Here is a 57,671-nt window from a genome sequence, read left to right as displayed (position 1 = left end):
AGTAAAACTTAGTTTACAGTTTACAGTTTATAGTTTACAGCGGCTTCGCCGTATAGCAAGATTGCCCTATAAACTATTAACTATAATGTAAACTGAATTTAAAACTATTAATTGAATTCTCACCGATGGAAAAGAAAATATTCACAACAAAGGAGGGTGTGTCATAAGTCCATGACACACCCTCCTTTTGTTTTATATGTATATACAATCTGTTACTTTACATACTTCTTACCGTTCTTGATAACAATACCCTTGGCAGAAGAAGAAACCTCCTGACCAGCCATGTTATAGGTCTTACCATCCTTCTTGGCTGCAGCAGCGTTTACTGAAGAAATGCCGGTAGATGTACCAGGAACAAACTTAACACCATGCAAAGCAATATCTGCACCAGATTCTTTATCACCCGCTTTAACACCAGTGAATACTACTGTATATTTCTTAGCAGCATCCAATTCAAGAGATGCAACTGCAGTAACATTAGGCTCAGAAGAAGCACTAATCTCAACAGCAGCGCTACCATCATTTGGAGTAGCAACAACATATAAATCGCGAGTGTCAGATGAACTTGTCGTTGCACCATAAGCAGTAAGACTTGTCAAACCAGTTACATAAATACTGAAAGCCTTAGCATCGTTGTTCTTCTTTAGATCAAGACCAGGCTGCTTATATATCTCTTCTTCACCAGTCTCCGGATTAATACTACCAGTCTTAGTTGTTGCGGTCTTTCCACTACCTTCAGCAATCCAGCCCTCAGCAATACCAGCAGTAACATTCTCCTGATTTGTAATAAACACGGTAGTCTTTTCAAAAGACTTAAAAGTCTGAGCATTAACACTAGCAGCCAAAGCTACGGCTGCAATAAGAGTAAAGAATTTCTTCATAATCGTTTTATTTTAAGTTTATATATTATTAATTAGTTGCTGAATAACTTTATTTTAGTTTGATTCATTTGCTAGTTTATTTCGGTGGCAAAAATAATAAATCATTTTGAGAATCTCAGAAAAATACGAACCAAAATGAGCTAAAACTACGAAAACGATTACGTAGCTTTTACAACAAAATTGAAACAAAAAGTTCTTAAATAGAAATAATAAGTGTATTTTTGCACCAACAAACTTAAAATATAAACTGAAAATAAAAATTATAATAAGTATAACAACCTAAAAGGCAAACAAATGAAAAGAAATCTACTAAGATTGGGGCTCTCACTCATAGCCCTGTTTGTTATGGTAGTAGCAAATGCACAAACCTACCAGAACGAAGAAGCTAGCGTTTCATGGCCGTTTAATGACGACAACTACGCTACGCAGTACACTAAATCACCAGAAAATGGTTTCAGTCTGGTTTCCGTAAACACCGGTGACTTGAAGTATTCTCTCAAGACATCACAGACTACAAAAGACAAAGACGGAAACAAGATGGTCATGGCTGGTTTCGGTCCTGTTGGCACAACAAAAGCCGTAGAATGGACCGTTAAACCAAGCAAGGGTCTTACATTCACCCCAACATCTATCAGTACCTATGTAAACCGATTCGGTACAGATTCAGAAAATGGAGTAACCGTAACCGCCAAACTTAGCAACGGAACTTCTGTAGACTTGGGTAAATTCACGGCATTAAGAGACAACAAAACTACAGCGGATGACAAATATAAGGATCACGAAAACCTGACCAACCATATCGTCATCCAGCTCACTGCCGAGCAGCAAGCCCAACTGACATCAACTGAAGGCTTCACGCTAAGTTGCACCGTCGGCGTTGGCTCTAATAAGCAGCAAGGCTTTGCCGATGTACACATCAATGGTCTCTTGAACGGAACCGTTCAGCAGGTTGAACAGTACACCCTGTCGGCTGCCGTTTCAACCATAGGAGCAGGAACAGTCAAAGTATCTCCTGCAGGAACCGTATTTGATGCAGAGACATCAATCACCGTAACAGCAACAAAGAATTTCGGCTACAAGTTTGTCAACTGGACAGATGCCAACAACCAGGTGGTATCTACAGATGAAGCATACACCTTCTCTATCTCAACCAACACAGCATTGAAGGCAAACTTTGAGAAGATAAACACCTACGCTTTGAATTACAAGGTTGAAGGTGGAGCAAAAGACTATATGATAAGTGCCTCTCCTGTCCCAACCGTTGTTGAAGGAAAGAACATGTATGAAGAGGGAACAGAGGTAACTCTCACAGCCAACAGCAACGACATCCTCACCTTCACCAACTGGAATGATGGTGAAACAGGAGCTGAACGCAAAATAAATATGAACGCCGACCAGTCATTCACAGCAGCATATTCTTCAAAAGACTTCATCGCAGGCTGGGACTTCTATAAGGAAGCCAAATCTGGTCGAGCAGCAGACTTCGCTGCAGAAGACAACGATGCAGACCAGCTCATCTTGCGTGATGCTGACGGGAACGCATACAGTTGGCTCGACAAGAGCAACAGCGCAGGCGGCTACGAAGGAAAGAATGCTGCAGTAAACTGGACCACAGTCAGCACCAAGCCACTGGGTGAGACCTACTGGCAGACCAAGGTCAACGCAACAGCCTTTACCGACATCAAGGTAAAGAGCAGCATGCTCTACAATTATAACGCATACGAAACATATAATGTAGAATACTCTCTCAACGGAACCGACTGGACCAAAGTAGGTGCCATCAATATGCCAGGAGCCAAAGCCTGGACAGACGGAGAGTTTACTCTCCCATCCGATGCCAACAACAAGTCAGAAGTATACATCCGCTGGATTGCCGACAAGACTTCTTCTATCAAGGGAGCAACAGGCAACAACGACGGAATTGCAATAGCAGGTATCTACATCACAGGTACTGCCCAGCTCGTAAACGACGGCAAGGCACCTGTACTCGTAAACACCGTACCAGCAGAGGGCGCAACCAACGCATCTGCCAACGGCAAGATTGTACTGACTTTCGATGAGAAGGTAAAACTCACCGGCAACGCAGCCGCTACACTCGGCACACAAAAGATTGAAGGAGCCGTATCCGGCAAGACCATCACCTTTGCATACAAAGGTTTGAACTACGCTACGGCTTATACCTTCAAACTCGCTGCAGGTTCGGTAGCCGATTTGACAGACAATGCCACAGACCAGGAAATCGTTCTGAACTTCACTACCAAGACCAAGCCAGCTGTAACCAAGGCACTCTACGACTTCATCGTACCAACCGACGGAGACTTCAAGGCAGCACTTGATGCAGCAGCTAAGCGTACAGATACCAGCAAGCGTTTCCGCATCTTCATCAAGCAGGGCGACTACAAGATTCCTTCAGATGAAAACAGCAAGGTAACTGGCGGTGACGGTAAGAGTTATGCCAACCCAACCATTTATATGAATACGCCAAACGTATCTATCATCGGTGAGGGCATGGACAACACCTCTCTGACCAACACCATTCCTGATGCAGAATATAAGAACGAGAACAAGAAGACCCCAGCCAACGTATTGGAAGGTATCGGCAAGGGCGACGTACTCTGCCTGCAGAAGGAAGCTACGGGTACCTACTTCCAGGATCTGAAGATGTACAGCAGCATGGGCGACGACAAGGGTCGCGACATCGTACTCAACGACCAGAGCAACAAGACCATCTGCAAGAACGTAAACCTCTGGGCTTACCAGGATACCTACGTATCAAACAACCAGAATGGTAAATTCTACTTTGAAGATGGAATCCTTCGTGGTCGTACCGACTACCTTTGCGGTAAGGGTGACGTATATTATAATAATGTAGAACTCTGGATTTGCGAAAAGGGAGGCTACCTCGCCGTTCCTTCTCAACCAAAGAAGTATGGCTACATCTTCAAAGACTGTACCATCAAGGATGCTACTGAGGCAAAAGACCTGAATGGTAACTACACCTTAGGTCGTCCATGGGGCAAGGGAACACCTATCGCGCTCTACATTGACACCAAGATGGAAGCCATCCCTTCAGCAGCAGGATGGGATGAAATGAGTGGCGGATATCCTAAGCGTTTCGCAGAGTACAACTCTACCACATCAACAGGTAGTACAGTTGACCTCAAGGACAGAAAGAAAGTTTATGATGCCTACGACTCAAAGAATGGTGACAATTATGTAAACCGTCGCAATGAAACAGCAGAAAGTCCTATCCTCGCAGCAGAGGAAGCTGCGTTCTACACTGTTGAAAACATAATGGGTCAGGATGATGACTGGGATCCTACAGCAGCCACCGAGCAGGCTTCAGCTCCAACCAACGTAAAGTTGAACGGCACAACCCTCGCTTGGGACAATAACGACTACGCGCTTCTCTGGGCAGTATGCAAGAACGGCAAGGTAGTAGACTTCACCATCACTCCTAGCTATATCGTTGATGACGCCTCTGCAACATGGAGCGTACGTGCAGCCAACGAGATGGGCGGTTTGAGCGAAGCTACAGTTGTTGGTCAGGGCACCGGTATCCGCAACATCGCCACAGCTACAGCAGCAGTCATCAAGACCGCCATCTATGCAGCCGACGGCACCCAACTCTCAAATCTTCAGAAGGGTATCAACATCATTGTGAAGACCCTGGCAGATGGCAGCAAGAAGACAAGCAAGGTCATCGTAAAGTAAAGAAACAGAGACATTAAGTAATTAGATTGACAGATAACATTCGGAGTGCAATATCCCCATCCTCTTTCAGAAGGGTGCCGGATATTGCACTTTTTTTGTTCCCTCAACTCCCGAAACAGCAAAAACGGGAACTGAGAAAACAGACCGTCGAAATGTAAGAAACATAGTATTTGCGCAAAAATCTGTAAACGTTTACGTAATTTTTTACCCCCAATATACCTATATTCTCATATTTTTTATATACTTTTGCAACAAGAAAACCACGACTTAGCTATTGCTACGCATCTAGGTAGCCCCATCGGAGCCTTCGGGTTCCAAGAGGAACATCCCTTCAGCAAGCATCTGCTCAGAACTGGAATTCTACTTAAAAACATTAAATAAAAAACATTAGAATATTAGTAATTTAGAATAAGTTTTATCTAAACCTAAAGTGTATGTCTGGTAATTTTAGAAAAAAGAAAATTGCTTTGGCAGGCGCACTGATGTTCGTAGTAACAAGTGTATCTGCACAAACAGTAAAAGGCGTTGTTACTGACAATACGGGCGAGCCAATCATCGGCGCATCTGTCATGGAGGTAGGTGTAGCTGGCAATGGTGGCGTGACCGACATTGACGGTAACTTCACAGTAAACTTAAAAGGCAAAAGCAAGAAACTGAAGATTTCATACATTGGTATGAAAGCTAAGGAAGTAAGCGTTGCAGGTAAAGAATCAATCGATGTAAAGCTTGAGGATGACAACACCACCCTCAACGATGTCGTAGTAATCGGTTATGGTACTGTTAGAAAGAAAGACCTCACAGGTTCTGTATCTTCTATCAGCGACAAGCAGATTGCCAACATTCCAGTTTCTAACGTAAGCGAGGCGATGATCGGTAAGATGGCGGGTGTGAACATCACCACCACTGAAGGTTCACCAGATGCTGACGTGAAGATTCGTGTGCGTGGTGGTGGTTCTCTTTCACAGGACAACTCTCCACTCTACATCGTAGACGGTTTCCCAGTTAGCTCTATCAGCGACATCGCTCCTAGCGAAATTCAGAGCATCGACGTATTGAAGGATGCTTCTTCTACAGCCATCTATGGTGCCCGTGGTGCCAACGGTGTTATCATCGTAACAACCAAGAGCGGTTCTGAGGGTAAGACTCAGGTAAACTTCAATGCATCTCTCGGCTACAAGAAAGTATCTAAGTTGGTGAAGACTATGTCTCCATACGACTATGCATACTATCAGTATGAGTTGGGTAGCACTGACTATGGTAACTACAACGATCTCGATATCTGGAAGTCTATCGAAGGACGTGACTATCAGGATGAGGTATTCGGCCGTACAGGTAACCAGAAACAGTATAACGTGAACGTAAGCGGTGGTACCAAGGATATCAAGTACAACATCGGTTTCTCTCACAACGATGAGAAGAGCATCATGCAGGGTTCTGGCTACGCCAAGAACAATGTAAACGCCAAGATCAATGCCAACCTGAACAAGTGGTTGTCTCTCGACTTCAATGGACGTATGGCATTCACCAAGCTGGATGGCTTGAATGGTGGTGCAGATACCAACGAGTCGAGTGCAGCAAACTCAGTTGTTGCCAACACCGTAAGATGGAACCCGGTAGAGCCTCTCTCTGGTACATCAGACGATGATGAGGAGAACAGCACATCTACACGCCGTAACCCAACAGAGCGTATCACCGATACCTATAAGTATCAGGAACGTTTCCAGCAAAACTACAACGTTGGCTTAAACTGGAAGCCATTCAAGAATATCACATTCCGTTCTGAGTTCGGCTATGGTTGGAAGTACAACAATACCGAACAGGTTTGGGGTTCTAATGCAACTACCAACTCTAAGTATGGTTACAACGGTCAGCCACAGGCACAGTTCGTACGCTTGGAGAACAAGAACTGGCGTAACGCAAATACATTGACTTACGACAACAAGAAGCTTTTCCATGGTCGTGACCACATCAATGTATTGGTAGGTCAGGAGTGGAGCAGCAGCCAGGACGTAACCCGCACCAACACTTCTGTAGCCTTCCCTACTTCATTCACATTGAACGAGGTATTGGCAAACACAGCAGCAGGTACAGCACTTCCAAACGAAGGTAATATCAAGGCAGAGGAGAACATTCTCTCTTACTTCGGCCGTATCAACTATACACTCAACGACAAGTATCTGGCTACCATTACCGTTCGTGCCGATGGTTCCAGTAAGTTTGGCAAGGACAACCGTTGGGGTATCTTCCCATCTGCAGCCTTGGCTTGGCGTATGTCTGACGAGGAGTTCCTGAAGGGTGCTTCCAGCTGGCTTTCTAACTTGAAGGCCCGTCTGAGCTTCGGTACAGCAGGTAACAACCGTATCAACTCTGGTTTGTTGACTACCACCTACTCTATGGCAGACAACACATCAAAGGCTCCATTCTTCGATGAGAACAGGGCTTCGATGCTTGAGCATGGTAAATTTCTCTATAATCCAGACTTGAAGTGGGAAACCACAGTGACCCGTAACTTCGGTATCGACTACGGTTTCTTCAATGGTCGCCTCAGCGGTACATTGGACTTCTACTGGAATACTACCAAGGACCTCTTGATGCAAAGTATCGTTCCAGCCAACACAGGTTACTCTTACCAGTTCCAGAACTTCGGTAAGACCTCTAACAAGGGTGTTGAGTTGGCACTCAATGCAGTAATCGTAGACAAGAAGAACTTCGGCTTGAACTTCAACTTCAACGTATCTTATAACAAGAACAAGATTGATGAGTTGAACATGGAGAACCCATGGCAGAGTTCTAACTGGAGTGGTTCTACCATCGCCAAGTATGAAGACTTCCGCGTAGAGCAAGGCGGCCGCCTCGGTGAGCTTTGGGGCTACAAGAGCAACGGCTTCTACACCGTATTTGATGCTGCAACAGGCAAGGGAGACTTGGTATTGAAGGAAAACGGAACCTGGGCACTGGCAGAAGGCGTAAAGGACAACAGCTACAAGCTCTTCGGCGGTAACCTCTATCCAGGCGTTGCCAAGGTAGAAGTTGACGAGAATGGTGAAGCAGTGAAGCAGCGCCTGGGTAACACCGTACCTACCACAACGGGTGGTTTCGGTTTCGACGGTCACGTTGGTAACTTCGACTTCAACCTGTTCTTCAACTACTCACTGGGCAACAAGCTGGTAAACGGTACCAAGCTTGCTAACTCATTCTATGCAGGTTCAGCCAAGAACTACAACCTGGTGGATGACTTCAACGTAGGCAACCGCTATACCTGGATTGACCCAGCCAACGGAAACAACATCGGCCGCCCATCAGCTAGCCTCATCACAGAATATGGTGGTGTAGAAAAGGTGATGAACCGCTTGAACGAGATCAATGCCAACGCCAATATCTACAATCCAGCAGGCGTATCAACCATGCAGCTCATCAGCTATGCTGTAGAAGATGCATCATTCCTGCGTCTGCAGAACGTAACAGTGGGTTACACCTTGCCAAAGAAGTGGGTAAACAAGTGCTATATGCAGAACGTACGCATCTACTTCACAGGTTACAACCTGCTTTGCTTCACCAACTACTCAGGCTACGATCCAGAGGTTGATACAAGTTCTAAGAAGAACCCAATGACCCCAGGTATCGATTATGCAGCTTATCCAAAGAGCCGCACCTTCGTAGGTGGTATTAACGTTACATTCTAAAACTTTATAAGATAATAACAATGAACAAGATATTATATGCATTTGCATTGGCAGGCGTATTAGGATTGTCTTCATGCTCCGACTTCCTGGACCAGAACTCTCCATCAGAGATGACTGCTGAGAATACCTACGCCTCACCTTATTATACCAATCTTCGCGTCAATAAGCTCTATGGCGGAATGGCTCAGGACCGTACCTACGCACAGGACCTGTCTATTGTATGGAACCTGAACAGCGACTGCGAATTGATTGACGGTCTTGGCAGCAATGCTACCAACACCTCAAGTGAACGTGGTAACATGAACTATAACATGGACCCGGGATGGAGCAAGATTAGCGGCGTATGGGATGCTGAGTATGGTATCATCGAGGATGCCAACCAGATTATCGAGGGTATCCGCAGCAGCGCAACTCTCACTGCCGGTGGTGCTAACCAGAAGTCTATGGAGCGCAGCCTCGGCGAGGCACTCACCATCCGTGCCATGGTTTACTTTGACCTGGTTCGTATTTTCGGTGATATTCCTTTCAAAGTTGAAGCATCAAAGTCTGACTTGAGCAACGCTTACCTGGAGAAGACCGACCGCGACGTGATTATGGATTTCCTGATGAACGACCTGGATGAGGCTATCGAATACTTGCCATGGGCAGACCAGGCAACAGGCTATACCACAGAGCGCACAACCAAGGGTTATGCTCACGCTCTCCTGGCACAGATTGCCATGACACGTGCCGGCTACGCCATCCGTGAGAAGTCAAAGGACGGATATGAGACAGCATCTTACAGCGATGCTACTTATCCAACACAGCGCCCTGGTGCAGCAGACCGCAAGGCTCTCTACGAGCGTGCCCTGAAGCACTGGTCTGCTATCATCAACGACAATACTCACAATCTCAACCCATCTTTCGAGAACGAGTGGTACTTGATTAACCAGCTCTCTCTCGACAAGACTTACCACGAGAACCTCTTCGAGATTCCTTTCGGTGAGAACGTAACTGGTGAGTTGGGTTACACTGTAGGTGTCCGCATGAATGGTGTTACAACAGAATATGGCTATGGCAACTCATCTGGTAAGATGAAGGTTACTGCACCTCTGCTCTATTCTTACGACAAGAAGGATACACGCCGTGACATCACTTGCGCCAACTTTGAAATCAAGCAGGATGGCAGCAACACCATAGAGAGCATGCTCAAGAATGCTCCTTTCGGTATATATGTAGGAAAGTGGGATGCCCGCAAAATGAACAACACCTGGTTGCAGAACAACCTAAAGGCTACAGCTAAGCACACTACAGGTATCAACCCTGTAAAGATGCGCTATGCTCAGGTATTGCTCTACTATGCTGAGTGCATGAACGAGTTGGCTGGCAATCCAGATGCCAACTACGAAGGTTCAGCAAACGGCATGACAGCCCGCCAGGCTCTGGAAGCAGTTCACACTCGTGCCTTCAATAAGGATGACAAGAACGATGCCAAGGCATACGTCAACAACATTGCTTCTGACAAAGACGCATTCTTCAACGCTCTCGTTCAGGAGAACATGTGGGAGTTTGCTGGTGAAGGTATCCGTAAATACGACCTGATTCGCTGGAACCTCCTCGTAGAGAAGATCAAAGAGTTCAAACAGACTTACCTGGCTGAGCTTGCAGATGGTACTTACCAGAAGACCATCTACTTCAACTACCTGGATGAGAAGAAAACCAAGATTGACTTCTCTAGCGTAACATGGTATGGTATTCCTGACGGAAAAACATCTGCTGACTACGATGGCAGCATCGACTCATTCGGTGCAGCTAAGTTGGATTCTGGTTCTGATACACAGGTTGACGTAAACCTGCCATCTATCAGCAGCGGTCTCGTTAGCGATGATGTGGCAGTGAAGAACCGCTATCTCATGCCAATCGCTTCAACAACCATCTCTGCAACCAACGGTAAGATTCACAACTCTTATGGTTATGCAGACTAATTCATCTTTAATCAAAAAAGACAAGAAAAATGAAGAGCATTAAAAACATATTGGGCACAGCGTCTATGATTGCATTGGCTCTGTCGGCTACTTCTTGTACCGATGGCAATGACTGGGACGTAGATGGCAGCCTGTCAAGATTGTTCGGTCTCAACGGTGACAAAATCACCGTTGAAACTGCCGAAACATCAGCTACGGTTACATTCTCTGCCTTCACATCAAAAGCAGTTTCTTCACCAGAGTACTATGTATTCGAGGTAAGCAAGGACTCTCTTTACGAAGGTGTTGAGAATGCTAACATCATCAAGTTCGGTGAAGATAAGTCGTTGACTTCATCTCCAGTAGTTCTCTCTGGTCTCGATGGCGACAGCAAGTACTACATGCGTGTAAAGGCTATGTCTTCAACAAGCAATGAGTCTAAGTGGGTTTACTACAAGGATGGTTCATCATTCAAGACAAAGGCTGAACAGTTATTCAACGAGCTTACTACAGCCGACCTCTTTGAAGACCACGTTAATTTCTCTTGGACTCCAGGTGCGACAGTTACCCATATCACAATTGTTAACGCAGCAGATCCAGAGGATAAGAGCAAGCATGAACTTACCGCAGACCAAATTGCTGCTGGTAAAGTTACTTACTCTAACGTGAAACCAACAACGACTTACATCGCCACATTATATAACAATGAGGCAAAACGTGGTCAGTTGCAGTTTACCACACCTGCAGCAATGCCATCTGCAAACTATAAGTACACGCTCCCAAGCGATGTGAATGTTATCTCCCAGACTCTCATTGAAGAGATTGCAGAGCAGGCCAAAGCTGCAGCAGGAAACGAGACTAACTATAGTGCAACCATCGGTATTCCTGCTGGTGCCACAGTTTCTCTCTACGGCACAAATGATTCAGATGGTGGCAAGACCAACGTAACCATCCCAGACGGAATGTCTGTTACATTCTTCGGTTTGGCAGGTGGTGATGCGCCTACCATCAATCTTGACAAGAACTTCGATGTTGCAGGTTCTCATGCATTCATCAAGTTCCAGAACGTGAAATTGGAAGAGAATGGTGCTGGCTACTTCATCAACCAGAGCAAAGCTTGTACCATAAGCGAGTTCACTTTGGAGGATTGCGAGGTTAGCAATATCAAAACATCATTCTTCCGTATCCAGGGAAGTGATGCTAAGTCTATCGGCAAACTTACCTTGAAGAACAGTATCTTCACCAAACTCTGTGCAGGTTATGGTTTCATCCACATTGATGCAGGCAGCGGTAAAGGTCATCTCGACAACGTAGAGATTGACGGCTGTACATTCAACAGTATCTGTGTAACCGGTAAGGTATTTATCTTCAGCAAGAAGACAGATATGCAAGACATCACCATCAAGAACAGCACATTCTACAACTGTAATGGTAATGGTCAGTTCTTCGTTGACTTCAACGCTGACACATTCGGACCAAGCACCTTCACTATTGAGAACTGTATCTTCGGTAAGAGTGCTGATGAAGCTACTAATAAGAACATTAGAAGCAAGACTCCAGCAACTGTAGCAAACAGCTTCAGAACAACAGACTTCTTCAAGGTGATTAAGGGCGTGAATGATACAGAGTTCAGCTCTACCCAGTTGTTCACTGACCCAGCCAATGGCAACTTCACCATCAAGGCTGGTACTTTGAAGGAAAAGGCTGGTGACCCACGCTGGTATGTAGTAGAGGATTAATCTACAAGGATTAACATCTCATATAAATTTAAGAAAAAGTGCAATGTTCCATATAAGCATTGCACTTTTTTTATTTTCTCTTATTCTCTATCTCATTTTTACAATTATTTTCTTGGAAGTTACGAAAGAAAAGCGTATCTTTGCAGCGAGAACATAAAATCGCAAAGATATGGCAAGATACATCAACCCATTCTCTGACTGGTCGTTCAAAAGAATCTTCGGTCAGGAATACAGCAAAGACTTGCTGATTGAGTTCTTGAACCAGCTGCTCCTGGGAGAACAGCACATCACGGATGTGAAGTTTAAGGACAAGGAGATGTTGCCAGAAACAAAAGACCAGAGAGGTATCATCTACGACGTCTTTTGCGAAACTGACACAGGTGAGCACATTATCGTTGAAATGCAAAACAGGAGCCAGTCCTATTTCATCGACCGGTCTCTCTACTATGCATCGAAGACGATAGTAGACCAAGGCATAAAAGGACAATGGGATTATCATCTCACACCTGTTTATGTTATCTGTTTCATGAACTTTGATGTAGATGAAAATACGCCAAAGAAGTTCAGAACAGACGTTGTGCTGGCAGATAAGGATAGCGGAGAGGTTTACTCTAACAAAATCCGCTTCATCTACTTGGTAATGCCTCTTTTCAAGAAGAAAGAGGAAGAGTGTACTACGTTTTTAGATTGTTGGATTTATAATTTGAAGCATATGGAGACTTTAGAAAAAATGCCTTTCGAGGCTCAGCATAAGATATTCAAGAGATTGGCAGAAATCGCCGACTCCAAGAGCCTGACCAAAGAGGAACAGGAGAAATACGACAACAGTATGATGGTCATGTGGGACAATTATGCTGTATATAAGCATGCTGAAGAGAAAGGAATAGAAAAAGGTAGAAAAGAAGGCAAAGAAGAAGGTAGAATAGAAGGTAAGAAAGAGGGCAAAGAAGAAGGTAGAAAAGAGTTTGCTTTGAAGTTGTTGGCGCACAACTTTCCATTAGACGAAATTGCCAATCTCACCGACTTATCTATCGAAGAGATTAAGAAATTGGAACAATAAAATGAGTTCTAAACGTGTACTACGTTTTTAGATTTTTGGATTTATAAATTGAAATATATGGAGATAGTAGAACAATTCCCTTGCGAAGCTCTTGACAAGGTATTCAAGAAATTGGCTGAATACGCTGACTCCAAAACCCTGACCAAAGAGGAACAGGAGAAATACGATAACAGCATGATGGTCATGTGGGACAATTATGCGGTATATAAGCATGCTATGGAGAAAGAAGCCAAAAAGGTAAGCAAAGAGATTGCTTTGAACCTATTAACCTACAATACTCCAATAGACGTCATCGCAAAATCCACAGGCTTATCTATCGAAGAAATCAAGAAATTGGAACAATAATACTATACGAATAATTGAGAGGGTGTGTCATAAGTGGGATGACATGCCCTCTTTTTTTTTCGCTATTTCAGCCACTTCTGTCAGCTAACTCAGTCACTTCATTCTGCAAACTCAGCCACTTCATTCTGCAAACAAATCCGTCTCATTCAGCTTACGAATTCGAATCTTCGAGACTACGAAGTCATATCTTCAAGCCAGCGCAGTCGGATCTTTAAACCAGCGCAGTCGGATGTATCGGCTCAATGAAACGTATGAACTTGCGCAATGAAGAACATGGTTTCATCAGCGTAAGCGGCTCCGCTTGCCCTGAGGCTGCTGAAATTACGTCACGACGCAGCTTCTGATGCGTCACGACGTAGCAATCAGTGCGTCACGACGCAGCAACAGATACGTCGTGATGTAATTTCTGCTAACTCCTGCCCCATCAAGTAAGCCTCATCTGAACTTCAAAAAAGCCTCAGTAAACGTTACGTAGGGCTCACTTACCCGCCTGAATCAATACGACGAAAAGACAATATTGTAGAAACAACACTTCCGAAAACGTTTACGTTAGATTTTTCGTTTATTTTATTCAACATTTAAAAAATTTAATTACCTTTGTAGCAGAAATCTAAGATTATAACCAAAAATCGAAGATTCCTTATGATCTATTGAGAATCAAACACGACAACAACTAATCGCTAGTAAGTTCAATTAGACCAGAGAAACTTAACAAGATTAATAATAACCTACAAAACAAACATCGTTATGTATCAACAACTGAAACGTGCCAGCATGGCACTGACCTTGAGTTCGGTTTGTTTCCTCGCCTTTGCGCAGAAAACAATCCAAGGTACCGTTAAGGATGCTAATGGCGACCCAATGATTGGTGTAACCATTACTGACCAGAATGGTAAGGCAGGTGGCATCACCGACCTTGACGGTAAGTTTACCATTCAGAACGCAGACCCTAATACGGTCTTGACTTTCAGCTACATCGGCTGCAAGCCTAAGAAAGTAAAAGTAGGAAGTCAGAAAACATGGAACATCGTACTTGAAGATGACAATGCAGCCCTTGACGAAGTCGTTGTCGTTGGTTATGGTACTATGCGTAAACGCGACGTAACTGGTTCTATCGCATCTGTCAACTCAGAAAAGATAGCCGCTCGTGGTACTACCAATCTTGCAGAGTCTCTGCAGGGTTCTGTTCCTGGTGTCAACATCACCCAGTCTGGTAGCCGCGCAGGTGCAGGCTTCAATATTCAGGTTCGTGGACAGGCTTCTATCAACAAGCAGGCACAGCCATTGTATGTTATTGATGGTGTAGTTTGCGACAACATGGACTTCCTGAATCCTGATGATATCGACCGCATCGACGTATTGAAAGATGCATCTTCTACCGCCATCTATGGTTCCCGTGCCTCTGCCGGTGTCATCATGATTACCACCAAGGGCAGTAAGGGTGCAGACAAAGCACAGAAGGCTACCATCTCTTATGATGGATATTATGGCATCAAAAAGGTAGCGCGCATGCCAGAATTTATGGATGCCAACGAATTCATGGATTATCGTTTCCAGAGATATACCTTGCTCGATGGAAAGAGCTACGATGGTTCTAGCCGCAAGGGTGTTGATGCAGAAGGACATCCACATTACATCATCAAGAATACCGACTTGAATTCAGCCTTCCTTGCCCGCAAGGGAGCAACCAGCTATAAAGATTCCAAGCTTTATGAGCTGATGATGGATCCAAGCTTCGACAGTTACGACTGGAAGAAGCTGGTGACCCGCACTGCTGCCCAGCAGAACCACTTTATCAGTGCTGCCGGTGCAACAGACAAGGTAAACTACCGTGTAGGTATGGGTTATCAGGGAGAAGAGAACGTATTCAAGGGCAACGACTATGAGCGTTTCAACTTCAAGGGATCCATGGATGCCAAGCTCTCCAAGATTTTCGAGGCTGGTTTCTCTGCCAACATGTCAATGAGTCGCACCGAAGATGTATGTACTGATGGTACTTTTTCTCCATACGTGAATGCATTCTATTTCAACCCATTCGTATCTCCTACAGATGCAGATGGCAACCTGATTCCTAACCCGGGAGCAAAGGCTGCCTTTGAATCTGACGCACAGTTTACATCTACATACAACCCGCTCATCGATTTGAATGACGGAAACTATACCAATGAGACCAAGATGTACCGATTGATGGGTAACTTCTACCTACGTGCCAACATCATCAAGGGATTGAAGTTTACAACAACCTTCTCTCCTAACTACTCTCACAAGCGCCAGGGCATCTTCTATGCAACAGGTCTGAACGAGGGTAATGATGTAGGTTCTACTTACTACCAGAAGAACAAGACCAACTTCGGATCCGTTGCCAATACAACCCGTGTAGACTGGACTTGGGACAACCAGTTTGACTACAACCGCACATTTGGCGACCATACCGTGGGTGCCATGGCACTGTTCTCACTCTACAAGAGCAATACAGAATACCAGTATGAAGAAGGTAAGGGTATCGCCAGCGACCTTACTACATTCCACAACCTGGGAACAGCCAGCGGCGACAAGGTACTCTCAAGCGACTATACAGAGTCATCACTGGAGTCATTCGCTTTCCGTGCCAACTATTCTTACAAGGGCCGTTACATGGCTACAGCTACACTCCGTACCGATGGTAGTTCCCGTTTCGCAGACGGCAACCGTTGGGGCTGGTTCCCTTCTGTAGCTGCTGCATGGCGTATCTCTGATGAAGCATGGATGAAGCAGTTCAACAACTGGCTTGATAATGCTAAGCTCCGTCTTTCATATGGTGTTACCGGTAACAACAATGTGGGTGACTATGTAACCATCGCTTCTGCTACAGGTCCAACATATGTAACTATTGACGGCAAAGAGGTACAGGGTTATCATCCTAACGGATTGATAAATACAGAACTCATCTGGGAGAAAGTAAAGGAGTTTGACCTCGGTCTCGACTTGAGTTTCCTGAAGAACCGCATCAATGTAACAGCCGACTTCTACAACCGTCTTTCTGATGGTCAGATTATGTCTCGTTCAGTGCCTATCGAAACCGGTGAGAAAACTTCAACCTTCAATGTTGGTTCTGTCCAGAACAGAGGTATTGAACTCGGTTTGAACTTTAACATCATCAACAAGAAAGACTTCTCTTGGAGTGCGAACGTAAACTTCGCTCGCAACTGGAACAAAATTAAGGAGTTGAGTAATGGTAAGGTTGATGAGGTTGCCAACAACTGGTTTATCGGCGAGCCACTGAACGTACTCCGTGACTATACCCATACCGATGTCATCACCGACAAGGGTGTAACCATGCACACCATGAATGGTGACAAGCACTATACCCTGAAGGAATTCTACGAGAAGTATGGCACTAAGTATAAGTGGTATGAAGGTCAGGTAGCCGTTAACGACTGGAACGATGACGGTAAGATTGACGACAACGATAAGCAGATTTATGGTTGCACCGATCCACGCTGGACTGGTAGTTTCTCTACCAATGTTTACTTCAAGGGCTTCGACTTCTCTATCATGTTCTATACCAAGAGCGGATTCTGGTCACGCAGCTACTTCCACGAGAAGTACATGAAGTATAGCGACCGTGGTAATGCCCACATGAAGTTAGATTACTACATACCAAAGGGAGCACCAATCATCGATCATGCAACAGGTGAGATTACAACCGCCACCGAGACCCACTACGGAAAGTATCCTTATCCAAACAACAGCGATGCTTCGATGGGTGGTTACTTCAGCGACAAGGGTTCAGCCAAGGGCGAAGGCTTCCAGTATCAGAAGACCTCTTTCACCAAGGTTAAGAACATCACTCTGGGTTACACCTTGCCAAAGAACGTAGTGAGCAAGGCTGGTATCAGAAACCTCCGTGTATATGTAAACGTTCTGAACCCATTCTGTTTCACCAACTATAAGGGCTTCGACCCAGAGTGGGCATCACAGAATCTACAGAATGGCGGTCCATCATCTGTAACCTACCAGTTTGGTGTAAATCTTAAGTTCTAATCTCATTAAATGAAGTAAACAATTATGAAAAAGATATTATATAGCGTAGCATTGGCGGCCTGCTGCATGGGAACCATGACAAGTTGCAGCGACTTCCTGGATGCGAGCAACAAGTCGAATGTAACTGATAAACAGACATTTGCAACAAAAGAGGGCTTCAATAGCCTCGTCAATGATGCCTATCAGCATCTGCAAAACGTTTATGCAGCACCTCTGTTCACAAGCTGTTTTTCAGCAGGTACAGATATGTATGCCGATGCCCGTAACAAGATGAACGAGGCATTGAACACTTACGAGACTCTGACTCCAGAAAATGAAGATATAACGGATCTCTATACTTACCTCTATGCAGGTATCCGTGCTGCCAACTCTGTGTCATATTATGCACAGACAGCACAAGTAGATGAAAAAACGAAGGGTCAGCTTGTAGGCGAAGCCCGTGTATTGGCAGCCTACGAGTATTATCTCCTGGTAAACAACTTCGGTGGTGTGCCTATCATGAAGGGCTTCCTTACCACAGCAGGTACAGGATACCCGAAGTCTTCTGCTGAAGATGTATATGCCTATATCATCAGCGAACTCGAAGATGTTATCGGCAAGAATGTGCTCCTGGCTTCTACAGCTACCAAGGGTGGCGGCAGAATCAGCCAGGAAACAGCCAAGGCTATCCTTGCCAAGACCTACCTTTCTGCTGCATGGGACCTCAACAAGCAGGAATACTTCTCTAAGGCAGCAGCTCTAGCCGATGAGGTGATTGCGGGCAGAAAACTGACTACCCCATTTGCCGACCTCTGGAAGGCTGATGGTTCTGGCGATGACAATGCAGAGTTCCTTTGGGATGTGGAGTATGATCTGGCTACAGCCAACAATACAACCTCAGGTGGTACAGAATGGAGCGGTTACTACTGCAACTATCTGGGTGGAAACGAGGATAACATCAAGGCTACAACCTCCAGCTATGTACCAACCCTCTATGCCTTGCATTGTTTCAAGAAGGGAGACCAGCGTTACGATGCTACCTTCATGAAGGAATTGCCAGATATAAACAAGGGAAATGCTGCAGGTACCGGTTACTGGACCTGGTACAAGAATGGTGAGAGTCTGGTAGGTAAGCCAGTAACGCGATACTATTCTGCATGGTATGAAACAGATGCCGACTTTGAAGCATGGAAGGCTATAGATCCTGCAAACAGAGCAAACACCTATCGCATTCCGATGGATTCACAGAGCAAGGAAGCACAGAATATGGACGGCAGAGATATGGAATATTACGATAACCAGCAACTGGTATATGGTTCCAGTCCATGCAAGAAGTTTGACGACAGCAAGACTGCTAAGACAGAGAAGAACACCTGCTATCGCGACATCCATATCATCACTTTGCCAGAGATGTATCTCGTAGCAGCCGAGGCTTATCTGAAGGCTGGCGATAACCCTAAGGCATTGGCACGACTCAATGAAGTTCACCAGCGCGCTGGTCTCCCTGCACTTACAGGAACTATCACTATCGATGACATCCTTGATGAGAATGCATGCGAGAACTTCGGTAATGAGGCACGTTGGATGGATCTTCGCAGAACCCAGACTCTGGTAGAGCGTTGCACCAAGTATAACCACGAGATGGGAGACAAGGCTGCCCAGTATATCGGCAAGAAGCTTCTTCGCCCTATCCCACAGGCTGCAATTGATGCCAATGACCAACTGACATTAGCCGACCAGAATCCTGGTTACTAATCAAAGTCATTATGTTGATAAGAAAACCTATCAGGACATACGTTAATCATTAGGTTTAAGACCGTATTCTAGGGAGATGTTTCCCTACGGATGCGGTCTTTCTTTTTGTTCTATAGGCAAGGTGCACGTAATCGTTTACGTAGTTTTTCGCTCACTATCTGCATGCAGTAAGTAAAAATGTCGTAACTTTGCACCAAATCTTATAGAAAAAGAAAATAATAAAATAAATAAACCTAAGAAGAAATGAAGAAATCAATCATTAAGACAGTCGTGCTGGCTGCGCTTATGGCTCTGCCAATGTTCGCTAAAGCACAAACTTTCGCTGGTATCACAGCCGAGCAGAACGCACAGAACACTCCTGAAGGATGGACTGCCGTAGAACTGCCAAAGTTGCCTACCATCACTTCGGCAAACACATTTAATATCAAGGATTATGGTGCCTCGACATCTGCTGCAGACAACACCAAGGCTATCCAGAAAGCACTTGATGCTGTGCCTTCTACCGGTGGTATGGTCGTGATTCCTGCCGGTACATGGATGTTTGGTAGTACAGACCAGATGACAAGCACTACCGAGGTACTCAGCATCAAGTCTAAGACTGTGCTCCACCTTTGCGCAGGAGCGACTCTGAAACTCGTTGAATATGGTAAGGCACCTAACAACAAAACGCTCTTTATCGGTTGCAAGAACAAGAACCAGAGCGACATTGTTATAGAGGGCGAAGGTGAGACTTCCATCATCGATGGTCAGGGTACCCGCTGGTGGAAGGCTCGCGACAACAAGGAGACTTTCAATCCTGGAGCCATGATCCGATTCGAAAAAGGCAGCCGATTCCTGATTCGCAATCTCAAGGTTCAGAATACTCCGGGTGTCAACATCACCTTGAGTAACAGCAATGGTGCCAGCAACGGTACCGTCCATGACGTAACCATCTACAATCCATCTTCAGAAACCAAGACAGAACAGCCTTCTCATAACACAGACGGTATCTCCATCTGGGGACACCACATGAACATCTATAACTGCAACATCAGTACAGGTGATGATAACGTAGTTTGCGATGACAATGCACAGTATATCCATGTCTGGAACTGCGACTTCGGAACAGGACATGGTGCTTCTATCGGTAGCTACACCAAGAACATCAAGCATGTATGGTTCGACAATATCACCATGAACGGAACAACAGCAGGTATCCGCATGAAGACGGGTATCAACAGTGTCGGTACGCTGCGTGGCGGTGGCGAGGAGGACTGGAAGTTCACCAACTTCACCATGACCAAGGTGAAGAACCCATTCTCTATCGACTGCTTCTACGACAAGAACTACAACAGCGACCCTGCCGTAGACAAGGCAAATGCAAGAGCTCTTGATAGCACTACCCCAACCTACACCGACATTCTGCTTCAGAACGTGAAGACTACAGATGTTTGCGATGGTAACGCTATCTTCCTGATTGGCCGCCCTGAGAGCCACATCAAGAACGTGACTCTCGACAACGTGCAGATTTCAGCCAAGAAGGGCATCGACATCCGCTTCGTAGATAATCTCGTATTCAAGAACAACTCTAAGATTACATGCCAGTCTGGCAAACTCTGGATTCGCCAGTACGATTCTATAGTAGATGACCAGTGTGATGCTACAGGGGCAGGTACAAATCCAAATCCCACTCCCAATCCAGGTGAGACAACAGAAGTAAGCTATATTCTGGATGCATCAACCAGCACTTCTTCAAGCACAGCTCCATCTCCATGGACGTTCAATAATGGTTGCAGCATAGAGAGCAGCAAAGGTTATGCTACAGCTAAAAGCAATACCATCAAGTATAGCAAGGGCGTACAGTTTACCATCAACCTGCCTGAGAATATTACCATTACATCGGCTACATTTGCAGGATATGCCAATGAAGACAACAAAACCTGCTATCTCGGCGAACTGAACGGAGCAACCTTTGCCAGCGACAAATACGTATTCCCTAGCCGTTTAACCCAAACGGATACGAGCACAAAGTTTGATATTACACTTGACACTCCTACTACTGGCGTTCTTACCTTCACACCACAAGGGGCACAAGCCGCTTGGGTTATCACACTGAAAGGTGTAAAGGTAACAAGTTCAGGTATCAACAATGTTGTTTTAACCGCCAAGGTAGACAATAACAACATTTACGACCTCAGCGGTCGCATGGTAAAGCTCAATGCCAAGGCAGAAGACCTGCAAGGTCTCAAAAAAGGCATCTACATCTACAACAACAAGAAATACGTAGCTAAATAATTCATTTTAACATTGGTAACAATGAAAATAAAATATCATTCACTCCTGTGCATTCTCGCCACCATCGCTTTGAGTTCTCCGCTCTCTGCGGTGAGCGTGAATGCCCAGAAAGCGGTATCCAAGACATGGAATCCGAACCTGAAGAACGGAATGTACCGCAATCCGGTTATTGACGCCGACTACTCAGACCCTGACGTATGTCGTGTGGGCAATGACTACTATATGACCTCCTCTTCCTTCCAGTGTTTCCCTGGCCTGCAGATTCTGCACAGTACCGACCTGGTAAACTGGGAGATTATAGGCGCTGCCCTACTCGATGACTATCCTGTTTTGCCTGAATACCAGGGCACAGACTTGGACTGGCGCAAGAAAGTTCAGCATGGCAACTATGTGTGGGCACCCTCTATACGCTATCACGACGGATGGTTCTACATCTACTGCGGCGATCCTGACCAGGGTCTCTTTATGACCAAGACACAAGACCCACGCGGTCCTTGGGAGCCTATCACCTGGGTGATGAAAGGAAAAGGTTTGATCGACTGCTGCCCTCTCTGGGATGAAGACGGCAAGGCTTATCTTTCACATGGATGCGCCGGTTCAAGAGCCGGCATCAAGTCGGTACTCTTCGTAGCTCCGATGTCACCTGACGGCACCAAGGTGATTGGTCCTTCACGCATCGTATATGATGGTCATGAAGACCAGCCTACCATCGAGGGTACCAAGTTCTACAAGCGCAACGGCTATTATTACATCATGAGTCCTGCGGGCGGCGTGAAGTATGGCTGGCAGGTAGAACTGCGTTCCAAGAATCCATACGGTCCTTACGAGGAGTATGTGGGTATGGCACAGGGAAAGAACAAGAAGGTGAACGGCCCTCACCAGGGAGCCTGGGTTGATACCCAGAACGGCGAAGACTGGTTCCTCCACTTCCAGGATAAGCACGCTTATGGACGTGTGGTTCATCTGCAACCCGCCAAATGGGTAAACGACTGGCTCGTTATCGGTGACGACAAGGATGGCGATGGCTGCGGTGACCCTGTTCAGCAATGGAAGAAGCCAAACCTGCCATCAAGCGGTAACTTCCAGCCTAAGGAATCGGATGATTTCAACAGCGTAGATTTAGGTCTGCAATGGCAGTGGAACGGTCCTTACAGTCAGTACTGGTACTTCTGTGATGCCAAGAACTCCAAGTTGCGTCTCTATGGTGTGCAGCAGGCTGAAGATGTAAAGAACCTGTATGATTTGCCAAACCTCCTGCTCCAGAAACTCCCTACCGAGAACTTTACTGCTACTGCCAAGGTGAAGTTCATACCTAACCGCACCGAGGCTTACAAGGAGAAAGATAAGGTACTGGGCGAAAGCGCCGGCATGATTATGCAAGGCATGGACTATGCGGCACTCAAGTTTGTTGATACCAAGGAAGAGGGTGTTGTTTTGCAATATGTAACCTGCGAGAAGGCAGAGAAGGGACAGGCTGAGAAGGTGGTAAAGCAAGTGGCTATCAAGACCAGCAAGCAGCCTCAGCCTTACACCGTGAAGTATGCCGTAGATGATATTCCTTCTTCCCGCATCGCTACCCAGGATGTATGGCTCCGCGTGAAGGTTCATAGCGAAGGCATCGCCAACCAGATACAGGCTATCGCTGAATGGAGCTACAGTCTGGATGGTAAGAACTTCACCAAGATAGGCAATCCTTTCACTGTGCGTGAAGGCAAGTGGATTGGTGCCAAGCTCGGTTTCTTCAACACCCGCACAGCCAAGAAGAACGATGCTGCCTTCTTCGATGTAGACTGGATTCATTTCGAAAAATAACGCTTTCCAGCTAATGCGTTATTTCTGATAATATTTTGGGAAACAAAAAAATCCCCCTCATTGCAAATCAATGCAGCGAGGGGGATTAATCATTATGAGTAATCTAAAAATTCTAATCTTTCTTTTCTTCTTTAGGCTCTTCCTTTGTTGTTTTCTTGGCAGGAGCCTTCTTGGCAGGAGCCTTCTTGGCTGCAGGCTTAGCTGCGGCCTTCTTGGCAGGAGCAGCCTTAGCAGGCTTCTCGCCATGGTGCTTCTCTGCCTCCTTCTCTATCTTTTCAATCTTAGCCTGAAGACGGACAATCTCCTTGTCCTTCATCTCAATCTCTTCATCCTGATTCTTGATGGTAGTAAGCAGGCTCTCAAGCTGATCGTTATCAACATCAGCAGGATAGAGGTCGTTTACTCGGGTGATGAAGTCGCCAAGAATGTTCATATAGTTAGTGAAAGCATCGAAAGGACTTGAATAGATACCTCTGTCAAGACCCACATTGCTTGGCTTGGTAGTCATGAAGCGGAAGTTGTTACTTGCCTGCAGGTAATCCCAGTCCTGATTGATACGTGGATCGTTTGCGATACGTACACGGTCTGCCACACTGTAAAGCTTGTTGAAAGCCTCACGCTGCATCGGGTTACCCAACCATGAACTTACATCACGCTCCTCGTCTACCCAACTCAAGGTATCAGGCACATTCACCTCTCCTACCGACTTGATCTTCTTGCAGATTTCTGAAGGTGTTGAGAAGGTGATGCCACGGTCCTTGGCACACTGAGGCAAAGCCTTCATAAACTCGAGGATGTTGCTTGACAGAGGCTGGGCAATACCAAGAGCAGAAAGCTCCATGAAGATATTGATAACCTGCTCCTCCTCTGGGAAGGCAGCAATCCGGTTCATATAGTTGTCGGCAAAGAGTGGATAACCGTCCCAATCGCTGTTGCTGAAGCGCAGAGAGATATCATCGCTCAGGTTCACATCGCGCAAAAGGAGCTTCAACTTAGGGTTCAGGGCGCAATGGTAAACATAGTGAGGAGACTTCCAGCCGAGCACGTGCTTGGCACCCTCGGTGAGCATACCAATGAATCCCATGTTGGCAACATCGTTACCGATATCATCGCTGTAGATGAGCGAAGAGTTGCGCAATACGGTAGGTTTCTTTCCGAAATATTCCTCAATCTTAGTACACTGGCGCTTCACCTCATCCTTGAAACTTGCCTCATTAACCAGAGAAGCAAGTCCGTGAGAGTAAGGCTCAGCCAGGAACTCTACACAACCCGTATTGTTGAGCTGCTGAAGCTTCTCCAGTACCTGAGGAGCATGAAGTTCCAACTGCTCCATACCCACACCCGAAAGCGAGAAAGCTACCTTGAAATACTTGCCGTTCTTTTCAATCATCTCCTGAAGGGCATTCAAGGCTGGCATATAAGAGCGCTCAGCAATCTCGTTGATGCTACGGTCGTTCTCGTAGTCATCATAGTAATAATGGTCGGTACCGATGTCGAAGAAGCGGTAGCGTTTCAGATGGGTAATCTGATGTATCTCGAAATATAAACAAATTGTTTTCATAAAAATTTGAAATTTGAACGTTTAACTTGTAAGATGAGTAAAGCCTCAAAATTATTCATTCTTCGTTCTTCACTCTTCACTTAACCTACTTCCACCCTAAGGTCTTGAGGTACAGGTCTTTGATGCGGGCTCCCACTTTCTCCCAGGTAATCTGGTCTACTTCTTTCTTGCCTTCCACTGAGAGATAATCGAAAAGACTCTCGTTGTGACAGATGCTGTAGATGGCATCAGCAAGGGCATGGATATCCCAGTAGTCTACCTTGATACAGTTGGACAGGATTTCTCCACATCCACTCTGCTTGGAGATAATGGTTGGTGTGCCGCACTGCATAGCTTCCAAAGGTGAGATACCGAACGGCTCGCTCACAGATGGCATCACGTAGACATCACTGTCTTTCAGACATTCATAAACCTGTTTGCCGCGCATAAAGCCAGGGAAGTGAAACCGGTCGGCAATGCCTCTTTCGGCAGCGAGATAAATCATCTGGTCCATCATATCGCCCGAACCTGCCATACAGAAACGCACATTGCGGGTACGGTGCAATACCATGTTGGCAGCCTCTACGAAATATTCAGGTCCCTTCTGCATGGTAAGACGTCCCAGGAAGGTTACTACCTTCTCCTTGCCCTTATGATTTGGGCGTGGAATATCCTGCCACTCCTGCTTCAATGGGTATACGGCATTGTGCATGGCGAAACACTTGCGTGGATCCTGATGATACTGGTGAATCACCGTCTGGCGGGTCAGTTCGGATACACACATGATGCAGTCGGCATTATCCATACCGTCTTTCTCGATAGCGTAAACGGTAGGGTTCACCTTTCCACGGCTACGGTCGAAATCAGTAGCATGAACGTGGATGCACAATGGTTTGCCACTCACGCGCTTGGCATGAATTCCGGCAGGGAATGTAAGCCAGTCATGAGCATGGATAATATCAAATTCTTCTGAACGGGCTACAACTCCGGCAATGATGCTATAGTTGTTGATCTCGTCATGAAGATTTGACGGATAACCACCGGCAAAGTCCATACAGCCGAGGTCATTTACATGCATATAGTTAAAATCGGCATAGATGTGGTCACGGTAGCGGAAATAATCATCCGGATTCATGATATTGCCTACGCACTGCTGCACATAGTCGTGATTTACATCTCGCCAGGCGATAGGCACACTGTTCATTGCCACAATCTTGCAGGCACTGCGGTCCTCATCACCGAAAGGATGAGGCAGACACAATGTGATATCAACATCGCCCTGGGCATGAAGTCCCTGGGAGATACCAAAGTTGGCAGTTGCCAAACCACCAAATACGTGAGGAGGATACTCCCATCCAAACATTAAAACTTTCATATAGCAGTCCTCCTATTATTAATATTGATATTTTTCAAGTAACTCGAGCGCACGCAGAATCTCAGCCACATTCATGGCGAAAGAGATGGCACCACGACCTGCGAATGGAGGGTTTCCATCGAAGAGTTCGCTGATGGTACCGAGACAGTGGGAAGACATTTCGTCCTCATAACCTACCATCTGGCGTTCGATAAAGCTCAAACGGGTACGCTTATAGAGTTTCAGACTTGCCTCCATATAGAAGCCACCGAGCCATGGCCATGCCGTACCCTGATGGTAAGCATAGTCGCGCTGGGTCTGCGGACCTACATAAACAGGATTATATCCACCGCTCTTTGGCGAGAGTGAACGCAATCCCTTAGGAGTAAGGAGTTCGCGTGTACAGATATCAAGAACCTGCTTCTTCTGGTCTTGCGACAATGGAGAATAGTCGAAAGCCACTGCAAATATCATGTTCGGGCGAACGCTCCAGTCCATCATATTTCCATCAACATAATCGTAGAGATAGCCATATTCATTGAGGAAGGTATCGAGGAACGCCTGCTTGGTCTGCTCAGCCTGAGCCAGGAGTTTCTGCTGGCTGTCTTCTTCGCCAACTGTTGCAGCGAGAGAAGCACAGAAGCACAAAGCGTTATACCACAAAGCATTAAACTCTACGATATATCCGGTACGTGGAACCACTGGTCTGCCGTTGGCAGTAGAGTTCATCCAGGTAACAGCCTTGTCCTTACCATCGGTATAGAGCAATCCGTTCTCTTCGAGCTTCAGGTTCGGATGCTTGTTATCCTGGATAAAGTTGATAACATCCTTGATAAACTGTCCATACTTCTTGAAGCATTCTTCCTTGCTGGTTTCCTTGGCATACTGCTGCAAAGCCCAAATAGCCCACAATGGCACGTCAGGCTGCTCTATCTCAGCAATATGAACGCTGACCGGCTTGCCTTCCATAAACTCGTAGTATCCCTTCATGGCAGTCTTCATCACCAGTTCGAAGTAGTCATCTTCCTCGATAGAGAGGGTGAGACCCGGAAGAGAGATGAATGTATCGCGGGCTCTACACTTGAACCAAGGGTAACCTGCCAGGATATAACGGTCATCGTTCTTTTCACGACGATGGAACTGATGAGCCGCATTGACCAGACAGTGGAAGAAATTGTCACGAGGCGAACGCTCATCCACTTCCTTGTCGAAGAGTTTCTTCAGGCTGACCGCCTTGATTTCTGATGTAGAAGCAGCAAAGACGATGGTTTCGCCTTTCTTGATATCCATTTCAAAATAGCCAGGAACATAGAGGTCTTCGTTAGAAGCATAACCTCTCTCCTGCTCCTTTGGATATTCCACGCCACGATACCAATCTGGACAGAATTTAAACTCGTTCTTCTTGGAGAACTGCATGTAGAGATCAGGATAACCTGCATACATACAGGTCTTGATGCCATGATCTACCTCAGAATAATCACGAGATGCGGTAGCATTCTCATGAGTAAACTGACGGACACTGCGGAAAGCCAGAAAAGGACGGAAACGAAGGGTTGTAGCCGAATGGCCGTCTACCAGGGTATAGCGAATCAGAATGCGATTCTCATAATGCTGGAATACAACTTCCTTTTTCAGGATAACACCACCTACGCGATAAAGGGTAGTTGGCACTTTATCACAATCAAACTCACGAATGTACTTGTGGCCCATCGGACTGTAGTTGTTGCCCTGGTACTTGTGCAAGCCGAGGTTAAACTCTGCTCCATGCTGAATCACCGTAACATCCAGCGAACTCAAGAGCACATGATTCTCATCGTCCAGTTCTGGAACCGGCACGACAAGTAATCCGTGATACTTGCGGGTATTACAGTCTACAATCGTTGAGCACGAATATGCACCCGAGCGATTTGTTCTCAACAACTCCTTAGGCAACGACTCTTGAAGATTCGTCATAAGGGCCTTTTCGAATTTTAGATAACTCATAGATCTATATTAAGGTTCTATATTTTTGTTGACTAAATTAATTGCTTTCAAAGGTAACACTTTTTTGTGGTATAACAAAGTTTTTTGTATGCCATTTTTAGAAAAAATTGCCTTTTTATGTTTTAAAACATATTTTTAGACAAAAATGCTTGATTATTTCGAGAAAAAGCATTACTTTTGCACTCAGTTTTCAGTTTAAAAGATTTGTACACATGGCAGCTAGAGGAAAATACGATAAAGAAAATATAGCAATGCTGATTGCTAAGCTATGGGGAGGCATTACTGATGACCAGTTCGATTTACTGAAAGAACATCTGGAAATCAAGAAGTATAAGAAGAACGAAATCATCTACAAGAACGAGGGTACTCCCGAATATGCACTATGTCTCATAGCGGGAAAAGTGAAGATATACAAAGAAGGTATCGGTGGCAAGAGCCAGATTATCCGTGTTATCAAACCGATTGAATTTTTTGGTTTCAGAGCCTATTTTGCAGATGAGATATACAAGACGGCAGCCATGTCGCTGGAAAACTGCGTCGTTGCCCAGTTCCCGCTGGCAGTTCTCATGAAACTGATCTCCAAGAGTTTCAACATCGGCTTCTTCTTTATCAAATATCTCAGTGTGGAAATAGGTAAATCGGACGACCGTACCGTGAACCTCACCCAGAAACATATCCGTGCCCGACTTGCCGAGGGACTGATATTTCTGAAAGACTCTTATGGGTTAGAAAAAGACGAAAAAACTCTTGACATCCGATTGAGTCGTGAAGATCTGGCAAATCTCTGTAATATGACAACGAGCAATGCCATCCGTACGCTCTCAGCCTTTACGGCAGAAGGACTCATCAATACTGAAGGAAGGAAAATCAAAATCTTACAGGAAGAAGAAATCATAAAAATAGCAGAACTCGGATAAAGTTCTGCTATTTTTTATTTATATGTTTTACATTATTCGTTTTTCTTGATACATTTCCCTTATTACGGGCATACTGGTTATACGGGTATCAGGAAGTTGATAACCTCCTGAATTACAGTAATCTGGAATGGGCCTACCGGTGTATTCATCAATCTGCCATCAATACCTATCAGGGCATGCTGGGCATCGAGCACCTCTACCTCCCGGGTACGGTAAGGATGCACACTCTTATGGTTGAGGAACTTACCTTTCACAAAAAGATAGATTCCCTCGAAGAGCTGGGTTGTCTTAGGATGAGATACCACCGACACATCGAGCAGTCCGTTATATGGCACAGCATTCGGAGTCTGTCCATATCCTGTTCCATTGCCTATACACATCGTCATCACTCTACGCTTGATAACATCCGAATTGATTTTCACATGCATCTTATAGTCCAGACGCTGGAATATCATCAGGATGAAGGAACAGAGAAACGACAGGGTACGCGAACCGAAGATATGATGGGTTTTTCGTCTCAGGTTCATGATGGCGGCGATGAGTCCGATATTGATACAGTTGAGGAAATAGCGACGGCATTTCTCCCCCTTTTTGTTCACATAGCGGATACAACCGAGGTCAATCTTTCTGATACGACGTTTTTTCAGCGACGCCACCGTCTTCTCGATATCGCTGTCGCTGAATCCCCAGAAGTGGGCAAAGTCGTTCATCAGTCCGTTAGGAATAACACCCAGTGCCACCTCTTCTCTTTCTTTCGGATCTATTTGCATCAGACAGTTTACGGCATCATTGAGCGCAGAATCTCCACCAACGATGACAATGGTCTTATAACCATTGTTGATAAACATTCTGATGAGCCGTTCTACGCTCTTCTGATTCTCGCTCTGCACAAAGTCGTAATCCACGCCCTGCTGCTTGAGCACCTTCTCTATTTTTTCCCAGCGCTTGTTACTTCGCCAGCCTCCTCTAGGGCAATAAAGCAGCCCCCATTTATTCTCGTTTACCATTGTCTCTTCTTTGTAATTTGAAAGTTGTAGAAATATCACTTCCGCCTAGCCACCGTTGCATCCGATTCCATCGGATGCCAGCCCTAGCCAGATTCCAGGCCGCAGCCTAGCTCCTCATCAGCTCCAAAACCGTCTCCACCTTTTTCTCCATTGGCTGCAATGCATCTACCCAATGGATAGTAAAGCCTCTGCGCTCCATACCTCTGAACCACGTCATCTGCCTTTTGGCAAACTGATGGATTGCTATTTCCAGACCGCGATACATCTCATCGTATGAAGTCTTACCGATTACATATTCTGTAATAAACTTATATTCCAAACCATAATAGATGAGATTTTCGGCAGGAATACCACGATCTAGCAGTCCCTTGATTTCATCTACCATTCCCTCATCCAATCGCTGTTTCAGTCTCCGTGAAATTTTCTCCCTTCTTGCGTCCCGGTCTATGCTGACACCAATAATCAGCGAATCAACCGCAGGGAGTTCACGTTCGGGCATCGGATGCTCCAGATTATAGCTTTCAATCTCTATCGCCCGGATAGCTCGCTGTGCTGTATCCACGTCTGTGCGATTGTGCATATTAGAACCCGTTTTCGCCTTCAGCTCTTTCAGTATCAGCGTAAGTTCCTCTAAACTCTTATGAGCCAATGACTCACGGAGTTCCGGGTTCTGCGGAACAGGTGAGAGATGATAACCTTTCAGCACCGACTCAATATAGAGTCCTGTACCTCCACATAATATCGGAAATGCCCCTCTCTTCTGAATATCCTGATAGGCATCATAAAAATCCTGCTGATATTCAAAGAGATTATATTTCGTACCAGGCTCACAGATGTCAATGAGGTGATAAGGTATCTGCTTGCCATGGATGGTATAGTCAGCCAGATCCTTACCCGTACCTATATCCATGCCGCGATATACCTGCCGGCTGTCAGCACTAATGATTTCAGCGCCCTTGGCAGGGGTACCCGACAAATGGGCACCCAGGCTATTGATCCTGGCTGCAAGAGCGGCAGCAAGACTCGTCTTACCACTCGCCGTAGGTCCCAATATGGTTATCATCGAATATTTCATGCCGCAAAGTTAAATGAAATTATTGAGAAAACAAAATAAAATGAAAAGAAATTCTCACTTATAAAAACAAAAAGCCGTCCAGCATTGAAAAAATGCTGGACGGCCATATACTTAATCGTTAAGAGGCAACGAATTAACCGTTGTGCTTCTTCATGATCTTGATCAACTCAACAACCTTGTGTGAGTAACCAATCTCGTTGTCATACCAAGAAACAACCTTAACGAAGTTGTCTGTCAAATAAACACCTGCGTTAGCGTCGAAGATAGATGTCAAAGCGCAACCCAAGAAGTCAGAAGAAACAACAGCATCCTCTGTGTAACCGAGTACACCCTTCAACTCACCCTCAGAAGCAGCCTTCATAGCAGCGCAGATAGCCTCCTTAGAAGCAGCCTTCTTCAAGTTAACTGTCAAGTCAACAACAGATACGTCCAAAGTAGGAACACGCATAGAGATACCTGTCAACTTACCGTTCAACTCAGGGATAACCTTACCTACAGCCTTAGCAGCACCTGTAGAAGAAGGGATGATGTTGCCAGCAGCTGCACGGCCACCACGCCAGTCCTTCATAGATGGACCATCAACAGTCTTCTGTGTAGCAGTTGTAGAGTGAACAGTTGTCATCAAACCTGTCTCGATACCGAAGTTATCGTTCAATACCTTAGCGATAGGAGCCAAGCAGTTTGTTGTACAAGAAGCGTTAGAAACGATCTTCTGACCATTGTACTTGTCAGTGTTAACACCGCAAACGAACATATCAGCCTGGTTACCGTTAGCGTCAGCCTTAGAAGGAGCAGAAAGTACTACGTACTTAGCACCAGCCTTCAAGTGCTTCTCAGCCTTGTCATAAGCGAGGAAGAGACCTGTAGACTCAACTACGTACTCAGCACCAACCTCATCCCACTTCAAGTTCTCAGGATCACGCTCAGCAGTAACACGGATGTGGTTACCGTTAACGATCAACTCGCTCTTCTCAACGTCAGCCTCGATAGTACCGTCGAAATGACCGTGCATTGTATCATACTTCAACATGTAAGCCATGTAATCAACTGGGCACAAGTCATTGATAGCTACTACCTGTACTTCCTTTGCGTTCTCAGCCTCAACTGTAGAACGGAATACGAAACGACCGATACGGCCAAATCCGTTAATACCAATCTTAATCATTGTTCTTAATATTTAAATTAAAAGTTTAATAAAAATTACTTTTTTAACTGCTTTCGAGCGTTCATCCGATGCTGAAACATTCAAAATTTTACGCCTTAGAGCATTTTTTCTTCTTTTCGAGCGCAAAGTTACTAATTTTTTTCTAACTTTGCAACCAGAATGTGTATTAAATAAGTTAAAAAAGAATAGTAGAGCTTTAATATTGGCATTATTTTCACTCATTACATGCCATACTGACAACTCCATATTGCAAAAAGCAAAGGAAAAACTCAGCATTCTATACCTTATTATATATATAAGAAAAGAGAAAAAGAAGAACAATCAAACTATAGTTATAATTAAAAAGATAAAAGTATGAGTAAATTTTTGAATGAATTCAAGGAATTCGCCATGCGTGGCAATGTGCTCGACATGGCTGTCGGTGTTATCATCGGTGGTGCCTTTGGCAAAATCGTGAGCTCCGTTGTAGATGATGTCATCATGCCTCCTATAGGATGGCTGATTGGCGGCGTGAATTTCGCCGACCTCAAATTCACCCTACCTACCGTCAATGTAGCGGGTGAGGAACTGAAGGCGGCTACCATCAACTATGGTAACTTCCTCCAGACCTGTTTCGACTTCCTCATCGTTGCCTTCTGTATCTTCATGCTCATCAAGGTGGTGAACAAGATTTCCAAGAAGAAGGAAGAGGAAAAACCGGCAGAAGCTCCTAAGGCTCCGGAGCCAAGCAATGAAGAAAAACTCCTCATGGAAATACGTGATCTCCTGAAGAACCAGAAATAAGAATAAAAAAAGTCGCCCTCTTTGAAGGCGACTTTTTTATTCTGTTTATTCCCACTCAATTGTCGAAGGTGGTTTTGAAGAGATGTCATAACATACACGGTTTACACCCTTCACCTTATTAATAATCTCATTACTTACCTTAGCCATGAAATCATAAGGAAGATGTGCCCAGTCAGCAGTCATCGCATCAGTACTGGTTACAGCACGCAAGGCAACCGGGTGCTCGTATGTACGCTCATCACCCATCACACCTACTGAACGGACAGTAGAAAGCAATACGGTACCAGCCTGCCAGATCTGATCGTAGAGAGAAACCTCGATCTCGCCATTCTGCATGTCAGCAGGAACACCGGCAGCCAGAACGCGACGAGCTTCCTCACCACTCAACTTCACCTTATATTCACGCAAGCCACGGATATAGATATCGTCAGCATCCTGAAGGATACGTACCTTCTCAGGAGTGATATCGCCCAAGATACGGACAGCCAAACCAGGACCTGGGAATGGGTGACGGGTAATCAGGTGCTCTGGCATACCCATAGAGCGACCTACACGGCGAACCTCATCCTTGAACAGCCACTTCAAAGGCTCACACAACTGAAGGTTCATCTCCTTAGGAAGACCACCTACGTTGTGATGACTCTTGATCACCTTACCGGTGATATTCAAGCTCTCGATACGGTCAGGATAGATGGTACCCTGAGCCAACCACTTGGCACCAGTCTGCTTTTTAGCCTCAGCATTGAAAACCTCCACGAAGTCGCGGCCGATAATCTTACGCTTCTTCTCAGGGTCAGTAACACCAGCCAGGTCAGCAAAGAACTTCTCTGATGCATCCACGCCGATTACATTCAAGCCCAAACACTTGTAGTCTTCCATCACGTCACGGAACTCATTCTTGCGCAACATACCATGATCTACGAAGATACAAGTAAGGTTCTTACCGATAGCCTTGTTCAGGAGAACGGCAGCCACACTGGAGTCAACACCGCCAGAAAGACCGAGGATAACCTTATCGTCACCCAACTGTTCCTTCAACTCAGCAACTGTTGTCTCAACAAAAGAGTCAGCACTCCAGTCCTGCTTACTTCCGCAGATATCAACCACGAAGTTCTTCAAGAGCTGTGTACCCTGCAAAGAGTGGAACACCTCTGGGTGGAACTGTACTGCCCATACAGGCTGTTTGGTAGAAGCATAAGCAGCATACTTCACATTAGCAGTAGAAGCGATGCACTTGTAATCATCAGGGATAGCAGTGATGGTATCACCATGGCTCATCCAAACCTGAGAGTTCTCGATGAATCCCTTGAACAAAGGATTCTCCTTATCGAAATGCTCCAAGTTGGCACGACCATACTCACGGCTGTCAGCAGCCTCCACCTTACCGCCCTGGGCGTAAGAAAGGAACTGAGCACCGTAGCAGATGCCGAGTACAGGAATGCGGCCGATAAACTGGCTCAGATCTACCTTGAAAGCTTCCGGATCATGAACGGAATAAGGGCTACCGCTCAAGATGACACCAATGACAGATGGGTCATCCTTTGGAAACTTGTTGTAAGGCATGATCTCGCAGAAGGTATCGAGTTCACGGACACGACGGCCGATGAGCTGTGTGGTCTGTGAACCGAAATCCAAAATAATAATCTTCTGTTGCATAATATCTAATTTTAATTTACAGTTTACAATTTATAGTTTACAGTAATCTTGCTATACGGCATAGCCGCTATTAACTATAAACTACTAACTAACGATTTCAGGAATGCTTCCGCCTCTTTCAGCGTCTCCTGCTTTCCCACATCCATCAGCTTGAGGTCGTTCTTTACATATCCCTCTATGCGCACCTTGTCGCAATGCTTCAGATAGAAGTCCATGATAGGGAACTTGTCCGGTTCCTCCTCCATCAATGGAAAGAGCGATGGGGCAACCATGTGGATGCCCGAGAAAGCATACATCTTATAATCTTTGGGATTGAGATCAGGATAAGGACTCTTCACCTCGCCCGTTTCTATATTCGTCCATCCCACCAGTCGCATGCTGTCATCAAAGAGCAGATAGCGCTTGGTCTTGCGTTCGCTCACCATCAGGCGGGCAGCAATCATATCCCTGCTCTCCATCTGGTAGAACTTCTTCAGATCCACATTACTCAGAATATCCACGTTGTGGATAAGAATAGGCTCTGACTGGTTGAAGAGCGGCCATGCCTTCCGGATACCTCCACCCGTTTCGAGCAGCTTTTCACTCTCATCACTGATACGGATGTCCATACCGAAGTTGTCATGTACTCTGAGATAATCGATAATTTGTTGGGAGAAATGATGCACGTTCACTACAATGCGAGTGAAACCGGCATCCTTCAACTGAAAGATGACACGTTTGAGCAAAGGTTCTCCCCCGACACTTACCAGAGCCTTCGGAATGCGGTCGGTAAGTGGCTTAAGGCGAGTGCCCAAACCTGCTGCGAATATCATTGCTTGCATCATTGCTAAATAGCTATTTTAAAATGTGCGTGCAAATTTACTAACTTTTTGCGAGATAGCCAAATTTGCACGCTATTTTTCTATTGTTTTGCCGGCAAAACCTGTTCAATATGCTGTTCACGATGACAAATCTGCACTTCTACACCAAACTTCCGGTGAATATGTTCGGCAAGATGCTGCGCAGAATATACACTGCGATGCTGACCGCCTGTACATCCGAAACAGAACATCAGAGAGGTGAAACCACGCTGCATGTAGCGGTTTACATGATGGTCGGCAAGTGCATAGACATGATCCAGGAACTTCAATATCTCACCATCATCCTCCAGGAATCGGATAACAGGCTCATCCAGACCCGTCAACTTCTTATAAGGCTCGTATCTGCCAGGGTTATGGGTACTTCTGCAGTCGAAGACATAACCTCCACCATTGCCCGACGGATCCTCTGGAATGCCCTTACGGAAAGAAAAACTATACACTCTTACCACCAGCGGTCCCTTACCATCATATTTAGAATAGGTGGCAGGTCCGTCCTGCGGATGCGCACGATAGATATTGTTGTCGGTAGTCTTATAGCCGTCTGCACGACTCAGCGCCACACTCTCTATCACCTTGAATTGTGGCAATTCGGTCAGTCTTCTCAACATATCCATCATATAAGGATAAGGGAATACCTTGTCACCCATCTTCAGAAGATCTCGCAGATTCTGGATAGCTGGCGGAATACTGTCGATGAAATGTTTCTTGCGTTCGAAATAGCCGCGGAATCCGTAGGCGCCCAAAACCTGTAAGGTACGGAAGAGCACAAAAAGACTCAACCGGTTTACAAAATGGCGCACCGATGGTACCTCGGTATAATGCTTCAAGGACTGGTAGTATTCCCAAACCAGTTCTCTGCGCAGTTTGAACGGATACTTAGCAGATGCCTGCCAGAGGAATGAGGCGAGGTCATAATAGAACGGTCCTTTTCTACCACCCTGAAAATCAATAAAGTATGGATTACCCTTATCATCCAGCATGATGTTGCGCGCCTGAAAATCGCGATAAAGGAAACAATCCATCGGTTCTGATGTCAGATCCTTGGCAAAAAGCCGGAAGTTGGCTTCGAGCTTCAGTTCGTGAAAATCCAAATCGGTAGGCTTCAGGAAACAATACTTGAAGTAGTTGAGGTCGAAGAGTACACTGTCTACATCGAATTCTGGCTGCGGATAGCAGTTCTGCCAATCCAATCCTCTTGCACCGCGAATCTGGATATTCGGAAGTTCACGAATGGTTTTCTTAAGGAGTTCCTTCTCTTTCTGATTGTAACGTCCGCCCGCATCTCGCCCGCCCTTGATGGCATCGAAAAGCGAAGTACCGCCAAGGTCTGTCTGAAGATAGCAGAGTTCATCATCGCTCACCGCCAGAATCTGGGGAACAGGCAACTGTCTGAGCTTGAAATGCTGAGCCAGATATACAAAGGCATGATCCTCATCACGACTGGTTCCTATCACACCAATTACCGTATCACCATCATGCCCAATGATACGGAAATACTGCCGGTTACTCCCCTGCCCTGCCAATTTTATGACATCAGCCGGTTCTTCACCCGCCCATTTTTCATATAAATCAATCAGCTTTTCCATCATTATTCAGTTTACGTCGTTTCCGATCATCATCAATCTTCTGTGCGAAGTTATCTCCGATAAAGAGAAGCAATAAGATACCCAGCGTAGTAAGGAACGAGTTTGTAGTAGTCATTCCCAACTCTGCCTTTGTAATATAAATGAGTCCTCCGATAACAATCAGAAAGACCACTGCTTTTTTCCAATCAATATTGTTCATGCTATGAATTTTCTATTATGCTGCAAAATTACACAATTAAATTGAGAAAACAAAATAAAAACAAAAAAAAATCGGATGTCTCACGACAACCGATTTCCAAAAACAAACTACTTAAAAACTAATCTACTAAAACAAATCAAAAAAATATCTTTGCCATCCCTTCGGATGATACTTTCTTTTATTTACGATGCAAAGTTACAAAAAAAGATTATTCGAACCAAATAATTTTGCTATTTTTTGCATCTTTATGACTAAAAAAACAAAAAAATAGGGATAATTCGCTGAGAATCACCCCTATTTGATATTTTCGCTTTGCAAACTCGCAGTCTTACGATGTGCTTTGTTTGCTCAAATTATTCATCTAATTACATCATGCCACCCATACCAGGTGCTGCAGCTGGTGCAGCTGGTGCAGGCTCTGGTTTGTCAACCAACACACACTCTGTTGTCAGGAACAAGCCTGCAATAGAAGCAGCATTCTCCAAAGCTACACGCTCTACCTTGGCAGGATCTACGATACCAGCCTGACGCATATCTTCGTAAACGTCCTTGCGGGCATTGTAACCGAAGTCACCCTCGCCCTCGCGTACCTTATTTACTACTACAGAACCCTCGCCACCGGCATTGGCAACAATCTGACGGAGAGGCTCCTCAATAGCACGCTCTACGATACGGATACCTGTTGTCTCGTCAGCGTTATCACCCTTCATATCCTTCAATGCCTCGAGAGCACGGATATAAGTAGTTCCACCACCAGCAACGATACCTTCCTCGATAGCGGCACGGGTAGCGCAGAGTGCATCGTCAACACGATCCTTCTTCTCCTTCATCTCAACCTCAGAGTTGGCACCTACATAAAGGACAGCTACACCACCGGCGAGTTTAGCCAGACGCTCCTGAAGTTTCTCCTTATCATATGAAGACTTGGTATTCTCAATTTCGTTCTTGATCTGAGCTACGCGATCCTGGATATTAGCCTTCTCGCCATGACCATTAACGATAGTTGTATTGTCCTTGTTGACGGTAACCTTGTCTGCTGAACCCAGCATATCCAAAGTTGCCTGCTCCAACTTCAAGCCCTTCTCCTCAGAGATAACAACACCGCCTGTCAATACTGCGATATCCTCCAACATTGCCTTGCGACGGTCACCGAAACCTGGAGCCTTCACAGCGCAAATCTTCAAACCGCCACGCAAACGGTTAACAACCAAAGTAGTCAAAGCCTCAGAATCAACATCCTCAGCGATAACCAACAAAGGACGACCACTCTCAGCAGCAGGCTGGAGAATTGGCAAGAACTCCTTCAAGTTAGAAATCTTCTTATCATAAAGAAGGATGTATGGATTATCCATTACACACTCCATCTTGTCTGCATCAGTCATGAAGTAACCGCTCAAATAACCACGGTCAAACTGCATACCCTCAACAACACCGATGTTGGTATCACGGCTCTTGCTCTCCTCGATAGTGATGACACCATCCTTAGAAACCTTGCGCATTGCGTCAGCCAAGAGCTTACCAATCTCAGCATCATTGTTGGCAGAAACTGTAGCCACCTGCTCAATCTTATCGTAGTTGTCGTCTACCTGTTCAGCATGTTCCTTGATGAAGGCAACAACAGCAGCTACAGCCTTGTCAATACCACGCTTCAAGTCCATTGGGTTTGCACCTGCAGTAACGTTCTTCAAGCCCTCTGTTACGATAGCCTGAGTCAGGATAGTAGCAGTTGTTGTACCATCACCGGCATCATCACCAGTCTTGCTGGCAACACTCTTAACAAGCTGAGCACCAGTATTTTCGAATTTATTCTCCAACTCTACTTCCTTAGCCACGGTAACACCATCCTTAGTAATCTGAGGAGCACCAAACTTCTTTTCGATTACCACGTTGCGGCCCTTAGGACCGAGAGTTACCTTTACTGCATTTGCCAACTGATCAACACCCTTCTTCAAGAGGTCGCGGGCATCCATATTATATTTAATATCTTTAGCCATAATATATTCTTTAAAAAAATGTTTAAATATCGCGAAAGGTATTTTTACCTTTTTACTTTTTTACCTTTTTACTTTTTTACCTTTTAGAATTACTCTTCTACTACAGCGAGTACATCGCTCTGACGCATCATGATATATTTAGTACCACCGAATTCGAGTTCTGTGCCAGCGTACTTACCATAGAGTACGGTATCACCTTCTTTGAGAATCATCTCTTCGTCTTTCGTACCCTTACCTGTAGCAACGACCTTACCACGCTGTGGTTTCTCTTTTGCTGTATCAGGGATAATAATTCCACCTACTTTTTCTTCAGCTGGTGCAGGAAGTACCAGCACTCTGTCTGCTAATGGTTTAATGTTCATGATTCTATAATATTTTAATTGTTATACATTTATTTTGCCAACAGGTATTGCTACCCGTCATCCCGCCAGTATACGAAAAACGTGCCAAAGCATCCATACTGACACTTTGACACGTTTAAATACTGACATTATATCACAAAAACTTGTGTTTTATTTCATCTTCCATTGATAATCGAATCTTTCAATATCCTCCTCAACCAGTGGATTACCATTCTGAACTTCGATGAAAGTCAGCTGTGTAATCGCCTTGATGGCATGATAATGCTCCAGAGGAATCACCACGGTATCACCAGCCTTCACATGTTTCTCCTCACCATCAAGTACAAAGATGCCCTCACCTTCTACGAATGTCCACACCTCTGAACGATGGTGATGAAGCTGATAACTGATATTCTTACCTGGCTTCAAGGTAATACTCTTGGTGAGCGAATGATTGCCGTCAGCATACTCAGAATCGTCAATCACCCGATAAGTACCCCACCTTCTTTCCTCATACATCGGACGCGGAGTAAGATGTTCTACCGCCTTCTTGATGTCCTCGGAATATTTCTTTGCACAGACGAAGATGCCATCAGGACTCGCTGCAACAACAGCATCCTTCAAGCCATCCACATACAGAGGCAACTGGAGTTCGTTGATGACATGCGTATTCTCGCAATGACTTCCCATCACCGCATTACCGATGCTGGCATGATGCAGCTCATCAGTGAGTGTGTTCCAGGTACCCAGGTCCTTCCATTCACCATTAAACGGTACTACCGCTACCGATTCAGCCTTCTCCGCCACCTCGTAGTCGAAAGAGATTTTTGGAAATTCGCTATATCTTGCACGAGTATCTTCAAAGTTCTCACTCTGCATATACTTACGTACAATCTGCATCATATAGCCCAAACGGAAAGCGAAGACACCACCATTCCAGTAAGCACCCTCCTCCAGGAGTTTCTCTGCTGTAGGCACATCCGGTTTCTCGGTAAATCTCTTCACTATCTGATACTTCTCTCCTTCTGCAAAAGGAACCACATAACCATATTTTGCACTTGGATAAGTAGGTTTGATACCCATCAGCACGAGGTCGGCGACGTTTTTCTCCACACATTCCACCATACGGGCTATGGTATGGAAATATTCCAACTCGGTATAAGGATCACAAGGCATAATAACCACAACCTCGTCATCCTCACATTTCTTCTTCAGTTTCAGATAACTTGCAGCTAAAGCGATAGCAGGGAAAGTATCACGCCTCTCCGGTTCGGTAACCACAGAAACCCGCTCTCCCAGCTGGTTCTGGATGATATCCAGCTGACTGGCGTTTGTAGCAAGCGTAATATCGCTGGTCAGATTTGCTTCCTGAGCCTGACGTACCACGCGCTGAACCATACTTTCCATCTCCCCATTCTCCTTTTCGAGCAATGGCAAGAACTGTTTGCTTCTAGCATTATTGCTAAGTGGCCAGAGCCTTTTACCCGAGCCACCCGATAACAAAATTAATTGCATATTATTACTATCTAAATCGTTTATTGTTCATACTTAAGATTTCACAAATTAACAATGAGAGACTGCATCACATCAGGAGTTTACTCCCAGTGCCAACAGGTCTCAAAGAAGAATCATCCGTGATAATCCGGCTGCAAAAGTACGTTTTTCTTTTGAGACCACCAAGCAATTTCTAAAAAAACTACCTATTCATATAAAAATACCTAGATATGCGCAAGAAAGTAAAAAGGAAGAAAAAACATCATTTAAACAGATTAAAAATAAGAAAAGCTGGTTCAAGTTGGTTCAAGTTGGTCTATTTCGATATTTTTTTGCTGATTTATTTCCGATTTTCAACTATTATTATTACCTTTGCGACCAAATATCAATTTAAGCATACCTCAATAACTTAAAAAGATATATAAATAACTAGGAGTATAAAAAAATAAGCAAATGACGAACAAGCATTATAAAGGAAATGAAATGATAAGGAGACTGGTGATAGGTGCCGATTTCGTTATTCTCAACATCGTACTGTTGTTCTATACCCAATATGGTCAAGAACTCATACCTGCGTATTTCGACAAAGCAACAAAGATTACCTTTTTTGTTGCCAATGCTGCCTTGTTCCTAGGCGAATACTTCTATTCCACCATCATTCATGTCAGAAAGATCGGGTTCCTACAGGTTACAAAGCGTACTTTATATCTGGCTGCAGCAACAACATTCTGTTTCTTTACCTTCTCAAGACTACTCGGTCACGGGGGAAAGATGTTCTCCTTCAGCATTATCTTCGGCATAACATTCTATCTGTCTCTCATCATAAGCCGACTCTGCGAGCTCAAATTACTAAAGTATTTCCGCTCTAAGGGCCGCAACTCACGCACCGTCGTCTTTGTAGGTAACGATCCTGCCGTGAGCGAGATGTACAAGACGATGACAGAAGATCCCTCGGCAGGTTATATCGTAAAAGGATATTATGCAGATGAAGACATCACTGATAATCCGGAAGGGTTGAAAAGAATAGGAAACATGAAACAGCTCAAAGAGATTATCTCTTCTACCATGAATGATACCATCAATGGTGAACCTTCCAGTATTGACGAGGTTTTCTGCTGCCTGTCGCATAAAGATCCTGAAATCATCAATATCATGCACTTCTGTGATAAGAATGTGATACACTTCTACTACCTGCCACGTGTGTTTGGTGAGTACAAATTGCATCTTGATGCCCAGAATTTTATGGGAAGGACGGTATATTCAAACCGCATAGAACCCCTAACAAGCATGTCAAACCGCATTATCAAGCGTAGCTTTGACATCGTGGTGAGCGGGCTTGCATGTTTGTGCGTTCTACCATTCATTCCATTCATAGCTCTCATCATCAAGATTCAGAGTCCTGGTCCAATTTTCTTCAAACAGGCAAGAACGGGTCTGAATGGTGATACCTTCTACTGTCTTAAATTCCGTTCCATGCATGTGAACAAGGATGCAGACAAGGCACAGGCGACAAAGAACGACCCACGTAAATTTGCTTTCGGCAACTTTATGAGAAAGACGAACATAGATGAGTTTCCTCAATTCTTCAATGTTCTTAAGGGAGACATGAGTATTGTGGGTCCGCGCCCTCACATGCTGCATCATACAGAGGTGTATGGAAGCCTGATAGATAAGTATATGGTTCGCCACTTCTCCAAGCCAGGTATCACAGGTTGGGCTCAGGTTACCGGGTTCCGTGGTGAGACCAAGGAGCTCTGGCAGATGGAGGAACGTATCCGCCGTGATATCTGGTATATAGAGAACTGGTCGTTCTGGCTTGATATCAAGATTATCTTCATGACAGTCAAGAGCATTATCTGCCCTGACAAGAATGCTTATTAGGAGTCTATAAAAAGAAAAAGAGGATGTGCCATAAGTTTGGAAAACAGTTGGCGCACAACAGTTGGTCACCGCATGCACATCAGCTGTTGTGCAAGCGCATATCAGCTGTTATGCAAGCGCACAACAGCTGTTGTGCGACCGGAGATACTAACTGTCTCAACAACATATACTAGCTCTTCCAACAACATATTCTAGATATACTAGCTCTTTCAACAACATATACTAGCTCTTCCAACAACATATCTTAGCTCTTCCAACAACATATACTAGCTTTTCCAACAACATAACCTAGCTCTTCCAGCAACAAGAAGAGGATGTATCATTAACTTATGACACACCCTCTTTTTAGGTATTCTCTTTACTTATTACTTAGATTACTTAGACGGAAGCCTGTTGAGCCAACAGGTAAGATCATTCAGCATTTGGTCGTGATATGGGAAACCATGGGCAGCATCTCGGAATCCCCATCCATGTCCGGCAGTCGGATAGATATGCATGGTACACTCGTTGCCCGCCTTGCTCATGGCTGAATAATAGGCTACGCCATTGGTTACAGGAGGAACAACCTTATCATCAAAAGACATCAGTATGATGGCACGAGGGGTAAGATTAGGACGAACAGCCTTGTCGTTAGACCACTCTTCTACCAGTTTCTTATTGGTATTACGCTCTTCACCCAAGAAGTTCACACATGATCCCTTATGAGAGATACGCTCATCCATTGAAATCACCGGATAGAAAAGAATCGAGAAATCAGGTCGCACAGCCGCCTCAGCATGAGTACTGACGGAAGAAGCCAAATGACCACCGGCAGAAAAGCCCATGATACCAACATCTTCCTTGTTTATTCTCCATACTGCAGAACTGTCACGAACGGTACGCATCGCCTGATAGGCATCACTCAACGGAATATTGCGGTTTCCATAAGGCATACGGTATTTCAAGACGAAGAAAGCGATACCCTGTTTGTTGAAATATTCTGCCCACTGATGTCCCTCATGATCCATTGCAAGATGGGAATAGCCACCTCCAGGACAATCTACTACAGCTCTTCCTGAAGGATTCTTAGGAAGATAACAGGTAAGTTCACTCTGTCCGTCGCTACTGTTCTTCAATACGAACTTGCGAGCGGTAGATTGAGCTGATGCTGTAATTGCTGGCAGCATCAGAAGAAAAAAAATCATTGTCTTTTTCATTTTTCTTTTTTGTTATGTTGTTTATATCTTTATTCTGTTTTGCTAAGATAATGCAAAGATAGGCATTTTTTCGTTAACCCTATGTTATTTTTTCTTCTTTTTTTGGTGTTTTTGTTCCAATCGCTTTGATTATTGGTTCTTTTTTGCTATATTTGCAGAAAAATTGCTGTAAACGGCAATCGGAGAAAACATCTCTCTTCTGCCGCTGGCATTTATTTAGAAGTCTCACTTATAAAATATTGACATAGAATAATGAAGGATTTTTTCAAGAACGTGGCAGCCACTATCGTAGGACTGTTTGCCTTCGGGCTGATCATGACCATCCTGGGATTCATCTGTATCATCGGAATGGTGGCATCGAGCAACAGTAAACCGGCACTGAAAGACAATGCGGTGATGGTGATGAAACTACAAGGACAGATTGAAGACCGTACTGAAGACAACTGGCTCGGCGAACTGACAGGCGAGCAGTTTAACAACATAGGCATGAACAGGATTCTCTCTTCTATCCGCAAGGCAAAGAATGAGGATAAAGTGAAGGGCATCTATCTGGAAACAGGTATCTTGGAGACAGATTATGCCACTTTGCAGGAAATCAGAAATGCACTTGCCGATTTCAAGAAGAGCGGCAAATGGATTATCGCATATGGTGATGCTCTCTCACAGGGTGGATATTATCTGGCTTCGGTTGCCAACAAGGTATATGTAAACCCAGAAGGCAATGTGGACTGGCATGGTATTGCATCGCAGCCACAATATATCAAAGATGTAGCAGCCAAGTTTGGCGTTCACTTTACGGTAGTGAAGGTAGGCAAATACAAAAGCTATACTGAAACATACACCGAAGACAAAATGTCGGATGCCAACAGAGAGCAGGTTTCACGCTATATTAGTGGACTCTGGCTACAGATGTTGGGAGATGTGAGCAAAAGCAGAAACATCAGCAAGGATTCACTGAACCGCTATGCTGACGGGCTGATGGTGTTTGATGATACCAAACTACTGAAATCTCGAAAGATGGTAGATGGATTCTGCTATTATGATGAAATCAGAGACGTGGTAAAGAAACAGTTAGGACTGAAGGCAGACGATACCATCAATCAGGTTGACTATAACGACGTAGATATGACTATAGACGACTCGAATCTGATGGGCGAAGAGATTGCCGTATACTACTGTCAGGGGTCCATTGTCAGGATGGAGACTCCTAGCATCTATGATTCTGAGCAACAGATAGTAAGTACAAAGGTCATCAAGGACCTTCAGGAACTTGCAGATAACAGTCAGGTAAAGGCCGTAGTTCTGCGTATCAATTCGGGCGGTGGCGATGCCTATGCTTCGGAACAGATCTGGAGAGCAGTTAAAGAATTAAATAAAAAGAAGCCGGTAGTGGTTTCGATGGGTGGTATGGCAGCATCGGGTGCTTATTATATGAGTATGGGTGCCCAATATATCATGGCACAACCTACAACATTGACCGGCAGCATCGGTATCTTTGGAGCCCTGCCAGATTTCAGTGACTTGATGACAAAGAAGTTAGGCTTCAAGTATGATGAAGTGAAGACCAACCGCAACAGTACCTATGCCTCTGCAGGCATGTCACGCCCATGGAGTGCAGAAGAGATTGCCACCATGCAAAACTATGTGAACCGTGGATATAGCCTCTTCCGCAATCGTGTGGCTGAGGGCAGAAAAATGAGTACCGAACAGGTTGAGAAGATTGCTCAAGGAAGAGTATGGCTGGGTACAGACGCCAAGAAGATCAAGTTAATTGATGGATTCGGCGGCTTGAGCGACGCCATCGACAAGGCTGCAGAATTGGCTCATCTCAGCAGTTATCAGGCGATAGAATATCCGGCATTGGCTGGATGGATGGAACAGTTGCTGGATATGGCGGGCGGAAACAAGGGAACATATCTTGACGAACAGTTGCGTCTGGCATTGGGTGACCTCTACCAGCCATTCATCATGATACGCAATATGAAGGAGAAAGAGCCTATACAGGCTGCACTTCCTTACGTACTGAACATACAATAACATTTATAATAAGGTATGCGTACATTAATATATAGACATACCGAATTAAGAGAAAGGAAACAGACATGAGAACAGAAGGCGATCTTATCAAGATCAACGACTGGCTGCTACCACTGAGTTGGATTTATGGCGGCATGGTCAGATTTCGCAATTGGCTCTTCGATATCGGACTGAAAAAGAGTCAGTCATTCTCAATCCCGATCATTTCTGTGGGTAACATCACGGTGGGCGGATCGGGCAAGACTCCCCATGTGGAGTATCTGATACGCTTGTTGCACGACAAGGTTAAGATAGCTGTGCTATCACGTGGTTACAAAAGAAAGACCAGTGGCTATGTGCTGGCAGATAAAGATACGACAATGTCAGAGATTGGCGATGAACCCTTCCAGATGCACAGCAAGTTTGACGATATCTATGTAGCCGTAGACGCTAAGCGTGTGAGAGGAATCGAAAAGTTGCAGAATGAAGAACCGACCAAGGATGTAGATGTTGTATTACTGGATGATGCCTTTCAGCATCGCTATGTGAAGCCAGGTATCAACATTCTGCTGGTAGATTACCACCGTCTGATCATCTATGACAAGATGTTGCCAGCAGGAAGACTGAGAGAACCTCTAAGCGGTAAGAACCGTGCAGACATTGTGATTATCACTAAATGTCCAAAGGACCTGAAGCCAATGGAATTTCGAGTACTCACCAAGGCTATGGACCTTTACCCTTTCCAGAAGCTCTACTTCACCTGCATCAACTATGATACGCCAAAGGGAGTTTTCGAAGACCAGCAGATAGCCAAGGAGGAGTTGAAAAACTACCATGCTCTGCTGGTTACTGGTATCGCATCGCCTAAGCAGATGGAACACGACCTGAAGCCAATGGTCAAGAGTATGCAGTCGCTGAGTTTCGGTGATCACCATCGCTTCAAGAATAAAGACATCACACGCATCAACGAGGCGTTTGAACAGATGCCAGAACCCCGTCTGATTATCACGACAGAGAAAGATGCCGTGAGACTAAAAGAGACAGAGGGACTCTATGAAATAGTTAAGAAAAGCATATACGAACTGCCTATCAAGGTAAGTTTCATGCTGGAACAAGAAGATAATTTTAACGACAAAATCATTAGCTATGTACGAAAAAATTCAAGAAACAGCATCCTGGCTAAAAGAAAGGATGACAACAAGTCCGAAGACAGCAATCATACTGGGAACCGGTCTCGGACAATTAGCTTCAGAAATAACTGACAGTTATGAATTTCCATATAGTGAAATACCAAACTTCCCAGTATCTACCGTTCAAGGTCATGCAGGCAAACTGATTTTCGGTAAGTTAGGAGGTAAAGATATCATGGCTATGGAAGGAAGATTCCATTACTATGAAGGATATGACATGAAGGCTGTAACCTTCCCAGAACGTGTGATGTACGAGTTGGGCATTGAAACCCTCTTTGTAAGCAACGCTTCGGGCGGTATGAATCCGGAATTCCAGATTGGAGACCTGATGATTATCGATGATCACATCAACTTCTTCCCAGAACATCCATTGCGCGGAAAGAACTTCCCTACCGGTCCACGTTTCCCGGATATGCACGAAGCATACGACAAGAAACTCCGCGACCTTGCCGACGATATCGCTAAGGAGAAGGGAATTGATGCAAAGCATGGCGTATATGTTGGCGTTCAGGGACCAACCTTCGAGACACCGGCAGAGTATCGCATGTATCGTGTATTGGGTGGTGACGCTGTAGGTATGAGTACTGTACCTGAAGTGATTGTTGCCCGCCATTGTGGAATCAAGGTTTTCGGCATCAGCATCATCACCGATCTTGGCGGTTTCGATGTACCTGTAGAAGTCAGTCATGAGGAGGTGCAGATTGCAGCCAATGCCGCACAGCCTAAGATGACAGAGATTATGCGAGAAATCATCCGCAGATCTTAAGTATAAATTATAAACTATTATTTATTTTGGATATCTCAAAGTTAGGTGAATTCGGTCTTATAAACCATCTCACCAAAGGTTATGAAAAGAAAAACGAGTCTACAGTTTATGGTGTAGGCGACGATTGTGCCGTGATGCATTATCCAGACAAGGAGGTGCTCATGACTACTGATATGCTGATGGAGGGCGTACATTTCGACCTTACCTATATTGACATGGTTCACTTGGGTTACAAGAGTGCAATGGTAAACATCAGTGATATCTTTGCTATGAACGGAACCCCACGTCAGATGGTAGTAAGCATAGCATTGAGTAAACGATTCAAAGTAGAAGACATTGATGAATTCTATAAGGGTCTTCGAATGGCATGCGACAAATGGGGAGTAGATATCGTGGGAGGTGATACTACCTCTTCTCTCACCGGTTTAGCCATCAGTATTACTTGTATCGGAGAAGCAGCAAAAGAAGAAATCGTATACCGCAACGGAGCCAAGGAAACAGACCTGATCTGTGTGTCGGGCGACTTGGGCGGTGCCTATATGGGACTTCAACTGCTGGAACGCGAAAAGGCTGTATACTACGGACAGATAGAAGATATCCGAAAGAAGATGGCTGAGGCTAAAGCAAATGGTGATAACGAGAAACTGGCTCTTCTGAACAGAGACTTAGAGAATATGCGCAACTTCCAGCCAGATTTCGCCGGCAAGGAATATCTTTTGGAAAGACAACTGCAGCCTGAGGCACGCGGAGATGTGATAGCACAACTGCGTGAGGCAGGTATCCGTCCTACCGCCATGATGGATGTGAGCGATGGTCTGAGCAGTGAATTGATGCATATCTGCGAACAGAGTCATTGCGGATGCAGAGTATATGAGAAGAACATACCTATCGACTACCAGACAGCCGTGCAGGCAGAAGAATTCAATATGAACCTTACCACCTGTGCTATGAATGGTGGCGAAGATTATGAACTTCTCTTTACCGTACCTATCGGTGACCACGAAAAGATTGAGGCAATGGAGGGTGTAAGGCAGATTGGCTACATCACCAAAGAAAATCTGGGCAAGTTCCTCATTACCAGAGACGGACAGGAATTTGAACTGAAAGCACAAGGTTGGAATCCGCTGAAAGATTAATTTCAAGCAAGGGGATATTTAGTTAATAAACATTAAGCAAGAGAAAATATTTCGTTTTCTCTTGCTCAATTAAAATATTTATTGTACCTTTGCAACCGCAAAAAGCAAGATGGTGCCATAGCTCAGTTGGTAGAGCAAAGGACTGAAAATCCTTGTGTCCCCGGTTCGATTCCTGGTGGTACCACTCCTCCTTTCATAAAAGGCGGTTACTAACTGTGGTTAGGGCCGTCTTTTTTTTATATCCATACCTTAAGGTAACAGATATTACAAACAAGACAAAGTATAGAATTTATTAAACAAACTAAACTTAAAAAGCTTATGAAGAAGATTTTAATAGCTTTATTGGTCTGTTTCTCATTTGTGACAGCCAATGCCAAAGATTACAGTAAGTATTATCAGAACTTACCAGTTCAGATGCAGCAACCAACATTGCCTAGCATCCCAGACAATCATGTCAGTATCTTAGAATGTGGCGGTAATGGTGACGGACTCACCATGAATACCCAGGCATTTGCCAAAGCCATCAGCAAACTGAACAAGATGGGCGGCGGTCATCTTAATGTGCCTGCAGGTATCTACCTTACCGGTCTCATCTCACTGAAGGACAATATTGACCTGCATCTGGAAAAGAATGCCATCATCGTTCTTTCAGAAGACAAGAACGACCACTTCAAGATAGACGAGACTACGGGAAAGAAAGAAAACCGTGCAACTCCTGCCATCAATGCCAGCAAGAGAAAAAATATTTCTATCACAGGCGAGGGCACCATTGACGGAAACGGAGAATGGTGGAGACCGGTAAAGCGCAGTAAGGTTAGTGACGTAGAATGGAAAGAATTCCAGGCTATGGGCGGAACTCTTAATGAAAAAGGTGACATCTGGTATCCATTCAATCTGAAACATCAACCTAACGTGGCAGAGAATATGGATACACAGGAGAAAACCCGAACACACATGATCAGATTCACCAGTTGCGAGAATGTGCTCGTACAGGGAGTTACACTTCTGAACAGTCCTAAATTCCATATCATCCCTACCCGATGCAAGAATGTAATTATCGACGGAATCACCGTAAAATGTCCTTGGAATGCCCAGAACGGTGATGCGATTGATATCTCCAGCTGTAAGGATGTACTCATCGTAAACAATGTGATTGATGCCGGTGATGATGGTATCTGCATGAAGGGTGGCGCAGGCGCATCAGGTGTGGCAGCAGGTCCTTGTGAAAACATCAATATCCAGGACAACACCGTATACCATGCCCATGGAGGTTTTGTTATCGGCAGCGAGTTCTCTGGCGGCATGAAGAATATTGTTGTTCGCAACAATACTTTCCAGGGAACAGATACCGGTTTACGCTTTAAAAGTGCAGTGAAGAGAGGCGGAACATCAGAGAATATCTATATCGACCATATCTACATGACCGATATCAAGGATGCAGCCATCACCTTTGAGACCACTTATTTTGACAACCATGTAGGTGCCCAGAAGCAGACAACTCCCGTAAAGCAGGAATTCCTGCCAAACTTTCAGGATATCCACATGAGCAACATCTACGTACGAGGTTGCGAAACAGGTATTGAAGCACATGGTGCAGAAGGTATGGTACACGATATCACCATCAAGAACTCCAATATCTTCTACACCAAGGAAGCTAAGAATATCGATGCTGCCTGCAAAATTCTGTTGGAAAACGTACGTTTTGAAAGTTTCGCAAAGTAAATTTTCTACTCAACATTCAAGAAGCCTACTTGACAACAGTAAGCGTATGTTCGCTTACCGTGAAATGAATATCAAGACCCTCATAAGGCATTCCATAGACCTTATGAGGGTCTTTCTGGTAATGCGGACGGGGATCTTGGGCAAGTACCTCTTTCAATATTTCAATCTTTTCTGCATTCAATCCCTGCAGACGCAGATGCCTGTCTACATCTTCAGAAATCTCTACATCAAGTTTCTGCCATTTGCGGTCATCAACAAAACCGCTCCTTGCCCCAGGATGAGAATCGGCATACACCACATACGGCTTGATGTCAAATATCGGTGTTTTGTCCATAAGATCAGCTCCCTTAACATGAATGACAGGACCATGAGGAGTCTCCCATTCGATATGAGAAATTTTTACCGATGAAAGACCTATATTATTGGGGCGGAAAGGACTTCGAGTGGCAAAGACACCCACTTTCTCATTGCCTCCCAACACAGGAGGACGAACAACCGGACTGTGCGCTTTGTGCCTATTGGCAGAAAATTCCCAAATCAGCCAAAGATAATCAAAGCCCTCCATGCCACGCAGCGCATCAGGGTTACGAAATTCGGGTTCAAAAACAATCTGTCCTTCCAGTTCTGCTACCAATCCAGCCTGTTTGGGGATACCAAACTTGCTACTGAAGGGAGAACGAAAATATGCTATTGGTTTTATCTCCATATTTACTAATTATTACACCTTAATTATATATAAGACGAAAAAAGGCATGAATTATTTTGCCGTATGCACAAAATAATGTACCTTTGCAGACAGAACAAAAAACAAAAAGAAATGAAAATACAAAGACCATCGTATGAAATCTGGTTACAGAAACCAGGTGAGCTCGGTATCTACCAGCAGATAGAACGAGCAGGAAGAGTATGCTATAAAAGTGAGAATAATACCACTGTGAATTCTGCCAAACCTTTCGTGGATCGGATGGTGCAGAGTGAACACTTTGCCATGCTGGAACATGGAACCGTGTATCTGGTATGCAAACATGGAGAGTTGCCGCTTTATACCCACAACAAGTTCTCACGTCTGAAAACTTTAGACGGCAAAGACTATATTACAACCAATCTCCGAGTATTGGCAGAAAACAAGGCGATGGATGATTTGAAATACCTCAGCAACTATGAAGAAGGTAAGCACGAACTCCGTATTACCGTTCATTTTACTACTCAGATTTCCATAACCCGAGAATATAACCGTCATCGTGCCAACTCTATGGCAGAGCAGAGTACCCGATACTGCAACTATTCGAAGAATAAGTTTGATAACGAGATTACCATCAACCTGCCTACATGGGTAGAAGCAGAAGGCTTCGATGGTTCACAAGATCCCAGCGACTACCGAATAGAAGATATGTGTGCTGACATTGCAGAAGGAAAAACTGCTGAATGGAGTAAACTCACAACTTGGATATTCGCCAATCAGGCTGCCGAATATGCCTACATGAAACTGATAGAGGCAGGTTGCAAACCACAGGAAGCACGAGCCATCCTACCATTGGACTGCAACACAGAACTGGTTCATACCGCTTTCGTGAGTGACTGGAAACATTTCTTCGACCTTCGCGCATTAGGTACTACCGGTGCACCACATCCTGATGCCAAGATTTTAGCCTTGCCACTGATGGAAGAGTTTAAGCAGAAAGGTTACCTATAAGGTTTAAAAAATATTAAAGCACCCTTTCAAAATACAGATTTTCTATTCTTTTGACATAACGAATAGATATATTTTGTATTTTTGCAGTGTGTTTTTCATAGTATTAGATTTAAGGTTATCAAGATTGGGGCTACGGCGGTAGCCCTTTTTTATTGTCTTTTTCAGCCTTACCTCTCTATTTTTTGCCGATTTTGCCACTTATTAGCCCCCAAAACGCATTTTTTTGAAGAAAAACAAAAAAAAGTTGGCAAAAAATTTGGTGGAACCAGAAAATAGTAGTACCTTTGCAACCGCTTAAGAAAACCAAGCTATAGTCATCCAGACTAAAACAATGGAGAGATGGTAGAGTGGTCGATTACAACGGTCTTGAAAACCGTCGTACCGAGAGGTACCGGGGGTTCGAATCCCTCTCTCTCCGCAAGAGCCTTCTGAAAGAAATTTCAGAAGGCTTTTTTTATTTTCGTATTTATATATTTCCTTCATATTCATTCACTATCCATGACAAGAAGACTTCAAATGCAAAATTATGCTATATTATTTGGTCATATCAAAGAAAACATGTAACTTTGCTAAAAAGTAAGCTATATGCAAGAAAAGACATGACAATGATAGATCGCTGTTACATAGAAATCACTAATACATGTAATCTCAACTGCCACTTCTGTCCAAAACATACAAGGAAGAAAAGACAGTTGAGTGCTGAGGAATTCGACCTGCTCACCGATAAGATACGCGGGAAGGTCTGTTTCCTATATTTCCACATTATGGGCGAACCCCTGCTACACCCTCTTCTACCCGAGTTTATCAATATGGCAAGAGAGAAAGGTTTCAAAACCGTACTTACATCCAACGGCACTCTGCTACCCAAAGCTATGGATCTCCTTGATACACTTCCCCACAAAATACAGCTCTCGCTCCACTCACACGAGAGTAATGCCAAGGGAGAGCTTGCCAGTTACATGAACGAGGTGATGACTTTTTCAACCCAAGCAGCAGAGAAAGGAACCTGCATAGTTCTCAGACTTTGGAACCAAGGAGGAAAAGACCGGGAAAATGAGGAAGTAATGGAGCACATCGAAAAATTTGTTCCCAAACCCTGGAAAGAACGACCTGACGGTTACAGACTTGCCAATAATCTCTATCTGGAGTTTGACAGGAAATTCGAATGGCCCAACTTTGATAACCATATCGAAGAAAAGAAAATGATAAAAGAAAATCAGAAGTCAGGTATCAGAGAAGAAAAAAGAGAAGTTTTCTGTAAAGCCCTACTCAAACAGATAGGCGTATTGGCAGACGGAACATTGGTACCCTGCTGTTTGGACCACAACGGAGATGTTGCACTTGGGAACCTGCTTGAACAATCGCTGGAAGAAATTCTGGCTTCACCCCGTGCCCAAGCCATGATAGAAGGTTTCAAGCACCATCAAGCCACAGAACATCTCTGTGAGACCTGTGAATCAGCCCTGGTAAGAAACAGTTTTAGAGGAAAAGCAAGAAGTTAATAGGAATTATGAAATATTATACAGCAATGACAATAGCTGGCTCAGACAGTTGCGGAGGAGCCGGCGTACAAGCTGACATCAAGACAATGTCAGCACTAGGCGTATATGCCGCATCGGCCATTACAGCCATTACCGTACAGAACACCCTGGGAGTTTATGCCATCCAAGACATCACCCCCGAAATCGTAAAGGGCCAGATAGAAGCTGTGATGGACGACATCCACCCAGATGCCATCAAAGTAGGTATGGTTAACGACCGTTCCACTATCCAGGCAATCGCAGAAACCCTGAAGAGATACCAAGGGGAATACCAGCATCTCATCATTGACCCTGTGATGGTTTCCACCAGTGGTTGCAGACTCATGCAGGAGGACGCTCTCAGCATTTTCATACAGGAGTTATTACCACTAGCTACCCTGCTAACACCTAACATCCCGGAAGCAGAGATACTGGCAGGAATGAAGATACAGAATAAGGAAGATATTCAGAACGCAGCTTTAGCCATCAGTAAGTTAGGCTGTAAATATGTACTCATCAAAGGCGGCCATTTCCAGGGAGCAGAAAAGATTGATTACCTCTTCGAAGACGGAAAACCTATTAACAGTTATCGAGGCATTAGCGTAAACACCCGTAATACCCATGGTACAGGTTGTACCCTATCCTCAGCCATCACTTCTTATCTGGCAAGAGAAATGGATATGAATACAGCTATCACCATGGCAAAGACCTATCTTTCAGGCGCAATTCTGGCAGGAAAAGATGTTCAGATAGGAAAAGGTCATGGTCCGGTGAATCATTTCTATGAACCCAAGGCACTGTTTATCAAATAACAGCCAACACCTTTATATAAACAAATAAAGTCACAACGAATATGAAATGGATAGTAATCACTCTGCCCGATTTTATAGAGAATGAATCAACCTATATCAACCAACTCTTTAAAGCAGGTATAGACCTGCTACATCTGCGCAAACCAGAATCAAATATAGAGGAGTGTAAGCGACTGATACAGGAAATCGACAAGAAATGGCATAAAAAGATCGTAGTACACGATCACTTCGAACTTTGTCAGGAATTTCATCTTCATGGTATTCACCTTAACAGAAGAAACCACGAGATTCCAGAAGGCTTTCAAGGAAGCATCTCACAATCCTGCCATAGTTTTAAGGAAGTAGAACAAGCTCTCCAGACTATATCACCCAAGAACAAAGACGAAAAGAGCGCGATTCTCAAACCTGCCTGCCATTATGTTTTCCTCAGTCCAATCTTTGACAGCATTTCAAAGAAAGGCTACAAACATTCCTTCTCTAACAAAGACTTAGAGGAAGCAGGCATCAATGGAATCATCAATGAGCGGGTTGTCGCATTGGGAGGTGTCACCCCTGAATATATTCCACAATTGAGAGCATGGAACTTTGGTGGAGCTGCTTTTTTAGGCGACGTCTGGAACAGAAGAACTGATGCAAAATGGACGGAATATCTTGCCGTAATTAAGCAGAAACTTACACCCGGAAATGCTAAGAATACGCTTAACAGTTCAAATATTTGGTAGAGGAAAATACACTACTTTCTAATAAGACAGACCGAATCTCAACAATAAAAATAAAAAAATGCTTTTTTATTTTGTATTGTCTTCGATTTGCACTACCTTTGCACCCATGATATATCCAGATAATTTTGAAAACAAGATAGGATTCAATGAAATCCGCAAGATGCTGCGCGAAAGATGCCTCTCTCCACTCGGAAAGGAACAGGTAGACAAGATGGCATTCAGCAGCGATGCAGAACAAGTTAACGAATGGCTCATGCAGGTGCGTGAGTTCCGCAGACTGATGGAGGAAGTAGAAGACTTTCCCCTACAATATTTCTATGATGTAAGGGAGAGCATCCTCCGTATCCGTGTAGAAAACAGTCACCTGGAAGAGGACGAGCTGTTTGACTTGCGACGTTCACTGTCTACCATAGCCGATATGGTAAAGATACTGAATCACAGCGATGACGATGACGAGCCGGAAGACGGATGGAAAAGAGAGAAAAAGTATCCCTACCCAGCCCTACATCGCCTTTCACAGGATGTAGTTACTTTTCCACAACTGATTCAGCGCATCGACCAGATACTTGACAAATTCGGCAAGATAAGAGACAATGCAACCCCTGAACTTCTTCAGATTCGCAGAGAACTGGCAAAGACAGAGGGCAGCATCTCACGTACCTTATATAGTATATTGCGCTCGGCACAAAGTGAAGGCATCGTAGAAAAAGACGTTACCCCTACCCTGCGTGACGGCAGACTGGTTATTCCCGTCATCCCTACTCTGAAGCGTAAAATCAAAGGTATCGTACACGATGAGAGTGCCACAGGTAAAACAGTCTTTATAGAACCTACCGAGGTGGTAGAGGCAAACAACCGTGTACGTGAACTGGAGGGAGAAGAGAGAAAGGAAATCATCCGCATCCTCACCGACTTTACCAACAAGGTACGCCCATACTCCAAAGAAATTCTGGACAGTTACCGCTTTCTTGCCATCATTGACCTGATACAAGCCAAGCAAAAACTGGCTGATATCTTCAAAGCCATAGAACCCGAGGTAGAAGACCACCCACACATAGACTGGACCCGTGCGATACACCCATTATTGCAGCTATCTCTACAGAAAAAAAACGAGAAAGTAGTTCCGTTGGATATCATGCTTACACAGGACAAACGCATTCTTATCATCTCCGGTCCAAATGCAGGCGGCAAATCTGTCTGTCTGAAAACCGTCGGATTATTACAGTATATGCTGCAATGCGGTTTGAGCATCCCTGTAAGTGAGCGTTCAAAGACAGGTGTTTTCCAGAACATCATGATTGACATCGGTGACGAACAGAGTCTGGAGAACGACTTGAGTACCTACTCATCTCATCTTCTGAACATGAAGAATATGATGAAGGCAGCCAATGGCGAGACCATCATTCTGATAGATGAGTTTGGTACAGGTACAGAGCCAGGCATAGGTGGTGCTATCGCCGAAGCTGTACTCGACAAGTTCTGCAAGCAGCAAGCTTATGGTGTGATTACCACCCACTATCAGAACCTGAAGCATTTTGCCGACAGCCATGAAGGAGTGGTTAACGGCGCCATGCTCTACGACCGCCATGAGATGAAAGCCCTCTTCCAATTAGCTATCGGCAGACCAGGTTCTTCTTTCGCTATCGAAATTGCAAGAAAGATAGGATTACCCGAAGAAGTAATCAAGGAAGCTTCAGATATCGTTGGTTCTGAATACATTCAAAGCGACAAGTATCTGCAGGATATTGTTCGTGACAAGCGATATTGGGAAAACAAACGCCAGAATATCCATCAGCGTGAAAAAGACATGGAGAAAACAATCTCCAAGTACGAAAACGACATAGAGGATATTGAG

40 protein-coding genes and 2 tRNA genes (2 of these 42 cut by a window edge) are annotated in these 57,671 nt (G+C 44.7%); 26 read left to right on the top strand and 16 right to left on the bottom strand.

The features are described from left to right. Nucleotides 1-5 carry the end of a glycoside hydrolase family 88 protein gene (locus tag NNC77_RS00470; protein WP_254969582.1) on the top strand. The gene continues 2,620 nt to the left of window position 1, outside the view, so 5 of the gene's 2,625 nt are visible here — the last part of the coding sequence; the start codon falls outside the window, past its left edge; it ends in the stop codon at nucleotides 3-5. Between the two features lie 207 nt (nucleotides 6-212). Here the strand turns inward: NNC77_RS00470 and NNC77_RS00465 are convergent, their stop codons facing one another. Continuing rightward, entirely contained in the window at nucleotides 213-881 is a 669-nt protein-coding gene (locus tag NNC77_RS00465; RefSeq protein ID WP_254969580.1) for a hypothetical protein, read from the bottom strand. Between the two features lie 294 nt (nucleotides 882-1,175). Here NNC77_RS00465 and NNC77_RS00460 point away from each other — a divergent pair, with 294 nt between their 5' ends. From NNC77_RS00460 to NNC77_RS00415, 10 genes are all read left to right on the top strand, one after another. Next, nucleotides 1,176-4,595 (top strand): Ig-like domain-containing protein, encoded by a 3,420-nt coding sequence (locus NNC77_RS00460; RefSeq protein ID WP_254969579.1) that lies wholly within the window; start codon nucleotides 1,176-1,178, stop codon nucleotides 4,593-4,595. A gap of 434 nt (nucleotides 4,596-5,029) precedes the next feature. Then, on the top strand, nucleotides 5,030-8,278 hold the full coding sequence (locus NNC77_RS00455) for a SusC/RagA family TonB-linked outer membrane protein (RefSeq protein ID WP_437183263.1): 3,249 nt from the start codon (nucleotides 5,030-5,032) through the stop codon (nucleotides 8,276-8,278). 20 nt (nucleotides 8,279-8,298) lie between these two features. Then, nucleotides 8,299-10,242 carry a RagB/SusD family nutrient uptake outer membrane protein gene (locus NNC77_RS00450; RefSeq protein WP_254969578.1) on the top strand — a complete coding sequence of 648 codons (1,944 nt, stop codon included), beginning with the start codon at nucleotides 8,299-8,301 and terminating at the stop codon, nucleotides 10,240-10,242. Between the two features lie 29 nt (nucleotides 10,243-10,271). After that, nucleotides 10,272-11,960: a DUF5123 domain-containing protein gene (locus NNC77_RS00445; RefSeq protein ID WP_218434537.1), complete on the top strand. Its 1,689-nt coding sequence runs from the start codon at nucleotides 10,272-10,274 to the stop codon at nucleotides 11,958-11,960. Between the two features lie 169 nt (nucleotides 11,961-12,129). After that, a complete protein-coding gene (locus NNC77_RS00440) occupies nucleotides 12,130-13,020 on the top strand; it encodes an Rpn family recombination-promoting nuclease/putative transposase (protein ID WP_118152009.1) in 891 nt (296 codons plus the stop codon). Between the two features lie 57 nt (nucleotides 13,021-13,077). Next, complete coding sequence (locus tag NNC77_RS00435; protein ID WP_118190379.1) at nucleotides 13,078-13,365, top strand: hypothetical protein; 288 nt, start codon at nucleotides 13,078-13,080, stop codon at nucleotides 13,363-13,365. A 747-nt stretch (nucleotides 13,366-14,112) separates the two neighbouring features. Continuing rightward, a complete protein-coding gene (locus tag NNC77_RS00430) occupies nucleotides 14,113-17,388 on the top strand; it encodes a SusC/RagA family TonB-linked outer membrane protein (protein WP_254969577.1) in 3,276 nt (1,091 codons plus the stop codon). 24 nt (nucleotides 17,389-17,412) lie between these two features. Continuing rightward, nucleotides 17,413-19,122, top strand: a complete 1,710-nt coding sequence (locus tag NNC77_RS00425) for a RagB/SusD family nutrient uptake outer membrane protein (RefSeq protein ID WP_254969576.1) — start codon at nucleotides 17,413-17,415, stop codon at nucleotides 19,120-19,122. A 243-nt stretch (nucleotides 19,123-19,365) separates the two neighbouring features. Next, complete coding sequence (locus NNC77_RS00420; RefSeq protein ID WP_254969575.1) at nucleotides 19,366-21,396, top strand: glycoside hydrolase family 28 protein; 2,031 nt, start codon at nucleotides 19,366-19,368, stop codon at nucleotides 21,394-21,396. 21 nt (nucleotides 21,397-21,417) lie between these two features. Continuing rightward, nucleotides 21,418-23,208: a glycoside hydrolase family 43 protein gene (locus NNC77_RS00415; RefSeq protein ID WP_254969573.1), complete on the top strand. Its 1,791-nt coding sequence runs from the start codon at nucleotides 21,418-21,420 to the stop codon at nucleotides 23,206-23,208. Between the two features lie 112 nt (nucleotides 23,209-23,320). Here the strand turns inward: NNC77_RS00415 and NNC77_RS00410 are convergent, their stop codons facing one another. The 3 genes from NNC77_RS00410 to NNC77_RS00400 all read right to left on the bottom strand — a co-directional run bounded on the left by NNC77_RS00410 (nucleotide 23,321) and on the right by NNC77_RS00400 (nucleotide 28,085). Further along, nucleotides 23,321-24,769 carry a glycoside hydrolase family 57 protein gene (locus tag NNC77_RS00410; RefSeq protein WP_254969572.1) on the bottom strand — a complete coding sequence of 483 codons (1,449 nt, stop codon included), beginning with the start codon at nucleotides 24,767-24,769 and terminating at the stop codon, nucleotides 23,321-23,323. Between the two features lie 85 nt (nucleotides 24,770-24,854). After that, nucleotides 24,855-26,123, bottom strand: coding sequence for a glycosyltransferase family 4 protein (locus tag NNC77_RS00405; protein WP_254969571.1), 1,269 nt, complete (start codon nucleotides 26,121-26,123; stop codon nucleotides 24,855-24,857). A gap of 18 nt (nucleotides 26,124-26,141) precedes the next feature. Then, complete coding sequence (locus tag NNC77_RS00400) at nucleotides 26,142-28,085, bottom strand: glycogen debranching enzyme N-terminal domain-containing protein (RefSeq protein WP_254969570.1); 1,944 nt, start codon at nucleotides 28,083-28,085, stop codon at nucleotides 26,142-26,144. Between the two features lie 212 nt (nucleotides 28,086-28,297). Here NNC77_RS00400 and NNC77_RS00395 point away from each other — a divergent pair, with 212 nt between their 5' ends. Next, on the top strand, nucleotides 28,298-29,002 hold the full coding sequence (locus tag NNC77_RS00395; protein WP_254969569.1) for a Crp/Fnr family transcriptional regulator: 705 nt from the start codon (nucleotides 28,298-28,300) through the stop codon (nucleotides 29,000-29,002). A gap of 77 nt (nucleotides 29,003-29,079) precedes the next feature. Here NNC77_RS00395 and NNC77_RS00390 read toward each other — a convergent pair whose 3' ends face one another. The 3 genes from NNC77_RS00390 to gap form a co-directional block, all read right to left on the bottom strand. Next, entirely contained in the window at nucleotides 29,080-30,009 is a 930-nt protein-coding gene (locus tag NNC77_RS00390) for a diacylglycerol/lipid kinase family protein (protein ID WP_022121645.1), read from the bottom strand. A 106-nt stretch (nucleotides 30,010-30,115) separates the two neighbouring features. Then, nucleotides 30,116-31,084, bottom strand: coding sequence for a tRNA (adenosine(37)-N6)-dimethylallyltransferase MiaA (gene miaA / locus NNC77_RS00385; protein WP_022121644.1), 969 nt, complete (start codon nucleotides 31,082-31,084; stop codon nucleotides 30,116-30,118). 133 nt (nucleotides 31,085-31,217) lie between these two features. Next, on the bottom strand, nucleotides 31,218-32,249 hold the full coding sequence (gene gap / locus NNC77_RS00380; protein WP_006846296.1) for a type I glyceraldehyde-3-phosphate dehydrogenase: 1,032 nt from the start codon (nucleotides 32,247-32,249) through the stop codon (nucleotides 31,218-31,220). A 354-nt stretch (nucleotides 32,250-32,603) separates the two neighbouring features. On the opposite strand from gap, the gene mscL reads away from it, so the two are divergent. Beyond that, a complete protein-coding gene (mscL, locus tag NNC77_RS00375) occupies nucleotides 32,604-33,032 on the top strand; it encodes a large-conductance mechanosensitive channel protein MscL (protein ID WP_117588102.1) in 429 nt (142 codons plus the stop codon). A 45-nt stretch (nucleotides 33,033-33,077) separates the two neighbouring features. On the opposite strand, the gene guaA is transcribed toward mscL, so the two are convergent. The 7 genes from guaA to NNC77_RS00340 all read right to left on the bottom strand — a co-directional run bounded on the left by guaA (nucleotide 33,078) and on the right by NNC77_RS00340 (nucleotide 41,183). Next, entirely contained in the window at nucleotides 33,078-34,688 is a 1,611-nt protein-coding gene (gene guaA, locus NNC77_RS00370; RefSeq protein ID WP_022121641.1) for a glutamine-hydrolyzing GMP synthase, read from the bottom strand. A gap of 74 nt (nucleotides 34,689-34,762) precedes the next feature. Beyond that, entirely contained in the window at nucleotides 34,763-35,512 is a 750-nt protein-coding gene (locus NNC77_RS00365; RefSeq protein WP_153139403.1) for a sugar phosphate nucleotidyltransferase, read from the bottom strand. Between the two features lie 77 nt (nucleotides 35,513-35,589). Beyond that, complete coding sequence (locus NNC77_RS00360; protein ID WP_153139401.1) at nucleotides 35,590-37,134, bottom strand: RapZ C-terminal domain-containing protein; 1,545 nt, start codon at nucleotides 37,132-37,134, stop codon at nucleotides 35,590-35,592. Then, a complete protein-coding gene (locus NNC77_RS00355) occupies nucleotides 37,118-37,333 on the bottom strand; it encodes a hypothetical protein (protein WP_006846290.1) in 216 nt (71 codons plus the stop codon). The genes NNC77_RS00360 and NNC77_RS00355 overlap by 17 nt, the downstream gene beginning before the upstream one ends. A gap of 365 nt (nucleotides 37,334-37,698) precedes the next feature. Beyond that, nucleotides 37,699-39,327: a chaperonin GroEL gene (gene groL / locus NNC77_RS00350; RefSeq protein WP_006846289.1), complete on the bottom strand. Its 1,629-nt coding sequence runs from the start codon at nucleotides 39,325-39,327 to the stop codon at nucleotides 37,699-37,701. Between the two features lie 89 nt (nucleotides 39,328-39,416). Then, nucleotides 39,417-39,689 (bottom strand): co-chaperone GroES, encoded by a 273-nt coding sequence (locus NNC77_RS00345; RefSeq protein WP_153112893.1) that lies wholly within the window; start codon nucleotides 39,687-39,689, stop codon nucleotides 39,417-39,419. A gap of 150 nt (nucleotides 39,690-39,839) precedes the next feature. Beyond that, complete coding sequence (locus NNC77_RS00340; RefSeq protein WP_218487441.1) at nucleotides 39,840-41,183, bottom strand: sugar phosphate nucleotidyltransferase; 1,344 nt, start codon at nucleotides 41,181-41,183, stop codon at nucleotides 39,840-39,842. A 432-nt stretch (nucleotides 41,184-41,615) separates the two neighbouring features. Here NNC77_RS00340 and NNC77_RS00335 point away from each other — a divergent pair, with 432 nt between their 5' ends. Continuing rightward, nucleotides 41,616-43,043, top strand: coding sequence for an undecaprenyl-phosphate glucose phosphotransferase (locus NNC77_RS00335; RefSeq protein WP_254969568.1), 1,428 nt, complete (start codon nucleotides 41,616-41,618; stop codon nucleotides 43,041-43,043). A gap of 374 nt (nucleotides 43,044-43,417) precedes the next feature. On the opposite strand, the gene NNC77_RS00330 is transcribed toward NNC77_RS00335, so the two are convergent. Beyond that, nucleotides 43,418-44,227: an alpha/beta hydrolase gene (locus NNC77_RS00330; RefSeq protein WP_254969567.1), complete on the bottom strand. Its 810-nt coding sequence runs from the start codon at nucleotides 44,225-44,227 to the stop codon at nucleotides 43,418-43,420. A gap of 264 nt (nucleotides 44,228-44,491) precedes the next feature. On the opposite strand from NNC77_RS00330, the gene sppA reads away from it, so the two are divergent. The 6 genes from sppA to NNC77_RS00300 all read left to right on the top strand — a co-directional run bounded on the left by sppA (nucleotide 44,492) and on the right by NNC77_RS00300 (nucleotide 51,069). Continuing rightward, nucleotides 44,492-46,276, top strand: a complete 1,785-nt coding sequence (gene sppA / locus NNC77_RS00325) for a signal peptide peptidase SppA (RefSeq protein ID WP_234564300.1) — start codon at nucleotides 44,492-44,494, stop codon at nucleotides 46,274-46,276. A 65-nt stretch (nucleotides 46,277-46,341) separates the two neighbouring features. Then, nucleotides 46,342-47,517: a tetraacyldisaccharide 4'-kinase gene (lpxK, locus tag NNC77_RS00320; protein WP_117727747.1), complete on the top strand. Its 1,176-nt coding sequence runs from the start codon at nucleotides 46,342-46,344 to the stop codon at nucleotides 47,515-47,517. Further along, complete coding sequence (locus tag NNC77_RS00315; protein ID WP_082231209.1) at nucleotides 47,402-48,211, top strand: purine-nucleoside phosphorylase; 810 nt, start codon at nucleotides 47,402-47,404, stop codon at nucleotides 48,209-48,211. The genes lpxK and NNC77_RS00315 overlap by 116 nt, the downstream gene beginning before the upstream one ends. A gap of 23 nt (nucleotides 48,212-48,234) precedes the next feature. Then, complete coding sequence (gene thiL, locus NNC77_RS00310) at nucleotides 48,235-49,347, top strand: thiamine-phosphate kinase (RefSeq protein WP_117727746.1); 1,113 nt, start codon at nucleotides 48,235-48,237, stop codon at nucleotides 49,345-49,347. Nucleotides 49,348-49,458: 111 nt separating this feature from the next. After that, nucleotides 49,459-49,531, top strand: a tRNA-Phe gene (locus NNC77_RS00305). A gap of 134 nt (nucleotides 49,532-49,665) precedes the next feature. Further along, nucleotides 49,666-51,069 carry a glycoside hydrolase family 28 protein gene (locus tag NNC77_RS00300; RefSeq protein ID WP_118064276.1) on the top strand — a complete coding sequence of 468 codons (1,404 nt, stop codon included), beginning with the start codon at nucleotides 49,666-49,668 and terminating at the stop codon, nucleotides 51,067-51,069. A 25-nt stretch (nucleotides 51,070-51,094) separates the two neighbouring features. On the opposite strand, the gene tsaA is transcribed toward NNC77_RS00300, so the two are convergent. Continuing rightward, entirely contained in the window at nucleotides 51,095-51,775 is a 681-nt protein-coding gene (tsaA, locus tag NNC77_RS00295) for a tRNA (N6-threonylcarbamoyladenosine(37)-N6)-methyltransferase TrmO (RefSeq protein WP_117692001.1), read from the bottom strand. A 111-nt stretch (nucleotides 51,776-51,886) separates the two neighbouring features. On the opposite strand from tsaA, the gene NNC77_RS00290 reads away from it, so the two are divergent. The 6 genes from NNC77_RS00290 to NNC77_RS00265 all read left to right on the top strand — a co-directional run. Then, nucleotides 51,887-52,762, top strand: a complete 876-nt coding sequence (locus tag NNC77_RS00290; RefSeq protein WP_118064335.1) for an FAD-dependent thymidylate synthase — start codon at nucleotides 51,887-51,889, stop codon at nucleotides 52,760-52,762. A 333-nt stretch (nucleotides 52,763-53,095) separates the two neighbouring features. Further along, a tRNA-Ser gene (locus tag NNC77_RS00285) sits at nucleotides 53,096-53,180 on the top strand. A gap of 181 nt (nucleotides 53,181-53,361) precedes the next feature. After that, the gene (locus tag NNC77_RS00280) at nucleotides 53,362-54,264 is read left to right on the top strand and encodes a radical SAM/SPASM domain-containing protein (RefSeq protein ID WP_254969566.1); all 903 of its coding nucleotides are present in this window, start codon (nucleotides 53,362-53,364) and stop codon (nucleotides 54,262-54,264) included. Nucleotides 54,265-54,272: 8 nt separating this feature from the next. Further along, on the top strand, nucleotides 54,273-55,094 hold the full coding sequence (gene thiD, locus NNC77_RS00275; RefSeq protein ID WP_254969565.1) for a bifunctional hydroxymethylpyrimidine kinase/phosphomethylpyrimidine kinase: 822 nt from the start codon (nucleotides 54,273-54,275) through the stop codon (nucleotides 55,092-55,094). 41 nt (nucleotides 55,095-55,135) lie between these two features. Continuing rightward, a complete protein-coding gene (locus NNC77_RS00270) occupies nucleotides 55,136-55,816 on the top strand; it encodes a thiamine phosphate synthase (RefSeq protein ID WP_254969564.1) in 681 nt (226 codons plus the stop codon). A 106-nt stretch (nucleotides 55,817-55,922) separates the two neighbouring features. After that, nucleotides 55,923-57,671 carry the 5' portion of an endonuclease MutS2 gene (locus NNC77_RS00265; protein WP_119226866.1) on the top strand. 825 nt of this gene lie beyond the right edge of the window, so the window shows 1,749 of its 2,574 coding nt (coding positions 1-1,749); the start codon lies at nucleotides 55,923-55,925; its stop codon lies beyond the right edge, outside the window.

Origin of the sequence: Segatella copri, from assembly GCF_024330485.1 — a bacterium.
GTDB classification, from domain to species: Bacteria; Bacteroidota; Bacteroidia; order Bacteroidales; family Bacteroidaceae; genus Prevotella; species Prevotella copri_L.
Note: the sequence above shows the minus strand (reverse complement) of the source record. Positions and strands in the feature narration are given on the sequence as shown.

Bases quoted from the DNA above. Each gene is read 5' to 3' on its own strand.
- NNC77_RS00330 (WP_254969567.1), bottom strand. From the start codon at position 44,227: ATGATTTTTTTTCTTCTGATGCTGCCAGCAATTACAGCATCAGCTCAA.
- thiD (WP_254969565.1), top strand. From the start codon at position 54,273: ATGAAATATTATACAGCAATGACAATAGCTGGCTCAGACAGTTGCGGA.
- tsaA (WP_117692001.1), bottom strand. From the start codon at position 51,775: ATGGAGATAAAACCAATAGCATATTTTCGTTCTCCCTTCAGTAGCAAG.
- lpxK (WP_117727747.1), top strand. From the start codon at position 46,342: ATGAGAACAGAAGGCGATCTTATCAAGATCAACGACTGGCTGCTACCA.
- NNC77_RS00280 (WP_254969566.1), top strand. From the start codon at position 53,362: ATGACAATGATAGATCGCTGTTACATAGAAATCACTAATACATGTAAT.
- NNC77_RS00345 (WP_153112893.1), bottom strand. From the start codon at position 39,689: ATGAACATTAAACCATTAGCAGACAGAGTGCTGGTACTTCCTGCACCA.
- NNC77_RS00390 (WP_022121645.1), bottom strand. From the start codon at position 30,009: ATGGTAAACGAGAATAAATGGGGGCTGCTTTATTGCCCTAGAGGAGGC.
- NNC77_RS00400 (WP_254969570.1), bottom strand. From the start codon at position 28,085: ATGAGTTATCTAAAATTCGAAAAGGCCCTTATGACGAATCTTCAAGAG.
- NNC77_RS00415 (WP_254969573.1), top strand. From the start codon at position 21,418: ATGAAAATAAAATATCATTCACTCCTGTGCATTCTCGCCACCATCGCT.
- NNC77_RS00450 (WP_254969578.1), top strand. From the start codon at position 8,299: ATGAACAAGATATTATATGCATTTGCATTGGCAGGCGTATTAGGATTG.
- NNC77_RS00425 (WP_254969576.1), top strand. From the start codon at position 17,413: ATGAAAAAGATATTATATAGCGTAGCATTGGCGGCCTGCTGCATGGGA.
- mscL (WP_117588102.1), top strand. From the start codon at position 32,604: ATGAGTAAATTTTTGAATGAATTCAAGGAATTCGCCATGCGTGGCAAT.
- NNC77_RS00355 (WP_006846290.1), bottom strand. From the start codon at position 37,333: ATGAACAATATTGATTGGAAAAAAGCAGTGGTCTTTCTGATTGTTATC.
- NNC77_RS00460 (WP_254969579.1), top strand. From the start codon at position 1,176: ATGAAAAGAAATCTACTAAGATTGGGGCTCTCACTCATAGCCCTGTTT.
- NNC77_RS00455 (WP_437183263.1), top strand. From the start codon at position 5,030: ATGTCTGGTAATTTTAGAAAAAAGAAAATTGCTTTGGCAGGCGCACTG.
- guaA (WP_022121641.1), bottom strand. From the start codon at position 34,688: ATGCAACAGAAGATTATTATTTTGGATTTCGGTTCACAGACCACACAG.
- sppA (WP_234564300.1), top strand. From the start codon at position 44,492: ATGAAGGATTTTTTCAAGAACGTGGCAGCCACTATCGTAGGACTGTTT.
- gap (WP_006846296.1), bottom strand. From the start codon at position 32,249: ATGATTAAGATTGGTATTAACGGATTTGGCCGTATCGGTCGTTTCGTA.
- NNC77_RS00440 (WP_118152009.1), top strand. From the start codon at position 12,130: ATGGCAAGATACATCAACCCATTCTCTGACTGGTCGTTCAAAAGAATC.
- NNC77_RS00300 (WP_118064276.1), top strand. From the start codon at position 49,666: ATGAAGAAGATTTTAATAGCTTTATTGGTCTGTTTCTCATTTGTGACA.
- NNC77_RS00435 (WP_118190379.1), top strand. From the start codon at position 13,078: ATGGAGATAGTAGAACAATTCCCTTGCGAAGCTCTTGACAAGGTATTC.
- NNC77_RS00365 (WP_153139403.1), bottom strand. From the start codon at position 35,512: ATGATGCAAGCAATGATATTCGCAGCAGGTTTGGGCACTCGCCTTAAG.
- NNC77_RS00315 (WP_082231209.1), top strand. From the start codon at position 47,402: ATGTACGAAAAAATTCAAGAAACAGCATCCTGGCTAAAAGAAAGGATG.
- NNC77_RS00420 (WP_254969575.1), top strand. From the start codon at position 19,366: ATGAAGAAATCAATCATTAAGACAGTCGTGCTGGCTGCGCTTATGGCT.
- NNC77_RS00410 (WP_254969572.1), bottom strand. From the start codon at position 24,769: ATGAAAACAATTTGTTTATATTTCGAGATACATCAGATTACCCATCTG.
- NNC77_RS00465 (WP_254969580.1), bottom strand. From the start codon at position 881: ATGAAGAAATTCTTTACTCTTATTGCAGCCGTAGCTTTGGCTGCTAGT.
- NNC77_RS00395 (WP_254969569.1), top strand. From the start codon at position 28,298: ATGGCAGCTAGAGGAAAATACGATAAAGAAAATATAGCAATGCTGATT.
- NNC77_RS00290 (WP_118064335.1), top strand. From the start codon at position 51,887: ATGAAAATACAAAGACCATCGTATGAAATCTGGTTACAGAAACCAGGT.
- NNC77_RS00270 (WP_254969564.1), top strand. From the start codon at position 55,136: ATGAAATGGATAGTAATCACTCTGCCCGATTTTATAGAGAATGAATCA.
- NNC77_RS00335 (WP_254969568.1), top strand. From the start codon at position 41,616: ATGACGAACAAGCATTATAAAGGAAATGAAATGATAAGGAGACTGGTG.
- NNC77_RS00360 (WP_153139401.1), bottom strand. From the start codon at position 37,134: ATGGAAAAGCTGATTGATTTATATGAAAAATGGGCGGGTGAAGAACCG.
- groL (WP_006846289.1), bottom strand. From the start codon at position 39,327: ATGGCTAAAGATATTAAATATAATATGGATGCCCGCGACCTCTTGAAG.
- miaA (WP_022121644.1), bottom strand. From the start codon at position 31,084: ATGAAATATTCGATGATAACCATATTGGGACCTACGGCGAGTGGTAAG.
- NNC77_RS00430 (WP_254969577.1), top strand. From the start codon at position 14,113: ATGTATCAACAACTGAAACGTGCCAGCATGGCACTGACCTTGAGTTCG.
- NNC77_RS00405 (WP_254969571.1), bottom strand. From the start codon at position 26,123: ATGAAAGTTTTAATGTTTGGATGGGAGTATCCTCCTCACGTATTTGGT.
- NNC77_RS00340 (WP_218487441.1), bottom strand. From the start codon at position 41,183: ATGCAATTAATTTTGTTATCGGGTGGCTCGGGTAAAAGGCTCTGGCCA.
- NNC77_RS00445 (WP_218434537.1), top strand. From the start codon at position 10,272: ATGAAGAGCATTAAAAACATATTGGGCACAGCGTCTATGATTGCATTG.